Genomic DNA, 56354 nt, shown 5'->3' on the forward strand with positions numbered 1-56354 from the left:
GGGGGTGGGGGGCGGCGGGGGGGGGCCCGCTCAACTCTGGGGTGGGGAAATCGGCGCCGGTTCCCGGGGGCCCCCCCCCCCCCCCCCCCCGGCGCCGCCCCCCCCCCCCCCCCGCCCCCCCCCCGCCGCCGTTGGTGGCTCCAGGGAGGGAACCGGGGCTCAGAAGACCGACTCGGCCTCGTCCATCCGCCAGTCCGGCACCGTCTTGAGTTCGGTGACCGCCTCGTGCAGCGGCACCATCGTGATGTCGGTGCCGCGCAGCGCGGTCATCCTGCCGAAGTCGCCGCGGTGCGCGGCCTCGACGGCGTGCCAGCCGAAGCGGGTGGCGAGCACCCGGTCGTACGCGGTGGGGGTGCCGCCGCGCTGGACGTGGCCGAGGATGACCGGGCGGGCCTCCTTGCCCAGGCGCTTTTCCAGCTCCACGGCGAGGTGGTTGCCGATGCCGGTGAACCGCTCATGGCCGAACTGGTCGATCGCGCCCTTCTTGTAGTCCATGGTCTCCTCGGCCGGGTGGGCACCCTCGGCGACACAGACGACCGCGAACTTCTTCCCCCGGGCGAACCGCTCCTCGACCATCGTGACCAGGTCGTTCACATCGAAGGCACGCTCGGGCAGGCAGATGCCGTGGGCACCGCCGGCCATCCCGGACTCCAGCGCGATCCAGCCGGCGTGCCGTCCCATCACCTCGACGACCATGACCCGCTGGTGCGACTCCGCGGTGGTCTTGAGGCGGTCGATCGCCTCCGTCGCGACACCGACGGCGGTGTCGAAGCCGAAAGTGCGGTCGGTGGAGGAGATGTCGTTGTCGATGGTCTTGGGGACGCCGACGACCGGCATCCCGGCGTCCGCCAGCATCCGGGCGGCGGTGAGGGTGCCCTCGCCACCGATCGGGATCAGGACGTCGATGCCGTAGTCCTTGGAGAGGTCCTTGGACTTCTCGCAGGCCTCCCGGAGCCGGTTGCGCTCCAGCCGGGACGAGCCCAGGATGGTGCCACCGCGGGCCAGGATGCCGCTGACCGCCTCGAGGTCGAGCTTGCGGTAGCGGCCTTCGAGCAGTCCCTTGAAGCCGTCCTCGAAACCGATGACCTCGTCGTCGTGTCCGGTGAGGGCGCGGTGGACAACAGACCGGATCACAGCGTTCAGGCCGGGGCAGTCGCCGCCTGCGGTGAGGACTCCGATACGCATCGTGCTGTGTCTCCTGTGCTCGCTGTTGGTTCGTGTGAGCCGGTCCGATTGTTTCACGGGCCGACCCGCCCTCCTCCTCCACGCACCTCACCCCTACTGTCCTCGCACGGACTCCGCAAGGGAAACTGGGAGGGCGACCTAGCCACCCGCGCAGGTATTGTCAAGAGGGGCACGCCCGCAATAACGACTTATTTTGACCTTGTGGCCATCGATTGGATCGGAGAGCACGCGTGACGCGCAGCGTGTACGTGACCGGCATCGACCGCGGCGACGGCCGCCAGGTCGTCGAACTGGGGGTCATGGAGCTGCTGACCCGCCATGTCGACCGGGTGGGGGTCTTCCGCCCGCTGACCCACAGCGACGGGCCCGACCGGCTGTTCGACCTGCTGCGGTCCCGCTACCGGCTCACCCAGTCCCCCGACACCGTGTACGGCCTCAGCTACGAGGAGGCCTCCGCCCTCCAGGCCGAACGCGGCACCGACGAGCTGGTCTCCCGGCTCGTCGACCGCTTTCATGCCGTGGCCAGGGACTATGAGTACGTCCTGGTCCTCGGCTCGGACTTCGCCGGCACCAACCTCCCGGCCGAGCTGAACCTCAACGCACGGCTCGCCAATGAATTCGGCGCCGCCGTGCTGGCCGTCGTCGGCGGCCAGGGCCAGGAGGCCGAGTCCGTACGCGCCGAGGCCCGCAACGCTTACGGCGCCTACCACTCGCTGGGCTGCGATGTCGTGGCCGTGGTCGTCAACCGGGTGGCCCCCGAGCACCGCGAGGCGGTCGTCGACCGGCTCTCCGCCCGGCTCCCCGTGCCCTGCTACGCGCTCCCCGAGGACGGTTCGCTCTCCGCGCCGACCGTCGGCCAGATCGTGCACACCCTCGGTGCCGAGGTACTGCTCGGCGACGACTCGGGCCTCGCCAGGGACGCCCGGGACTTCGTCTTCGGCGGGGCCATGCTGCCGACCTTCCTCAAGGCGCTGACCCCCGGCGCTCTCGTGGTGACCCCCGGAGACCGGGCGGACCTGGTCATCGGCTCGCTCGCCGCGCACAGCGCCGGTGCCCCGCCGATCGCCGGTGTGCTGCTCACCCTGGACGAGCGGCCCGGCCCCGACATCATGGCGCTGGCCGGCCGCCTCGCCCCCGGCACCCCGGTGGTCTCCGTCCCCGGCGGCTCCTTCCCGACCGCGGCCGAGCTGTTCGCGATCGAGGGCAAGCTGAACGCCGCCTCGCCGCGCAAGGCGGAGACCGCGCTCGGCCTGTTCGAGCGGCATGTGGACACCGCGGAGCTGACGAACCGCATCTCCGTCGCCCGCTCCGGCCGGGTCACGCCGATGATGTTCGAACACGAGCTGATCGAGCGCTCCCGCTCCGGCCGCCGCCGGGTGGTCCTTCCGGAGGGGAGCGAGGAGCGGGTGCTGCGGGCCGCCGATGTGCTGCTGCGCCGCGATGTCTGCGAGCTGACCCTGCTGGGCGAGGAGGAGGCGATCCGCAAGCGCGCCGCCGATCTCGCCATCGACCTGGCGGGCGCCCAGATCATCGATCCGCAGACCTCCGAGCTGCGCGAGCGGTTCGCCGAGCGCTACGCCGCGCTGCGCGCCCACAAGGGCGTCAGCATCGAGCTGGCCTTCGACGTGGTCGCGGACGTCTCCTACTTCGGCACCCTGATGGTCGAGGAAGGCCTGGCCGACGGCATGGTCTCCGGCGCGGTGCACTCCACCGCCGCCACCATCCGGCCCGCCTTCGAGATCATCAAGACGAAGCCGGGCGCCCAGATCGTGTCCTCGGTGTTCTTCATGTGCCTGGCCGACCGGGTCCTGGTCTACGGCGACTGCGCGGTCAATCCGGACCCGAACGCCGAACAACTGGCGGACATCGCCATCCAGTCGGCCGCCACCGCCGCCCAGTTCGGCGTCGAGCCGCGGATCGCGATGCTGTCGTACTCCACGGGCACCTCCGGCTCCGGAGCGGACGTCGACAAGGTCCGCAAGGCCACCGAGATCGTCCGCGAGCTGCGCCCCGATCTGCTGGTCGAGGGCCCGATCCAGTACGACGCGGCGGTGGACTCGGCGGTCGCGCAGACCAAGCTCCCCGAGTCCGACGTGGCCGGCAAGGCCACCGTGCTGATCTTCCCGGACCTCAACACCGGCAACAACACCTACAAGGCCGTGCAGCGCTCGGCCGGTGCGGTCGCCGTCGGCCCGGTCCTGCAGGGGCTGCGCAAGCCGGTCAACGACCTCTCGCGCGGCGCCCTGGTCCAGGACATCGTGAACACCGTGGCCATCACCGCTGTCCAGGCGCAGGGCGCCCGGCCCGGCGCCGGCCACACCGCCTGACCCGGCCGCCCCTCCCGTCCCCGCACCCCATCGGAAAGCGCTCCATGACTGCCACCGCCACCCGTGTCCTCGTCCTCAATTCCGGTTCCTCGTCGGTGAAGTACCAGCTGCTCGACATGACCGACGGCACCCGGCTCGCCGTCGGCCTGGTCGAGCGGATCGGCGAGGAGACCTCGCGTCTGGCCCACACCCCGCTGGCCACCGGCGGCGCCCGGCGCGAGACCGAAGGCCCGATGGCCGACCACGAGGCCGCCCTGAAGGCCGTCGCCGCGGAGCTGTCCGCCGACGGTCTCGGCCTGGACTCCCCGCAGCTGGCCGCGATCGGGCACCGGGTGGTGCACGGCGGGCTGAAGTTCACCGAGCCGACCGTGATCGACGACGCGGTGCTCAAGGAGATCGAGCGGCTGGTGCCGGTCGCCCCGCTGCACAACCCGGCCAACATCACCGGCATCCGGACCGCCCGGGCGCTGCGCCCCGACCTGCCGCAGGTCGCGGTCTTCGACACCGCCTTCCACACCACGATGCCGGAGTACGCGGCCCGCTACGCCATCGACGTGGCGACCGCCGACGCCCACCGCATCCGCCGCTACGGCTTCCACGGCACCTCGCACGCCTATGTCTCCCGCAAGACCGCGGCGCTGCTGGGCAAGGACCCCTCCGAGGTCAATGTCATCGTGCTCCACCTGGGCAACGGTGCCTCCGCCTCGGCGGTGGCCGGCGGCCGCTGTGTGGACACCTCGATGGGCCTGACCCCGCTGGAGGGCCTGGTCATGGGCACCCGCTCCGGTGACATCGACCCGGCGGTCACCTTCCACCTCAAGCGGGTGGCGGGGATGTCGGAGGACGAGATCGACACCCTGCTCAACAAGAAGAGCGGTCTGGTCGGGCTGTGCGGCGACAACGACATGCGGGAGATCCGGCGCCGGATCGACGAGGGTGACGAGCGCGCCGAGCTCGCCTTCGACATCTACATCCACCGGCTGAAGAAGTACATCGGCGCCTACAGCGCGGTGCTCGGCCGGGTCGACGCGGTGGCGTTCACCGCGGGCGTCGGGGAGAACGCCGCCCCGGTGCGCGAGGCCGCCGTCGCGGGTCTGGAGGAGATGGGGATGGCCGTGGACGCCTCGCTCAACGCCGTACGGTCCGACGAGCCCCGGCTGATCTCACCGGAGTACGCCCGGGTCGCGGTCGCCGTGGTACCCACGGACGAGGAGCTGGAGATCGCCCAGCAGACATACGCCCTGGTCAGCGCCTAGGTTTCGGTGTTTCCGCCTACCGAAATATTCCGCTCCGAAACAAACCGATAGGATTCCGCCCATGCGCCGTTCCAAAATCGTCTGCACCCTGGGCCCCGCCGTCGACTCCTTCGACCAGCTGAAGACGCTGATCGAGGCCGGCATGAACGTGGCCCGATTCAATATGAGCCACGGGACCCAGCCGGAGCACGAGGAGCGGTACCACCGCCTCCGCAAGGCCTCCGAGGAGACCGGTCGCGCCGTCGGCGTGCTGGCCGACCTCCAGGGCCCCAAGATCCGCCTGGAGACCTTCGCCGACGGACCCGTGGAGCTGGTGCGCGGCGACGAGTTCGTCATCACCACCGAGGACGTCCCCGGCGACCGGACCATCTGCGGTACGACCTACAAGGGCCTGCCCGGCGATGTGTCCAAGGGCGACCCGATCCTGATCAACGACGGCAATGTCGCCCTGCAGGTCGTCGAGGTCGACGGCCCGCGGGTGCGCACCATCGTCATCGAGGGCGGGGTCATCTCCGACCACAAGGGCATCAACCTGCCCGGCGCCGCGGTGAACGTCCCCGCGCTGTCCGAGAAGGACATCGAGGACCTCAAGTTCGCCCTGCGGATGGGCTGCGACATGGTCGCGCTGTCCTTCGTGCGGGACGCCAAGGACGTCCAGGACGTGCACCGCGTCATGGACGAGGTGGGCCGCCGGGTCCCGGTCATCGCCAAGGTCGAGAAGCCGCAGGCGGTCGCCAACATGCAGGAGGTCGTGATGGCCTTCGACGCCGTCATGGTCGCCCGTGGTGACCTGGCGGTGGAGTACCCGCTGGAGAAGGTCCCGATGGTGCAGAAGCGCCTGGTGGAGCTGTGCCGCAGGAACGCCAAGCCGGTGATCGTGGCGACCCAGATGATGGAGTCCATGATCACCAACTCCCGGCCGACCCGCGCCGAGGCGTCCGATGTCGCCAACGCCATCCTGGACGGCGCCGACGCGGTCATGCTCTCCGCCGAGTCGTCCGTCGGCGCCTACCCGATCGAGACCGTCAAGACGATGTCGAAGATCGTCGAGGCGGCCGAGGAAGAGCTGCTTTCCAAGGGGCTGCAGCCGCTGGTGCCCGGCAAGAAGCCGCGCACCCAGGGCGGCGCGGTCGCCCGTGCGGCCTGCGAGATGGCCGACTTCCTGGACGGCAAGGCGCTGGTGGCCTTCACCAAGTCCGGTGACACCGCCCGCCGGCTCTCCCGCTACCGCGCGGCCCAGCCGATCCTGGCCTTCACCACCGACACCGCCACCCGCAACCAGCTCACGCTGAGCTGGGGCGTGGACAGCTTCGTCGTGCAGCACGTCGACAACACCGACGCGATGGTCGACCTGGTCGACGCCGAGCTGCTCAAGCTCAAGCGCTACAGCCAGGGCGACACCATGCTCATCACCGCCGGTTCGCCCCCCGGCGTCCCCGGCACCACCAACATGGTCCGGGTGCACCACCTCGGCGGCGAGCCCTCCTGACGCCTCCGGCACGTGAAACGGCGGTGGGCCGCCCCCGAAAGGGGACGGCCCACCGCCGTTTTCTGCGGCTCCCGGAAGGGTCGGTGTGATCCCCGGCCGCGCCGGTGGCCCTCAGTCCGTGATCGACTGGTGCAGACCCGGGATGTGGAGATTGCCGCCGAACTGGCCCGCCTGGTCGATCTTCACCTTGGTGAAGTAGGCGAACGGGACGTTGATCGGCGGCGGGTGCTCGGGGTCGAAGACGATCGGGATCAGACCGAAGAGGTTGCCCTGCAGCCGCTCGGTGTACATCGTCACCTTGCCGCCGCGGATCGTGGACGTCGAGCCCGGTGCACCCTGGACGTGGTAATGCTTCCCGGACGTCGGGTCGTCGACGATCTGGTGGAGATCGCCGATGTCGACGCTGTCGGCGGTGAACTTCAGGGCCTGCTTGGTGTGGCCGTTCTGCGTCTGGACATTGACGACGCCCTCGTAGTTCAGGCCGCGCAGGGTGAGCGCGCTGGACTCCAGGTGCCAGGGGTCGTCGGGCAGGGTGGCGGGCGTCTGCTCGGCCTTGCCCTTCTGCTTGTTCTCGACGACGCAGGGGAAGGACTTCTTGCCGCTGGCGTCCTTGCCGTCCAGGCCGCCGCCGGGCAGGGCGTTGTCCGCCGTACCCACCGCGCCGTGGACGGTGTCGTTGACCGTCTTCGACCCGTTCTTGACGGCGTCCCCGGCCTTGCCGGCGCCGTCCTTGAGGCCGTCGACCGTGTCCGTGACCGGCTTGGTGACCTTGTCGGTGGCGGAGCCGGAGTCCTTGCCGGAGTCCTGGGACGCGGACGGCGAGGGGCTCGGCGAGGCCGGCTCGGACGCCGAGGGGCTCGGCGAAGCCGAGGAGTCGTCCTTCGCCTTGTCGCCGCCGAAGAGACCGCCGAGCGCATCACCGATGCCGCCCAGCAGGCCGTCGTCCTTCTTCTCCCCGGAGTCCGACGGCGACGGGGTCGCGGAGCCCGCAGGCTCATCGGTCTTCGCGGAGCCGGACGGCGCGGGCTCGGGCGCCTTGCCGGCGTCCTTGCCGGCCGAGGGTGCGGGCGAGGCGGAAGACCCGCCGGACGGCTTGGTGTCGTCCTTGCCCTGTGCGTCGCCCTTGCCCTGTGCGTCGTCCTTGCCCTGTGCGTCGTCCTTCTTGTCCGTCGCACCGCCCTTGGACTTCGCGTCCTTGTCGTCCACCTTGTCCGGGGCGGTGACACACGGGCCGTCCTTGAACGGGCTCTTGGGCGCCGGCTTGGCTATCGCCATCTGGGGCGTCAGCCCCATGCCCATGAGCACGGCGGACGGCATGGCGGCAATGGCTATCGCCTTGCCCGCGGGCACGTGGAGCCGAGTCAGCAGCGGCTTCCTCGGCGCCGCGTGCCTCGGCCCGGTTCTCGCCCCGGCAGCTGCGCTCTCGTGCAGCTCGTCACCCGGCACGGTGCCTCCCGTTCGTTCCGTTGGTCGGGCTCGTTCCTGACAGGTCGTCCAGTCCATTGCCCAACCCGGGGCCGGCGGCCGGCGCGGGGTGCGTGGCGACCACCGGTCCGGCGACCGTCTTGCGGGCCGGCTCCTCGGCGTCGTCCCCGCTCCGGTCGGCCTTGCCCGGTGCCCAGGAGACTCCCAGCGCACCGCCGATCAGCCCCAGGAGGAAGCCGATCAGGAAGGCGCCGAAGTTCGAGACGACCAGGGAGACGAGGGAGAGCAGAATCGCCGCCACACCCGCAAAGACGCGCGAAGCGGGCTGGAACCACATGGTCAGACCGAGCACGACCAGCAGTACGCCGATGATCAGCGAGCCGGCGCCGGCGGTGGTCGCCATGCGGACGGTCAGGGAACCGATCGTGAGATTCGCGTAAGGGATGTACATGATCGGGATGCCGGCCAGCAGAGTCAGCATGCCGCCCCAGAACGGGCGGTGTCCGCGCCACTCCCGGAACGAAAGCCGCTTCCGGCCGATGGTCTCGATCAGCCGTGGTCGCGTGTCGGCGCTCATGTCGTACAGCTCCTCGGGACTGGCAAATCGGTGGTTCTGTGCTGGAGTGTCCTACCGGGCGCTACCCGGCGTACGGGCACGGGGAACGGCGAACGCCGCACAGCTCGCCCCGCACCCGCACGCTCAGTGCGTCAGTAGCACTCGCTCTTGCCCTTGGCGACGCTCATCTTCAGGCCGCTGAGCTTGAACGTTCCGGCCGTCGTGGCCCATGCCTGCTGCCTGACGTGGGTCAGCACGGCCGAGTCGGCCTGCTGGGCGAACGAGCCGGGGTCGGCCTTGTCGCCCTTGTGCATGCCCGGACCCTTGGTCGTCGAGCCTGCAGCAACACCGATGTCGATGTTGTTGAAGGTCGCGTCCGCGGACAGCTGGTCGAGGTCGATGTAGAGGTTCTTCGCCTCGACGGGCGTGTCACCGCCACCGGCCGACAGCTTCATCGACACATCGCCGAAGACCGGCACCGGCACGACTACCGACTGGCACAGGTTCTTGATCTTGGCGTTCGAGAACCCCGAGACCGCCACCGGGACCTGCTTGCCGCCCTTTTGGGCGTCAATGGCTCCGTACTGAACAAATCCGGTGCCGTCCAGCCGGTCCGTAGCGACCTTGAACTGCTGGCCGGACACGCTGAACGACGCCGCGAGCGCACCCTGCGAGAGGGCAACGCCGATCGCGGCCGTAGCCGCGACGCTCGGCACCATGACGACGGCGAACCGCTTCCATCTGGTCCCGCCACGAGCCAGGGACTCCATGACTTTCCTCCTTCTCGGACGTACATCTCCGGTACGGGCCGCCTCAGTTGGGAGCCGTACCTGGGATGGGAGAAGTGCTACGTCCTCGGGAAGGAGAGCGCCTGTCTCGGAGGCACATCGTGTTCCGAACACCGGCGATCACCCCCGAGCGACAACCACTGGCCACGCTCTCGCGCAACCTCCTGGACAGGCCCTGCCGGGTGGGGCAGAGACCCCCCTGTCCACGGCCGGCGACACCTGACGCCGACCACTCGGTGGGGACCCAAGTACCCCGCGACACCAACCGGATGCCGGGCTGCGGGAATGGACCGAGCGTGGCCGATCGTGGTCCATTCGGGGCCGCGGCACAAGGGGCTCGTTACTTGCGGGTAACGGCCCGATAACCACGCCACGACCCACCGAAATCAAGCGGACACATACGGTCGCCACTAACGGTGAGGGGACATTGGGCAATTGCGGACACAGTGCCGCAAGGAGGCTGCTCGGACTTACTTGAAGTAACAGCGGCCACGATTACCAAGTTTTGGTAAAACGTGGCCGCTGTGTCGTTTGTTCGGTCAACTCGCGGAGGTCGTACTGGTCAGAAGCGGGCGAGTCCGAAGACAGCGGTCAGAACAGCACCCGGGCGAGCGCGGTACGCGCCGCCGTCACCCGCGGATCCTCCGCGCCGATGACCTCGAACAGCTCCAGCAGCCGCAGCCGCGCGGCCTCCCGGTCGTCACCCGCCGACCGCTTCACCGCGTCGACCAGCCGGCCGAAGGCGTCCTCGACGTGCCCGCCGACCAGGTCCAGGTCCGCGGCGCGGATCTGCGCCTGCACATCGGCCGGGTTCTCCGCGGCCTCCTTGCGCACCGCCTGCGGGTCGAGATCCTGCACCCGGCGGAGGAGTTCGGCCTGCGCCAGACCGAGCTTGGCCTCCGGGTTGGCCGGGTCGTCGTTGAGCACGTTCTTGTACGCCTGGACGGCACCGCCGAGGTCACCGGAGTCCAGCGCCTGGTTCGCGGCCTCCAGCAGTGCGTCATAGGGACCGGCCGGCGCCGGGGCCTCGGCCTCCTGCTCCACCTCGCCCGCGGCCTGCGGGTCGACGGGCGCCCCCACGATGCCGAACTGCTGCTCGGCGGCCTGCACCAGCTGGTCGAGCACCTGGCGGATCTGCGACTCCGGGGCCGCGCCCTGGAAGAGCGGGATCGGCTGCCCCGCGACGACCGCGAAGACCGCCGGGATGCCCTGCACCCCGAACTGCTGGAACAGCATCTGGTTGGCATCGACGTCGATCTTGGCCAACACGAACTTGCCGGCGTACTCCCCCGCGAGGCGCTCCAGCAGCGGACCCAGCTGCTTGCACGGCTCGCACCACTCGGCCCAGAAGTCGATGACGACCGGGACCTCGGTGGAGCGCTGCAGGACGTCCTGCTGGAACCCCGCCTCGTCTACGTCGAACACCAGGCGGGCACCGCTCGCGGGCGCCCGGCCCGTACGGGCGGCCTCGGCACGCGCCTGTTCCGCTTTCTGCTTCGCTTCCCCCGCCGACTTCACCGCTGCGAGGTCGACGACTCCACTCATGGACATATTGCGTGGCTGCATGGGTCCATCCTCCCCCCTGGGCGGTCCGTTACGGAAAGCGATCCGGAAAGCGCTGCGGTCTGCGACGCGATCGGTCGTGCGGCGGTGCTGCGGATTGCCGGTCCGGTGCCGCCGCCGGGCCGTGTACCGGGCGGCGCACCCCGTCCGTACGCCCCGCCGGAATGCCGGCGTACGTCCGGGATCGCTGCCCGTTGTGGCCCCGAGGAGGGCCGGTGTGCGGCCCCGAGGAGGACCGTCGTGCGCGGCCATGGGTCCCCACCCACGGCCAGTGGCTGTCACTCTTACGCTACGACCCGTAGCGTAACTCGCCGTCGACCCCGCATCACCACCGGGTCCGGTCCCATGAGGGGTGATCTGCCTCACGGGCGGCCCCTCCCGTACTGCCCGGTATGGTCGCCCGCATGCACCACTCCGCCAGCTCCCCGAAGGGCCGCACGGGCCGCCCGCGCAGCGCCGAGACCGATTTCGCGATCCTGGACGCGACCCGTGCCGCACTCGTCGATCTGGGCTGGGGGCGGCTCACCATGAGCGATGTGGCGGCCCGGGCCGGCGTCGCCAAGACGACGCTCTACCGCCGCTGGGCCAACAAGAACGAGCTCGTCGTGGACGCCGTGGCGGTCCTTTTCGACGAGCTCGAACTCCCCGACCGGGGCTCTTTGCAGTCCGACATCGAGGGCGTGGTGCTGCAGTTCGGCGCGCTGCTCGCGCGGCCGGAGACCAAGACGGCGCTGATGGCCGTGGTCGCCGAGTCCACCACCGACGAGGCGCTGCGCGAACGCATCCGCTCGGCGATCGTCGACCGGCAGAAACGGCTGGTTCTGCTCGGCCGCTCGCGCGCCCAGGCCCGCGGCGAACTGCCCCCGGACTCCGCTGGTGAGGAGGGCGAGCGGGCCGCCACCCGCAACATGGACCTGATCTTCGATGTGATCGCCGGGGCGATCGTGCACCGCACCCTGGTCAGCGGTGAGCCCGTGGATGCCGCGTGGGGACGTGACTTCACGGCACTCTTCCTCACCGGGCTCTCCGGTCTGGGCGACCAGGGCTGAGCCCGGGAGGCGGGTGGCGGCCGCGGCGCGACACCGAAGCGCCCCGCCGCGGCACCCGTCAGACCTGGTAGCGGTCCACCGCGAACAGGTGCAGGTTCTCCGCCACCCACTCCGACGTCCGCTTCAACCCCTGCTCCAGGGACACCTCCGGCCGCCACGAAGCCCACTCGCGCGCCCGGGAGTTGTCGGACAGCAGCCGCTCGACCTCACTGCCGGCGGGCCGCAGCCGCGCGGGGTCCACCACCACCTCGGCCTCGCGGCCGGAGGCCGCTATCAGCGCCTCGGCGAGCGCCCCGATGGCGATCTCCCGCCCGGTGCCGAGGTTGACGACCTCGCCCAGCGCCCGGTCGCAGTCGGCCAGCGCCAGGAACCCGGCCGCGGTGTCCGTGACATAGGTGAAGTCGCGGGTCGGGGTGAGCGAGCCCAGCTTGATCTGCCGGACGCCCGCGTGGAGTTGGGCCAGGATCGTGGGGATCACGGCACGCGCGGACTGCCGGGGACCGTAGGTGTTGAACGGCCGCACCACCGTCACCGGCAGCTCGAAGGCGTGCCGGTGCGACAGCGCCATCATGTCCGCGCCGATCTTCGAGGCGGAGTACGGCGACTGCGGCTGCAGCGGGTGGTCCTCGCCGATCGGCGCGGTCAGCGCGGTCCCGTAGACCTCACTGGTGGACGTGTGCACCAGCCGCCGCACCGCATGCCGCCGGCAGGCCTCCGCGACGTTCTCCGTCCCGACGACGTTCGTCTGCACATACGCGCCCGGCGAGTCGTAGCTGTACGGAATCCCGATCAGCGCGGCCAGATGGAACACCGTGTCGCAGCCCTCGACGGCGTCCATCACCCGGCCCGCGTCCCGCACATCGCCCGCGACCATCTCGACCGGGCCGCCCGGCACGAGATAGCGCGCCAGATTTCCCTTTTCGGCGTACGGCTTGTAATGGACGAACGCGCGCACCTCGGCGCCGGCCTCCACCAGCATGTCGACCAGGGTCGAGCCGATGAACCCCTCGGCCCCGGTGACCAGGACCCGACGGCCCGTCCACTGCTGCATACTCCTGCTCATGCTGACTCCTTCATCGTGGGGTGGTGGTGGACCTGCGGGTGACCGGCGAGCGCCAGCACCTTGTCGGCCAGCAGGCCGGCGGCCTGCGCATGGGTGCCCGGGTCGGCGGCCGCGGCCATCGCGGCGAGCCGGGCGGGATCGTCGAGAAGCGGGGTGACCAGCGCGTCCAGCCGCTCCGCCGTGGTCTGCGGGTCGGGCAGCAGCAGCGCCGCCCCGGTGTCCGAGAGCACCCGGGCGTTATGGGTCTGGTGATCGCCCGGCGCATGCGGATACGGCACGAGGACGGCCGGCATCCCGATGGTGGCCAGCTCGGCGACGGTCGCCGAACCGGCCCGGCACACCACGAGATCGGCGGCGGCGTACGCCAGATCCATCCGGTCCAGGTACGGCACGGCCTCGGCGACCGCGTCCCCGCCGTTCGCCGCCAGGAGGGCCCGGGTCTGCTCCAGGGCCGCGGGCCCGGTCTTGATCAGCAGCCGCAGGTCGCTGCGCGACCGGTAGCGGCCGGCCAGGCCCACCGCCGCCTCGGTCAGCCGGGCCGCCCCCAGGCTCCCGCCGTTGACCAGCAGCAGCCGCGCGCCGTTCGGTATGCCCAGGGCCCGGCGGGCGTCGGGCCGCAGTCCCGCCCGGTCCAGCTCGGCCAGCGGGCCCACCAGCGGCATCCCCACCGTCTCCGCCCGCTCCCCGCCGGCCAGGTGCTCGCGGCTGCGGTCGAAGGCGAGGGCGATGTGCGGGGTGAGCCGGGCCGCGAACTTGTTGGCCCGGCCGGGCACCGCGTTGGACTCATGGACCAGGCTCGGCAGCCCGGCCATCTTGGCCCCGACGATCACCGGGGCGCTGGGATAGCCGCCCATACCGACCGCGACCTGGGCTTTCTGTTCCTTGAGGATCGCCCGGCACTGGGTACCCGAGCGCAGCAGCGCGGCCGGCAGCAGATAGCGTCGGGCGCCGAGCGAGGGGTCGAAGGGGATCATGTCGACGGTGTGCAGCCGGTATCCGGCCCGGGGGATCAGCTCTGTCTCCAGGCCGCGTTCGGTCCCGACGAAGGAGATCACCGCATCGGGCACGGCCCGGCGGAGCGCGTCGGCGAGAGCGAGTCCCGGATAGATATGGCCGCCGGTGCCGCCCGCACCGATCACGACGGAGAGTGGTGTGCGCATGGCCGCCACGCTCGCGATACGCCCTAAGAAGCTTCTAAGAGAGGTGTTTGGCAGCCTATGTCCATGCCGCCCACGCCCGGGAACACCCCAGCCCCCAAGATCCTCGTCGTCGACGACCAACCGGAGGTACGTGCCGCCGTCGAGGACGGCCTCGCCGTGGAGGGCTATACGGTACGGGGCGCCGCCGACGGCCTGGCCGCCCTCTCGGAAGTCGCCGGCTGGCAGCCGGACGCCCTCGTCCTGGACGTGATGATGCCCGTCCTGGACGGCCTGGCCGTCTGCCGCCGCCTGCGCGCACTGGACGACCGCACCCCGATCCTCGTCCTGACCGCGCTGGACTCGGTCAGCGAACGGGTCGACGGGCTCGACGCCGGCGCCGACGACTACCTCGTCAAACCGTTCGCCCTGGACGAGTTGGTGGCCCGCGTCCGGGCCCTGCTGCGCCGGGCCTCCACCACGGCCGTCGAGGACTCCCGGCTCTCCTTCGGCGATCTGGTCGTCGACCCGCTGACCCGCACCGGCCACCGGGCCGGCCGGCCCCTGGAGTTCAGCCGCACCGAATGGGCGCTGCTGGAACTGCTGTTGCTGCACCCCCGGCAGGTGCTGCCGCGCGAGGTGATCCTGGAGCGCGTCTGGGGCCGTGACTTCGGGCCCGACTCCAACTCCCTGGCCGTCTACATCGGTTATCTGCGGCGCAAACTGGAGGCGGGGGGCGAGTCCCGCCTCGTCCACACCGTGCACGGCGTGGGCTACCGCCTGGACCACACGGAGTGCGCATGACCGGCAGCCGCGGCCTGGGGGCCCGCTGGCGGCGCCGCCGTCCGCTCCGCGCCCGGCTGGCGCTGGCCGCCTCCTCCGCGGTGGCACTGGTGGCGGTCGGCGTCTGTGCGGCCGCCTTCGTCCTCATCGACTACCAGCTGACCCGCCAGCTCGAACGCAACCTGGCCCTGACGTCCACCGAGGTCATGCGCGAGCGCCGGGACTGGGGCCCGACGCCGAGCGACACCCTCTGCCAGTACCCGGCCTCGGCCTGCTTCCAGATCGTGCCCGCCGACCCCGCCAAGGATCCGCGCAAGCCCTATGGGCTGCCCGTCTCCGACGCCACCCGGAAGGTCGCCGCCGGCCGGCACCCGGCGTTCTACAGCGAGCTGACCGTCGCCGGGCAGCCGGTCCGGATGTTCACCACGCGCCTGACGGGCAAGGACGAGGCAGTACAGGTCGCCCTGCGCTCCGACTCCGTCGACCGGAGCGTGGAGCGGGCCGCCTGGGCACTGTCCGCGGTCGGTGCCGCCGGCGTTCTGCTGGCCGCCGCACTCGGCTACTGGGTGTCCCGTACGGGCCTGGCGCCGGTCGCCCGGCTCACCGCCACCGCGGAACGCATCGCCGCCACCCGCGACGCCCGCCACCGGATCGAACTCCCCCCGGGCCCACCCGCCCGGGAGGACGAGATCACCCGCCTGGCCACCAGTTTCAACACCATGCTCGGCGAACTCGAACAGTCCGTCACCTCGCAGCGCCGTCTGGTCGCCGACGCCTCCCACGAGCTGCGCACCCCGCTGACGGCGCTGCGCACCAACGCCGAACTCCTGGCCCGCGCCGACCGGCTGACCGACGCCCAGCGCGACCGTGCCTCGGCCGCGCTGGGCCGCCAGCTGCGCGAGGTCACCACCCTCGTCAACGACCTGATCGAACTGGCCCGCGACGAGGAGCCACAGCCCCTGGTGGAGCAGGTACGCCCGGCCGCCCTCCTGGAACACGCGGTGGGCGCGGCCCGCGAACACTGGCCAAAGATCACCTTCACCACCGCCATCGCCCCCGCCGCGGCCGGCGTGGCGATCCCCGGCGTGCCGCCCCGTCTGTCCCGGCTGCTGTCCAACCTCCTCGACAACGCCGCGAAGTTCTCCCCGCCGGGCGGCCCGGTCGACACCGAACTCGTCTTCACCGCAGGCGAGTTGGACCTGACGATCCGCGACCACGGCCCCGGCATCACCGAGGCCGACCTCCCCCATGTCTTCGACCGCTTCTACCGCGCCGAGACGGCCCGCGCCCTGCCCGGCTCCGGCCTGGGCCTGGCCATGGCCCGCCAGATCGCCCGCGCCCATCACGCCGAACTCACCGCCGAGCGGGCACCGGGGGGCGGGGCGCTGTTCCGGCTGCGGATGCCGGTCGCGGCGGCGTAGCCCCGCTGCCAACGGCCGTCGGCAGCGGGGCGGACGGCGGGCTCAGAACCCCGCCGGCTCCGTGTAGACCCCCCACTCGTCCCGCAGCACACCGCAGATCTCGCCGAGCGTCGCCTCGGCGCGTACGGCCTCCAGCATCGGCTCGATCATGTTGCCGCCGTCCCGGGCGGCTTCCAGCATCGCCTTCAGCGAGGTCTGGACCCTGGCGTCGTCACGGGCCTCCTTGCGCTGCGCGAGCACCCGCACCTGCTCACGCTCGACCTCGTGGCTGACCCGCAGGATCTCCAGGTCGCCGGTGACCGAGCCGTGGTGGCAGTTGACGCCGACGACCCTCTTGTCGCCCTTCTCCAGCGCCTGCTGGTAGCGGAAGGCGGATTCGGCGATCTCGCCGGTGAACCAGCCGTCCTCGATGCCGCGCAGGATGCCGGAGGTGACCGGGCCGATCGGGTGCTCCCCGTTCGGGACCGCCCGCCTGCCGCGCTCCTTGATCTGCTCGAAGATCTTCTCGGCGTCCGCCTCGATCCGGTCGGTCAGCGACTCGATGAACCACGAACCGCCGAGCGGGTCCGCCACATTGGCGACGCCGGTCTCCTCCATCAGCACCTGCTGGGTGCGCAGCGCGATCTCCGCGGCCTGCTCACTGGGCAGCGCCAGGGTCTCGTCCAGCGCGTTGGTGTGCAGCGAGTTGGTGCCGCCGAGCACGGCCGCCAACGCCTCGACGGCGGTCCGTACGACGTTGTTGTACGGCTGCTGGGCGGTCAGCGAGACACCGGCGGTCTGGGTGTGGAAGCGCAGCCACTGCGCCTTCTCGCTCGTCGCGCCGTAGACGTCCCGCATCCAGCGGGCCCAGATCCGGCGCGCGGCGCGGAACTTGGCGATCTCCTCGAAGAAGTCGAGATGCGCGTCGAAGAAGAAGGACAGGCCGGGGGCGAAGGTGTTGACGTCCAGGCCGCGGGAGAGGCCGAGCTCGACATAGCCGAAGCCGTCGGCGAGCGTGTACGCCAGCTCCTGCGCGGCCGTCGCACCCGCCTCGCGGATGTGGTAGCCGGAGACCGAGAGCGGCTTGTACGCGGGGATGCCGCGCGCACAGTGCTCCATCAGGTCGCCGATCAGGCGCAGGTGCGGCTCGGGCTGGAAGAGCCACTCCTTCTGTGCGATGTACTCCTTGAAGATGTCCGTCTGCAGGGTGCCGTTCAGGACGCCCGGATCGATGCCCTGCCGTTCGGCGGCCACCAGATACATACAGAAGACCGGGACGGCGGGCCCGCTGATCGTCATGGACGTCGTGACATCGCCCAGCGGGATGTCCTGGAACAGGACCTCCATGTCGGCCGCCGAGTCGATGGCGACGCCGCAGTGCCCGACCTCGCCCAGCGAGCGCGGGTCGTCGGAGTCCCGGCCCATCAGGGTGGGCATGTCGAAGGCGACCGAGAGGCCGCCGCCGCCCGCCTTGAGGATCATCTTGTAGCGCTCGTTGGTCTGCTCGGCATTGCCGAAGCCGGCGAACTGGCGAATCGTCCAGGTCCGCCCGCGGTAGCCGGTCGGATACAGGCCCCGCGTGAAGGGGTACTCGCCCGGCCAGCCGATCCGCTCGAACCCCTCGACCGAGTCACCGGGCCGGGGCCCGTACGCCGGCTCGACGGGATCACCCGAGAGGGTGGTGAAGTCCGCGTCCCGCTTCCGGGCGGAGTCGTACCGAGCCTGCCAGCGGCGGCGGCCCTCATCGATCGCGTCAGCGTCCATACCTTCGAATTTACTTGGACGTCCTAGTACTTGTCGACGGGAGAGCGACACGAGTTGCCCCTCACGCCACCGGGGTCACCTTCCGTAATGGACGCCGGATAGCACAAACGCGCCCGCCCGATACCGGGACAGGCGCGTATGAGCAGGTCAGCAGGGGTGCCGCCGGACCGTGCCGAGGTGGGACCGGGTGCGGTCAGGCCTTCACCGGCTCCGGAGCGTCATCGGCGATTAGCGGCTCGACCTCCCGCACCACCTGACGCTCCACGAAGAAGGCAGCGGTGGGGATCGTGCCCGCGATCAGCACCCACAGCAGCTTGCCGAACTTCCACTTGGCCTTGGAGCCCAGGTCGAAGGCGAACACCAGGTAGATGATGTAGAGCACGCCGTGGATCTGCGAGACGACGAGGGTGAGGTCCTTGCCCATCCCGAAGCCGTACTTGAAAACCATGCACGTGCAGAGCACCAGCAGCATCACGGCGGTGATGTAGGCCATCGCCCGGTAACGGGTCAGGACGCTTCGCTTCATGCCCCGAGCGTAACGGCCCGTTCCGGGGCGATCTTCGCCGCCCCCCTGCGCACACCGGGCCTGCCGGGCAGGGCTGCGGCACCCGCTACTCGTCCTGGAAGTCCTCCGCCGCCACCCGCAACGGCCGCAGCATCGCGAAGATCTCCCCGCACTCCTCGGCGTCGTACGTCCCGAGTCCGAAGTCCATCGCCATCAGATCGCGGGTCGCCGCGTCGCACACCTCGCGGCCCTTGTCCGTGATGGTGGCGAGCGTGCCCCGCCCGTCGTTCGGGTTCGGCCGCTTGGCCACGAGACCGGACTTCACCAGCCGGTCGACGGTGTTGGTCACCGAGGTCGGATGCACCATCAGCCGCTCACCGATCTTGGACATCGGCAGCTCACCGGCCTTGGAGAAGGTCAGCAGCACCAGCGCCTCGTAGCGGGCGAAGGTCAGCCCGTACGGCTTGACGACCGCGTCCACCTCGGCCAGCAGGATCTGATGGGCGCGCATGATCGAGGTGATGGCGGCCATCGAGGGCACGGCGCCCCATCGCTGCTGCCACAGTTCGTCGGCGCGCGCGATGGGATCGAAAGCAAGACTGAGCGGCTTCGGCACGCTTCCGACCCTACCCGGCGCTCATATGGTGGTCAGCCGTGTCTCGCTAACCGGGCAGCACCCGGGACGGTCAGCCGGTGGCCGAGCCCTCCGCGGAACACCGTGAGGTGTGGTCGCCCACGGGCACCGACGTCACCTCACCCGAAGGCACCTTCAGCGGCTGACGGCGGTTGACGTCCCACAGCGCGAGCGTCCCGTCCGCGCTCCCGAGCAGCAGATACGGCCGGCGGGGTACGAGCACACCGCCCTCCGCGGCGATCCGGGGCCTGAGCGGCTCGATACAGGCCAGCTGGGGCTCGATGCCGTAGTAGGAGCCCGGGGCCTGGTGGCCGGCGGCCCGGTACCAGGCGCGCTCTCCCGCCCGCGCCGCGTGGAGCGACACCTGGAGCAGCGGCAGCAGCGTGCAGAAGACGCCCGTCAGGGCGATCACCGTGACGGGTATCCACCGGTGCGTGACCATCCGGTGGAAGTGCTTGGCGTAGCCCCACCCGGCGGCCACCACGAGCCAGGCAGGCAGCACCGGCAGGAAGATGAATGCCGCGATCACCCGCCAGACGGCGGGCACGTCGACATCGTCGGGCGTCAGGCCGAACGGGGTGAGGTAGAGCCAGTGGACCACGCCGCCCAGCGCGGGCGTCAGGGTCAGGACCACGGAGGCGACCAGGGGCACCACCCACTGCAGCGCCTCGCGCAGACTGGTCCACTGGCGGACCAGCGCCCGGATGCCGCCCGCCAAAACGGCCGCAACGGCGAGGAGCAGGGATACCCACCAAACCCTTGTGTGATCGCCGGAGACGGTGCCGACCAGCCATCCCGCCAGCGTGGCGGCGGCGGACGCCGCGCTCCCGGTGACCGTGGCACCGCGCTGACGCTCCGGATGGGCGTCCCGGTGCAGCAGCCACCCCGAGAGTGCAGCCGTCCCGCAGGCCGCCACCGCAGCGAGGGCGCCATATACCGTCATCGGCCCCGCGGCGCTCAGTGCCACACCGGCGAACAGGGCCACCAGCGTGGTGATGACCAAGGGCTCGGGCCCCGGCCTCGCCCCGGGCGCCGGGGGGACCGCGGTTGGCTCGGCGGCTGCCCACCCCAGCCTGACGTCCAGGGGGGCCGCCGCGGGGCCCGGGCCGTCCGGGTCCGGCGCTGCCCGCGCGGCCTCCCGCGCCCGGTCCCGGGTGGCCGCCCCCACCACGAGGCCGGTGTCGCGGATACCGGCCAGCACCGCAAGGCGACCGCGTAGGCCCTGGCGTGCGGGGGTGCGGTGGACCGCCCACAGGGGGCGGTTGTCCTCGCCGACCGTGTACGCCTGAGCGTGATGGACCCGGACATCCAGTGCGCGGCGTGAACGCCACGCCGTCAGCTCCAGGGCAGCGGCGCGCTCCGCCCCTCTGCGCGCGCCCTTGAGGCGCGCCTCGACCAACAGGAAAGTCCCGGGTGCCGTGGGCGGGGCGAAGTGTGCCCGTTCCTCGGGTGTGAGCTCACGGACCAGCGGCCAGCGCCGTTCCGCCAGCGACTCGTCGAGCAATTCCCGGTCCGTCGCGTCCCCGTGGAACTCCACGACGACCCGCACCCGCCGGTCGAATCCCCCGCCGGTCACAGCCTCTCCCCCGTGTCTCGGCTTCCCGCCCGTTGACGCACCGGATTACTCCCGACGGGCTGCGCCCGTACGCCGCACCTCCCGGTCACCACCAGTACGCCCCCGCCTCCATCACTCCGGCCGCCGGCCTCACGACCCGCAGCGGGGCATACTCCGCGGCGGCGCCGGCCGGCCTCATCGCCCGGCCCCCTCACCGTCATCCGTCCGGTCTGCATCACCGTCATCGCCTGTCCCAGCAGCCTTTCGGGGCCGCGTCGACGAACCAGCGGTCGCTCGGGTGCAGTGGGGGCACCGCTCAGGAGCGGCGGGCGTCGCCCTCGGCGAGGTAGCGCTCCACGGTCTCCACCTTCGAGGTCAGTCCGTCCGTGACGCCGGGCCGGATATCGGCCTTGAGCACCAGGGAGACCCGCCCGCAGCGCGCCTCGACGGCCGCGACCGCGCGCTTGACGACGTCCATGACCTCGTCCCACTCGCCTTCGACGGAGGTGAACATCGCGTCCGTGCGGTGCGGCAGCCCCGACTCGCGGACGACCCGGACCGCGTCGGCGACGTACTCGCCGACGTCCTCGCCGACACCCAGGGGGCTCACGGAGAAGGCGACGATCATGTGTTCAGGACCCCTTCCTTGCGGGCGCGGGCCGCGATCACACCGGCCTCTTCCTCGCGCTTGAGCACCTTGTCCCCGTAGAGGCCGCCGAACGGCAGGATCGCCAGCACGAAGAAGAAGGCGACGCGCTTGAAGGGCCACTTGGTGCGGTTCCACACGTCCAGCAGCAGGACCACGTAGGTGATGAAGAGCAAGCCGTGGATCATGCCGAGCGGCATCACCAGGGAGTCGTAGTCGAAGGCCAGGCGGAAGCCGGTGCCGAAGATCAGCAGCGCCGGGAAGGACAGCGCCTCCGGGATGGATGCCAGGCGCAGTCGGTGCAGGGCGGCAGCGGTCTTGATGTCCACGGGAACCTCGTTCGGGTGGCGGGCGAGGAGCACTGCTTGTGCAAGAGTTCACAAGCTTCGCCCCATTGTTACAGCCGCCTCGGCGATCACCGCGCCGGGGGGAGGTGCGGGGCGCTCCCCGGCCGGCTCCCGGCAGAATTCAGGGCGGTATCAGGGCGATATCAGGGCCAAAGGGCCTGCCCCGGGCGGCCGCGGCCGACTACCGTCTGACCCGTGGCTCAGTTTCGGCTCCAGGGGAGCAAGGTGCTCGCCGTCGATATGACGGGCGACGCCGTCAAGGCGAAAAACGGTGCGATGGTCGCGTACGACGGCCAGATGTCGTTCAAGAAGATGTCCGGAGGCGGCGAGGGCCTGCGGGGCATGGTCACCCGGCGGCTCACGGGTGAGCAGATGGCCGTGATGGAGGTGAAGGGCCACGGCACCTGCTACTTCGCCGACCGCGCCAGCGAGATCAATCTCGTCCGATTGCAGGGCGAGAAGCTATATGTCGAGGCCAGCAATCTGCTGTGCACGGACGCCGCGCTGCGGACGGGCACGACCTTCACCGGCCTGCGCGGCGCCTCGCAGGGCAACGGTCTGTTCACCACCACCGTCGAGGGCAGCGGCGAGGCGGCGATCACCTCCGACGGCCCCGCGGTGGTGCTGCGGGTCACCAAGCAGTACCCCCTCCAGGTGGACCCGGGCGCGTATGTCGCCCATACCGGCGACCTCAAGCAGCACTTCCAGACCGGGGTGAACTTCCGCACCGTCCTCGGGGAGGGCTCCGGCGAGTCCTTCCAGATCCGCTTCGAGGGCGAGGGCCTGGTCTACGTACAGCCCAGCGAGCGCAACACCGTGGGAGGTGAGGTCTGATGCCGTTCACGGTGCTCAACTCCCGCATGGTGGAGGCCAGGATCGGGCCGGGGCAGCGGATGTTCAGCCAGCGCGGCGCGATGCTCGCCTACCGCGGCGAGGTCGCGTTCACGCCCAACCTCCAGGGCGGCCAGGGCGGCGTCGGCTCCATGATCGGCCGCCGGATCGCCGGCGAGGCCACGCCCCTGATGACCGTGGAAGGAACGGGCACGGTCATGTTCGGCCACGGCGGCCACCACGTCCAGGTCGTCGACCTGACCGGCGAGACGCTGTACGTCGAGGCCGACCGGCTGCTGGCCTTCGACGGCTCGCTCCAGCAGGGCACGATGTTCATGGGCTCGCAGGGCGGGGTGATGGGCATGGTGCGCGGCCAGGTCACCGGCCAGGGCCTGTTCACCACGACCCTCAAGGGCGTCGGCTCGGCCGCGGTGATGGCGCACGGCGGCGTCATCGAGCTGCCGATCACGCCCCAGCGCCCGGTCCATGTCGACCCGCAGGCCTATGTCGCCCACCGCGGCGACGTCCGCAACAAACTGTCCACGGCGCTCGGCTGGCGCGACATGGTCGGCCGCGGCTCGGGCGAGGCCTTCCAGCTGGAGCTGTCGGGCCAGGGCACCGTCTACGTACAGGCGTCGGAGGAAAAGCTGTGACCGGTCCCGTCGTCCACGACGTCTCGTCGCTCCCCGTCGACGACAACGTCAACGCGTACGCCTTCAGCGTCGAACTGAACGGCCAGTGGTTCCTGCAGAAGGGGAAGATGATCGCCTACTACGGGCAGATCGACTTCCACGGCATCGGACACGGCCGCCTGGACCGCCTGATCGCCGGAAGTTTTCATTCGCCACTGCACGCCGCGGACTGGGTCGTCGCCGAGGGCCGGGGAAAGATGCTGCTCGCCGACCGTGCCTTCGACGTGAATTCCTTCGATCTGGAGGAGGGCAACCTGACGATTCGCTCCGGCAATCTGCTCGCGTTTCAGCCATCTCTCGCGCTGAAGCAGTCGATCATCCCGGGCTTTCTCACCCTCATCGGGACCGGCAAGTTCGTGGCCGCTTCCAACGGGCCGGTGGTCTTCATGGAACCGCCGATCCGGGTGGACCCGCAGGCGCTCGTCGGCTGGGCCGACTGCCCCTCCCCCTGCCACCACTACGACCACCAGTACCTGCGGGGATTCCTGGGCGGACTGCGGGCACACACCGGCATCGGCGGAGCCTCCGGCGAGGAGCACCAGTTCGAGTTCGTCGGCGCCGGCACGGTCCTGCTGCAGTCCACGGAGCAGCTGATGCCGGAGCTGGCAACCGGGGCGGTTCCGATCGAGGAGGGCGTTCCCGGCGGGGGCGGACACGTTCCGCAAAGTGGCTCACAACTGCCTCAGCTCCCCGGCAACCTCGGGAGCCTCCAACGCCGCTTCGGGCTGTGAGCGATACTCTGCGGACGGTGACCTCGAACGTCTGACCAACGTCCGGCCCCGGCCGTCGACGGCACCATCCCCACCCCAATTAATTCACTATTCAACTTTTACGGGTAGAATCATTCCATGACGACCGACAGCGACACCCCCTGGCTGACCGACCAGGAGCAGTGTGCCTGGCGCACCCACCTGGACGTCAGCAGGCTGCTGATGCACCAACTCGAGCGTGATCTGCAGCCGTTCGGCCTGACGAACAACGACTACGAGATCCTGGTCAACCTCTCCGAGGCCGAGGACCGACGGCTCCGGATGAGCGACCTGGCAGCCAGCACCCTGCAGTCCAAGAGCCGTCTCTCCCACCAGATCACCCGGATGGAGAACGCCGGCCTGGTACGCCGCGAGAGCTGCGAGTCGGACCGCCGTGGCCTCTACGCCGTGCTCACCGACGAAGGCTGGGACACCATGCGCCGGGTCGCCCCGCACCATGTCGCCTCGGTCCGCAAGCACTTCATCGGTCTGTTCACCACCGAGGACCTCCAGGCGCTCCGCACCTCCCTCAGCCCTGTCGCCGAACACCTCCGCAAGGAGCGCGGCGGCCTCTGACCGGCCGGCCTCGGCCCCCCGACCGGGCCGGGGCCGGGCGGCCCGGGCCTCGCCGGATCAGCAGGCCACCGGCAGCCGCAGCTCGAACACCGACCCCGCGCGCACGGCCAGCGTGCCGCCGTGCCGCACCGCGACGTCCCGCGCAATGGCCAGTCCCAGCCCGGCCCCGCCGTCGTCCCGTGCCCGCGCATCATCGAGCCGTACGAACCGCTCGAAGATCCGTTCCCGCTCGCCTTCCGGCACCCCGGGTCCGTCGTCCTCGACCCGCAGCACCAGCCACTCCCCCTCCCGCACCACGGCCACCCGCACGGACCCGACGGCATGCCGCTGCGCATTGTCGAGCAGATTCCCCAGCACCCGCGCCAACTGACTGCGCGATCCGGCCACCTCCCCGTCCGCCAGCTCCCCGACGCGCACCGGGATCCGGTCCGCGACCCGCTGCGAGCTCTCCTCGCGCACCATCGCCGCCAGGTCGACCCGGACATCCGCCGGCCGCTCCCCCGCGTCCAGGCGCGCCAGCAACAGCAGATCCGCCGCCAGCCGCTGCAGCCGCACGGTGTCCTCCACCGCACCCGGCACATCCAGCAACTCCGGGTGTGCCACCCCCACTTCGAGCTGTGTCCGCAGACTCGCGATCGGGCTGCGCAGCTCGTGCGAGGCGTCCGCGACGAACCGCCGCTGCCGCTCCACGGACGACTCCAGCGCCGCCAGTGTCTCGTTGGTCGTCCGCGCGAGCCGGCCGACCTCGTCCTGCGACGTCGGCACGGGCACCCGACGGCTCAGATCCGTACTCGCCGTGATCGCGGCCATCTGCCCGCGGATCCCCTCCACCGGCCGCAGCGCCCGCCGGGTCACCAGCCAGGTCACCCCCGCCACCACCACGCACAGCAGCGGCAGCCCGATCAGCATCGCCGTACGCACCGACCCCACGGCCTCCTGCTCCGGCGCCAGCGCCGCCCCCGCCCGCACCGTCGCCTTCTCACCACGGCCGTCCTTGGCCTCGATCACCGCGAACCGGTAGTCGGCCACCTTCCCGTCGACATTCGCGGTCCCGTCCCGGTGGTCGGCATCGCCATCGACCTCACCGGGCTTGAGCCCACCCGTGTCGTCGTCATCCTCGTCGTCCTCCGACGTACCCGGCCCGACGCTCCCCGGCCCCTGCTTCGCGCCGCCCACCGGCTTCCCGTCGACGGCACGCACATCCTCGCCGACCGCCAGCACCCGTCCGTTCTCATCGGCGACCACCACCGGATGGTCCTCGCCATCGGGCAGATCCAGCTTGTCGTACGGCGTACCCGTCGCGATCTGCGCGGCCACCTCCCGCGCCGCGAGCTCGGCCTGCAGCCCGGCCTGGTCCTGCAGCTTGCTGCTCAGCACCAGCAGCGCGGCCGTCCCCGCCGCGATCAGCGCCAGGGCCACCACCACGGTCGCGCCTACCGCCGCCCTGGCCCGTACGGAGCCCAGCACCCTACTCACCCGCCACCAGCCGGTATCCGGCGCCGCGCACCGTCACGATGTGCCCGGCACCGAGCTTGCGCCGCAGTGCGCTCACATACACCTCGATGATGTTGACATCGCCCTCGTAGGCAAAGTCCCAGACGTGCTCCAGGATCTCCGCCTTGGAGACCACCTCGCCCGCCCGCAGCGCCAGCTGCTCCAGCACGGCGAACTCCTTCGCCGTCAGTGCCACTTCTCCGCCGTCCCGCTCCACCCGCTGCGCGCCCTGGTCGATGACCAGCGCCCCCACCCGCAGCACCGGCAGCGCACTGCGGCCGTGCCGGCGCAGCAGCGCCTTCACCCGCGCCACCAGGACCACATACGAGAACGGCTTGGTCAGATAGTCGTCGGCCCCGGTGTCCAGCCCCTCGGCCTCGTCGTACTCGCCGTCCTTGGCGGTCAGCATCAGCACCGGCACGTCATGGCCGGCGGCCCGCAGCGCCCCGCACACGCGGTAGCCGTTCATCCCCGGCAGCATGATGTCGAGCACGATCAGGTCATAGGCGTCCGCCGTCGCCCGGCGCAGCCCCTCCCGGCCGTCGTGCACCACGTCCACCGCATACCCCTCGGCCATCAGTCCCTTGGCCAGCGACAGGGCCAGCCGCTTCTCGTCCTCCACGATCAGCAGACGAAACGGGCGGCGCGCGCCTCCGGGCGGGCTGTGGCGAGTGACAGGCGAGTGCATGCGCTCACCATGCCATCCCTTTCCTGAAGCCCCCTTCAGGCACCTTCAGGTCCCCTTCAGCTTCGTTCAGCGAGTGTGTGGACACAGCCGATCGCAAGGGGAGAACACACATGAAGCGCCATCTGATCATCGCCACCGCCGCCGCGGCCGCCCTCGTCGCCGGCGGCACGGTCACCGCCGTCGCGGTCAGCAACGACGCCGGCTCCGCCAAGGCCGCCTCCGGCGGGCAGCTCACGGCGCAGACGGCCGCCCACCACGCGGGTCCGCAGGCCTCGGGCACGGCCCAGGTGCAGGACGGCAGCTCCAGCATCCGGATGCAGGACGACGACGCGAACGGCCAGGAGGAGATCCGCGAGGCCAACGCCGCCAAGGTGAGCGCACCGGACGCCGCTGCCGCCGCCCTGAAGGCCGTCCCCGGCACCGTGACCGGTCTCGACCTGGACGCGGACCGTCCCGGACTGGTCTGGGACGCGGATGTGCTGGGCAAGGACGGCAAGTGGCACGAGGTCACCCTCGACGCCGGCAACGGGCGCGTGCTGAACCAGCACCTCGACCACGGGGATGACGACGACGCCCAGGAGCGGGCCGCCGCCAGGAACGCCACGACCGACGCCGCGGCCGCCGCGCGTACCGCCGCGGCTTCGCACGGCACGGTGACCTCCGTCGAACTCGACGACGACCACGGCACGAAGGCCGTCTGGGAGGTCGAAACGGTCACCAAGGACGGCAAGGAGCACAAGGTGCTGGTCGACCCGCAGTCCGGCAAGCTGAGCGCCGTTCCGGCGCATGACGCGGACGACGACGACAACGACGGCGCGGACGACTGAGACCCGACTCCGCTCAACCCGGCCCTCGCCCACACTGTCGTGGGCGGGGGCGTTGTCGTGGCATTACGGTCGCCGGGGGCTCAGGCCGTGCGCGGCTGGGGCCGGTGTGCGTTGGTCTGTGGCTGGGGCCGGTGCGCCTACGCCCTGTGGGTGGTGGGTCGGAGGGGACGCCCGGTCCCCCTCCCCCAGCCTTCGGCCGGGAGGTGCCCCCACGGCGCGGGCGCATCTGGTACGTGCAGAAGGCACCCCGGCGTTCGCTCCGGTCCTGCGGGCGGGGCACCGGACATCCCCTCCGACCTCCGCACGTCGGCGACCGCCCCGCCGTACCCATCACCGTTACAGCCACCACGGCACTCGCCCCTTGGCAAGACACTGGGCAGGACACTGGGCAACAACCAGGTACGAGCCGCACCAGGCCTTGGCAGGACGCTGGTCGGGCCGGGCCAGGCATGCAGATTGTCGGCCGCCCAGCTTGTCGGCCACCCAGCCGTCGTCGTCCGGCCGGCGCCGCCACGCCCCGGTCGCTCCTTGGCCAGAGCCGGCATCTGATCGCGTCTTGTGATCGGTGACGGACGGTGCCACCGGGCGGCAGACGGGAACGGACGAAGGCCGGAGGGGATGCACCGGGGGCCGCCCGCAGGACCGGAGCGGACGCCGGGGTACTCAATCCCACGTACCAGATGCGCCCGCGCCGAGGACGGCCCCCGGTGCGTCCCCTCCGGCCCCAGCGGCAACCACCAACCCCGCACGGCGCCAGCCCCCACAGACCAAGCCGCCCCGCCAAAGCCCGGCCCGGTTCCGGCCACGCCCCAAAGGGGCGCGGGGAACTGCGCGACCAGCCACCACGCAGGCGCAGCCGCACCGGCACCGGCACCCGCACCCGCACCCGCACCCGCACCCGCACCCAAACAACGCCCCCCACGGGGCCCTCAGGCCCCGTTCGTCAGCCCGTCAACCAGCTCATCGGCCGCCCGATACGGATCCGTCTCGCCAGAGACGATCCGCTCGGCAAGCGCGTCCAGGCGGCGGTCCCCCCGCAGGTCACCGATCCGTTCCCGCAGCGCCGTGACCGCGATCGTCTCGACCTCGTGGGCTGCACGGGAGCGGCGCCGCTCGGCCAGGACGCCGCGCTCCTCCATCCAGGCCCGGTGCTTCTCCAGCGCCTCGACGACCTCGTCGACACCCTCGCCCCGCGCCGCGACCGTCTTGACGATCGGCGGCCGCCAGTCGCCGGGCGCCCGGGATTCCCCCAGCCCCAGCATGTGGTTGAGCTCGCGGGCGGTGGCGTCCGCGCCGTCCCGGTCCGCCTTGTTGACGACGTAGACGTCGCCGATTTCCAGGATTCCCGCCTTGGCCGCCTGGATGCCGTCGCCCATGCCGGGCGCGAGCAGCACCACGCTGGTATCGGCCTGCGAGGCGATCTCCACCTCGGACTGGCCGACGCCCACCGTCTCGACGAGGACCACGTCGCAGCCCGCCGCGTCCAGGACCCGGATCGCCTGCGGCGCGGCCCACGCCAGTCCGCCGAGATGGCCGCGGGTGGCCATCGAGCGGATGTAGACGCCGGGGTCGGAGGCGTGCTCGCTCATCCGTACCCGGTCGCCGAGCAGCGCGCCCCCGGAGAACGGCGAGGACGGGTCGACGGCGAGCACGCCGACCCGTTTGCCCGTCTTGCGGTACGCCGTCACCAGCGCGGAGGTGGTGGTGGACTTGCCGACGCCGGGCGAACCGGTCAGCCCGACCACATAGGCGTTGCCGGTGAGCGGCGCCAGGGCCGCCATCACCTCGCGCAGCTCCGGTGACGCCCCCTCCACGAGGGAGATCAGCCGGGCCACGGCCCTCGGCCGGCCCTGCCGTGCCTGCTCCACCAGCTGTGGGACGTCCACCATCGCCGCTCGGCTCCTTCGGTTCGCTGGTACGCGAATCGGCCCGCCCGTACGCGTCCGCGTACGGGCACTCGCTTACTTACCCGGTACGCGAATGATCAGCGCGTCGCCCTGACCGCCGCCGCCACAGAGCGCGGCGGCACCCACGCCACCGCCCCGCCGGCGCAGTTCCAGCGCGAGATGCAGCACGATGCGGGCTCCGGACATCCCGATCGGGTGACCCAGCGCAATGGCGCCGCCGTTGACATTCACCTTTTCCGGGGATACCCCGAGGTCCTTCATCGACTGCACGGCGACGGCCGCGAACGCCTCGTTGATCTCGATCAGGTCAAGATCGCCGACGGTCAGTCCGTCCTTGCCCAGCGCGTGGTTGATCGCGTTGGAGGGCTGGGACTGGAGGGAGTTGTCGGGGCCTGCGACATTGCCGTGGGCGCCGATCTCCGCGATCCATTCGAGACCGAGCTCCTCGGCCTTGGCCTTGCTCATGACGACGACGGCGGCGGCACCGTCGGAGATCTGCGAGGAGGTGCCGGCGGTGATCGTGCCGTCCTTGGCGAAGGCCGGACGGAGCTTGCCGAGCGACTCCGCGGTGGTCTCGCCGCGGATGCCCTCGTCCTTGCTGAAGACGACCGGCTCGCCCTTGCGCTGCGGGATCTCCACGGGGGTGATCTCGGCCTCGAAGAGCCCGTTCTTCTGGGCGGCCGCGGCCCGCTGGTGGGAGCGCGCGGCGACCTCGTCCTGCTCCGGTCGGGCGATGCCCAAACGGGTGTTGTGCTTCTCCGTCGACTCGCCCATCGCGACGCCTTCGTAGGCGTCGGTGAGGCCGTCGTGGGCCATCGCGTCGAGCATCTCGACGGCGCCGTACTTGAAGCCCTCACGGGACTTCGGAAGCAGGTGCGGGGCGTTGGTCATGGACTCCTGGCCACCGGCGACGACGACGTCGAACTCACCGGCGCGGATGAGCTGGTCGGCCAGCGCAATGGCGTCGAGACCGGAGAGGCAGACCTTGTTGACGGTCAGCGCGGGGACGTTCATGGGGATACCGGCCTTCACGGCCGCCTGGCGCGCCGGGATCTGCCCCGCCCCGGCCTGGAGCACCTGGCCCATGATCACGTACTGCACCTGGTCGCCGCCGATGCCCGCCCGGTCCAGTGCCGCCTTGATGGCGACGGCGCCCAGGTCGGCGCCGGAGAAGGTCCGCAGGGATCCCAGGAGCCGCCCCATGGGGGTGCGCGCTCCCGCCACGATCACTGAGGTGCTGCCGTTCGTGCCGTTCGTTGCAGACATGCGGTGCGGCCTTCCTTTGCAGGGAAGTTAACGAGGGTTACCCGTCAATGTACTGAGCGGTACGCGCCGGGTCACCGGCAAGCGGGTGTGATCGCGCGCACGTTGCGTAACCAGCGATGCGAGGGGTGCACTGGAGCCATGCTGACGCGAATCGACCACATCGGGATCGCCTGTTTCGACCTCGACAAGACTGTCGAGTTCTACCGTGCCACGTACGGCTTCGAGGTGTTCCACACCGAGGTCAACGAGGAGCAGGGAGTCCGGGAAGCCATGATCAAGATCAATGAGACGTCGGACGGCGGCGCCTCCTATCTGCAGCTCCTGGAGCCCACCCGCGAGGACTCCGCGGTGGGCAAGTGGCTTGCCAAGAACGGCGAGGGCGTCCATCACATCGCCTTCGGTACCGCGGACGTGGACGGCGACTCCGAGGCCATCCGCGACAAGGGCGTCCGGGTCCTCTACGACGAGCCCAGGACGGGTTCGATGGGGTCGCGGATCACCTTCCTGCACCCCAAGGATTGTCACGGAGTGCTCACCGAACTCGTCACCGCGGCGCCCGCCACCTCCGAAGAGCACTGACCTTCACCTTCCCCGGCCGGTAGAGTGCAGCTTCGGCCGGGGTAAGGGAGTGGGGCTCGGTCCATACTCTGCCGATGATCTGACACCATTTCTTCGGAAGGGTCAGCTCCGATGGGCGCGAGTCCGGTACGACGTGACGTGTACGGGACGAGCACCGCAGGACCGGAGACGGCCGCCACCATGACCAGGGGACGGATGGGACCGCGCAGTGCGGGGCAACGACCGCTACGAGGCTGACGACCACCTCTCGCAGTTCGAGGCCGAGATGGAGCGGCTGAAGGGCGAGCGGGACAAGGCCGTCCAGCACGCCGACGACCTCGGCTACCAGGTCGAGGTGCTGCGCGCCAAGCTCCATGAGGCGCGCCGCAACCTCGCGACCCGTCCTGCCTACGACAACGTCAGTCATCAGGCCGAGCAGCTGCTGCGCAATGCGCAGATCCAGGCGGACCAACTGCGTACGGACGCCGAGCGCGAGCTGCGCGAGGCCCGGGCACAGACCCAGCGGCTGCTGCAGGAGCAGGCCGAGCGGCAGTCCCGGCTGGAGGCCGAGCTGCACGCCGAGGCGGTCACCCGGCGCCAGCGGCTCGACGAGGAGCTCAACGAGCGCCGGCAGACCGTCGAATCGCACGTCAACGAGAACGTCGCCTGGGCCGAACAGCTGCGTGCCCGGACGGAGTCGCAGGCCCGCCGGCTGATGGAGGAGTCCCGCCGGGAGGCCGAGCAGGCGCTGTCGGCCGCGCGGGACGAGGCCCAGCGGCTGGCCGAACGCGCCCGTGAGCGGCTCGGCACCGCGGCCGAAGAGGCCCGTACCGAAGCGGAAAGCATCCTGCGCCGCGCCCGCACGGACGCCGAGCGGCTGCTGAACGCCGCCTCCAACCAGGCCCAGGAGGCCACCGATCAGGCCGAGCAGCTGCGTACCAGCGTCGGCACCGAGTCGGAGGAGGCCCGCCGCCAGGCCGCGGAGCTGACCCGTACCGCCGAGACCCGCGTCCAGGAGGCGGACAAGGCGCTGCGCGAGGCGCGCGCCGAGGCCGAGAAGCTGGTCGAGGAGGCGCAGCAGAGCGCCACCAAGCGGCTGACGGCGGCCGAATCGGACAACGAGCAGCGCACCCGTACGGCCAAGGCGGAGATCGCCCGGCTGGTCGGCGAGGCCACCAAGGACGCCGAGGCGCTCAAGGCCGAGGCCGAGCAACTGCGCGAGGACGCCCGCACGGAGGCCGACCGGCTGATCGCCGAGGCGCAGGAGACCGCCCGGTCCCAGGCGTCGGAGGATGCCGCGGCTCAGCTGGCGAAGGCCGCCCGCACCGCCGAGGAGGTGCTGACCAAGGCCTCCGAGGACGCCAAGGCCACCACCAAGGCGGCCGCGGAGGAGGCCGAACGGCTGCGCAGCGAGGCCGAGGCCGAGGCGGACCGGCTGCGCGAAGAGGCGCATGACACCGCGGCCCAGCTCAAGGGCGCCGCGAAGGACGACACCAAGGAGTACCGCGCCAAGACCGCCGAACTCCAGGAGGAGGCACGGCGGCTGCGCGGCGAGGCGGAGCAGCTGCGCGCGGACGCGGTCGCCGAGGGCGAGCGGATCCGCAGCGAGGCCCGCCGGGAGGCGGTCCAGCAGATCGAGGAGGCGGCCGGGTCCGCCGAGGAGCTGCTGGGCAAGGCCAAGGCCGATGCCGAGGAGACCCGTTCGGGCGCCGTCGCGGAGAGCGAGCGGGTGCGGACGGAGGCCATCGAGCGCGCCACGGCGCTGCGCCGGCAGGCCGAGGAGGCGCTGGAGCGCTCCCGTTCGGAGGCCGAGGAGCTGCTGACCGAGGGCGCCCAGGCCGCGGAGATGGTGACCACCGAGGCCGAGGAGTCCGCCGCGCGGCTGCGCGTGGCGGCCGAAGAGGCCGCGGAGGAGCTGCGGACCGACGCGCAGGCCGAGCTGGACCGGCTGCACGGCGAGGCGGAGGAGAAGGTCGCCGCCGCCGAGGAGTCGCTGCGCGGCGCCCGCGCGGAGGCGGAGCGGCTGCGCCGGGAGACGCAGGAGGAGGCGGCCCGCCTCAAGGCGGAGTCGGCCGAGCGGCGCCGGATGCTGACGCAGCAGGCCGAGGAGGAGGCCGAGCGGCTGCGCACGGAGGCCGCGTCCGACGCCTCGTCGGCGCGCTCCGAGGCCGAGTCGGTGGCGGCCCGGCTGCGCACCGAGGCGTCGGCCGAGGCGGAGCGGCTGAAGTCGGAGGCGCAGGAGACCGCGGACCGGGTGCGTGCCGAGGCCGCGACGGCCGCGGAGCGCACGGGCGCGGAGGCGGCGCAGGCACTGGCCGCGGCCCAGGAGGAGGCCGCGCGGCGGCGCCGGGAGGCCGAGCAGCTGCTGGGCGACGCCCGCGAGGAGGCCCACCAGGAGCGGACCGCGGCGCGCGAGCAGAGCGACGAGCTGCTGGCCGCGGCCCGTACGCGGGTGGGCGAGGCGCAGGAGGAAGCCGAGCGGCTGGTCGAGGAAGCGGACCGGCGTGCGGGCGAGTTGGTGGCGGCGGCCGAGCAGACCGCACAGCAGGTGCGGGATGCGGTCGCGGGGCTGCACGAGCAGGCCGGCGAAGAGATCGCCGGGCTGCGTTCGGCGGCCGAGCACGCCGCGGAGCGCACCAAGGCCGAGGCGCAGGACGAGGCGGACCGGGTCCGCAAGGACGCCTATGACGAGCGGGAGCGCGCCTCGCAGGACGCCGCACGGGCGCGGCAGGAGGCCCAGGAGGCCCAGGAGGCCGCGAAGTCCCTGGCAGAGCGGGCGGTTTCCGAGGCCATCGAGGAGGCCGAGGCGCTCCGTACGGAAGCGGCCGGTGTCCTGGACGAGGCGCGCCGGGACGCCAATACGGCGCGGTCCGAGGCCGCCGAGCAGGCCGACCGGCTGGTGTCGGAGGCGACCGAGCAGGCCGAGAAGCTGGTCGCGGACGCCACGGCGAAGGCACAGCAGCTGCGTACCGACGCCTCGGACGCGCTGGCCGCGGGCGAGCAGGACGCGGCGCGGGCCCGTGCGGAGGCGCGCAACGACGCGAACCGGATGCGCTCGGACGCAGCCGAGCAGGCCGACCGCCTGGTCACCGAGGCCCGCACGGAGGCCGAACGGATCGTCACCGAGGCGACCGAGCTGACGTCGTCGGCGCAGGACGACGCGGACCGTACGGTCCAGGAGGCCCAGCAGAACGCCGAGCGGCTGCGGGCCGAGGGCGAACAGCAGGCGCAGTCCCTGGTGGCGGAGGCGACCGAGGCGGCCGAGCGGCTGCGGGCCGAGGCGGCCGAGACGCTGGAGAAGGCCCGTCTCGACGCCGAGCACACCGGCGACCAGGCGCGCGAGGCGGCCAACAAGACCCGCTCGGACGCAGCCGGGCAGGCCGACCAGCTGATGTCGGAGGCCGCGACCGAGGCGGAGCGGCTGCGCACGGCTGCGGCGGAGACGACCGCGGACGCCGAACGGGACGCGGACCGCACCCGGGCCGATGCCCGCGAGCAGGCGGACCGCATGGTCGCGACGGCCACCGCGGAAGCGGACCGGCTGCGCACGGACGCGGCCGAGACGGTCACCGCCGCCCAGGAGCACGCCAACCACACCCGCGGCGAGTCCGCGAAGGTCAAGGAGGACGCCGAGGCGGCGGCCGAGCGGACCCGGACACAAGCGCAGCAGGAGGCGGACCGGCTGATCGACGAGGCGCGCAAGGACGCCGCCAAGCGCCGCGGGGACGCGGCCGAGCAGGCGGACCAGCTCGTCGCCAAGGCCCAGGAGGAGGCCCTGAAGGCCGCCACCGCCGCCGAGGAGCAGGCCGACACGATGGTCGGCGCGGCCCGCAAGGAGGCCGACCGGCTCCTCTCGGAGGCGGCGGCCGACGGCAATGCCCGGGTGGAGAAGGCCCGCACGGACGCGAACACGCTGCTGGAAGAGGCCCGCGGCGACGCCACGGGCATCCGGGAGCGCGCCGAGGAGCTGCGCCAGCGGATCGAGTCCGAGGTCGAGGAGCTGCACGAGCGGGCCCGCCGGGAGTCCGCGGAGACGATGAAGAACGCCGGCGAACGGGTCGACAAGCTCATCGCGCAGGCCACCGCCCAGCAGGTGGAGGCCGAGGAGAAGGCCGACCGGATGGTGGCGGACGCCAACAGCGAGGCGAGCAAGGTCCGGATCTCGGCGGTGAAGAAGGCCGAGGGCCTGATCAAGGAGGCCGAGAACAAGAAGGCCGAGGCGGTGCGCGACGCGGAGCGGATGCGCGGCGAGGCCGAGTCGGAGGCCGCCCGGATCGTGGACGAGGGCAAGCGGGAGCTGGAGGTCCTGGTGCGCCGGCGCGAGGACATCAACGCCGAAATCAGCCGCGTTCAGGACGTTCTGGAGGCCTTGGAATCGTTCGAGGCACCCGGCGGAAACGGGGAAGGCAAAGGCGGCGGGGTGAAGGCAGCCGCAGGCGCGGGGGCAACTCGTTCGAGTGGCAAGCAGTCTGAGGGGTAGCCACTCAAATGAGGGGTCATTCTCCAGATCAAACCGGCAATGACTCGATGACACGCCGTGATGGCCCCTAGGATTCTCCTTATCACCTCACCGGTCTCTTCGACAGGAACCCCATGAGCGACACTTCCTCCCCCTTCGGCTTCGAGCTCGTGCGGCGTGGGTACGACCGCGGTCAGGTGGATGACCGCATTACGAAGCTCGTCGCCGATCGCGACAGCGCGCTGGCCCGCATCACGTCGCTGGAAAAGCGGATCGAGGAGCTGCACCTCGAAACGCAGAACGCCCAGGCGCAGGTCAATGACGCCGAACCGTCCTACGCGGGCCTCGGTGCGCGTGTGGAGAAGATCCTCCGCCTCGCCGAAGAGGAGGCGAAGGATCTGCGCGAAGAGGCCCGCCGGGCCGCCGAGCAGCACCGTGAGCTGGCCGAGTCGGCCGCCCAGCAGGTCCGTAACGACGCCGAGCAGTTCGCCACCGACCGGAAGGCGAAGGCGGAGGACGAGGGCGCCCGGATCGTCGAGAAGGCCAAGGGCGAGGCGGCCACGCTGCGCTCCGAGGCGCAGAAGGACGCGCAGTCCAAGCGCGAGGAGGCGGACTCCCTCTTCGAGGAGACCCGTGCCAAGGCCGCGCAGGCCGCAGCCGACTTCGAGACCAACCTCGCCAAGCGCCGTGAGCAGTCCGAGCGCGATCTGGCCTCGCGTCAGGCCAAGGCCGAGAAGCGGCTCGCGGAGATCGAGCACCGCGCCGAGCAGCTCCGCCTGGAGGCCGAGAAGCTGCGGACGGACGCGGAGCGCCGGGCCCGCCAGACGGTGGAGACCGCGCAGCGCCAGGCCGAGGACATCGTGGCGGACGCCAACGCCAAGGCGGATCGTATCCGTAGCGAATCCGAGCGCGAGCTGGCGGCGCTGACCAACCGCCGCGACTCGATCAACGCCCAGCTGACCAACGTCCGCGAGATGCTGGCGACGCTGACCGGTGCGGCGGTGGCCGCGGCCGGCGCCCCCGGCGAGGACGAGACCGCCTCCCGCGGCGTCCCCGCCCAGCAGACCCGCTGACCTCCCCCAGCCATCGCTGGGAGGTACCCCCACCCGCAGCTGACGCCGGGTGGTGCCCCTCAGGCGGGTTTCGAACCGGTCCGGACCGCGCCCCCGTACCGCCTCTGCGGCGGTACGGGGGCGCGGTGCGTACGGGGGGTCAGCCGGGCGGCCCCGCACCGGTGGCAGGGGCCACGGAGCGGGCCTAGCGTGCTGTACATGATCGAGCTCGAAGGGCTGACCAAGCATTACGGCGACAAGGTCGCCGTGGACCACCTCACCTTCACGGTGCGGCCCGGTATCGTCACCGGCTTCCTCGGCCCCAACGGCGCGGGCAAGTCGACGACCATGCGGATGATGCTCGACCTGGACAACCCGACGTCGGGCACGGTCCGGATCAACGGCAGGCACTACCGCCAGCTGCGGGATCCGCTGACGTACATCGGGGCGCTGCTGGAGGCGAAGTCGGTGCACGGCGGCCGGCGCGCCGCCAACCATCTGCTGTGTCTGGCGCAGAGCAACGGCATTCCCCGCAGACGGGTCGGCGAGGTGCTGGACACCGTGGGGCTGAGCACGGTCGCCAAGAAGCGGACGAACGGCTTCTCGCTCGGTATGAGCCAGCGGCTCGGCATCGCCGCGGCGCTGCTCGGCGATCCGCAGGTGCTGCTCTTCGACGAGCCGGTCAACGGGCTCGACCCCGAAGGCATCCACTGGATCCGCACGCTCATGCAGAACCTCGCGGCCCAGGGCCGCACCGTTTTCGTCTCCTCTCATCTGATGAGCGAGATGGCGCTGACCGCCGAGCACCTGATCGTCATCGGGCAGGGCCGGCTGATGGCGGACACCTCGATGAAGGACTTCATCCACCAGAACTCGCGGTCCTATGTCCGGATGCGGTCCCCGGAGCAGGAGAAGCTGCTGGATCTGCTGCACGCCGAGGGCATGCAGGCGGTGGCGGCCGGCAACGGCTCGCTGGAGGTCGACGGGGTACCCGCGGAGCGGCTGGGCGAACTGGCCGCCGCACATCAGCTGGTGCTCCATGAGCTGAGCCCCCAGCAGGCGTCCCTGGAAGAGGCGTTCATGCAGCTGACGGCGGAGTCGGTGGAGTACCACGCGCACGGCGGCGAACCGGTGCCGGCGCAGGCCGGCGGGTGGTCGCCGGCGGCGCGGCTCCCGGAAGAGCCGCAGCCGGCCGGGGCACGGCCGGGAGAGCCGCAGCCGACCGGCTGGGGCGCAAACTGGCAGAAGAAGAAGAGGAGCTGACGGATGGCGGCGGTCGGGCAGGTCATTCGGTCGGAGTGGACCAAGATCAGGTCGGTGCGGTCCACGGTGTGGACGCTGGGCATCGCCGTCGTGGTCACCGTGGGGCTGGGTGTGGTGATCTGCAGCCTGACCAGCAGCGACTTCAACTCGATGCCGGCCAGGGCCCGGCTGGCGTTCGACGCCACCAACATCAGCTTTGCCGGGATGGGGCTGGGCCAGCTCGCAATGATCGTCTTCGGGGTGCTGGTGGTGTCGAACGAGTACAGCACCGGCATGATCCGCGCCTCGCTGGCGGCCGTACCGCAGCGCGGCACCTTCCTGTTCTGCAAGCTGCTGGTGGCCACCGCGCTGGTCTTCGTCGTCGGCCTGGCGACCAGCTTTGTGACGTTCTTCGCCGGGCAGTCGGTGCTGGGCGATCTCCGGGCGCATATCGGTGATCCGGGTGTGCTGCGCGCGGTGATCGGCGGCGGGCTCTATATGACGCTGATCGCGCTGTTCTCGATGGCGGTGGCCACCATGCTGCGCAGCCCGATGCTTTCGCTGGGCATTCTGATGCCGTTCTTCTTTCTCATTTCCAACATTCTCGGAAATGTCACGGCGACCCGGAAAATCGGCCGCTTTCTGCCGGACCAGGCGGGTTCGAAGATCATGCAAGTGGTGACGCCCGCCAACAGCGATGTGCCATACGGCCCGTGGGGCGGGCTGGCCATCATGATCGCCTGGACGGCCGCGGCACTCGTCGGCGGGTTCGTACTCCTGAAAAGGCGCGACGCATAGCGCATCACACATAGCGCATAGCGCATCGCGCATAGCGGAGAATGCAACTCCCGTCCGGATCCGCGTCCCGTCCGCGTCCCGTCCGCGTCCCGTCCCCTGGCAGCTCGGCCGCACCGGGCGCCCCTCGCCGGCCGCAGGCGCAACGGGGAGACCGCGAGGCTGCCGAACCGCCGAACCGCGAGACGGCAAATCCGGAGCCCGGCGGGGCAGTCGGGAGCATGAGGAATTGACGGGAACCGTCAACGGCCGGATAGCCTCCTAACCCTCACGGGGGCACGAGGGCGCCTCTGCCCCGACCATCTCGCGAGGGGCGGAGAATTGATCGAGGCAGTCGGCCTGACGAAGCGCTACGGCGCCAAGACGGCCGTGTACAACCTGTCGTTCCAGGTAAGGCCGGGCACGGTGACCGGCTTCCTGGGGCCCAACGGCTCCGGTAAGTCGACCACCATGCGCATGATTCTGGGCCTGGACGCACCGACCTCGGGGCGGGCCACCATCGCCGGCCGACCCTTCCGCAGCCTCCCCAACGCTCCGCGCCAGGTGGGCGCGCTGCTCGATGCCAAGGCCGTGCACGGCGGCCGCAGCGCGCGCCAGCATCTGCTCTCGCTCGCCCAGCTGTCCGGTATTCCCGCCCGCCGGGTCGACGAGGTACTGGGGGTGGTCGGTCTGCAGGACGTCGCAGGGCGGCGTTCCAAGGGCTTCTCGCTCGGGATGGGCCAGCGGCTGGGCATCGCCTCGGCCCTGCTCGGCGATCCGCAGGTGCTGCTCTTCGACGAGCCGGTCAACGGCCTCGACCCCGAAGGCATCCTGTGGGTGCGCAATCTGATGAAGCAGCTGGCGGCCGAGGGCCGTACGGTCTTCGTCTCCTCGCATCTGATGAGCGAAATGGCGCTGACCGCCGAGCACTTGATCGTGATCGGCCGTGGACAGCTGATGGCGGACATGCCGGTCAAGGACTTCATCTCGGCCAACTCCGCCGATTTCGCCCGGGTTCGTACGCCGGAGACCGAGCCGGAACAGCGCGAAAAGCTGACCGCCGCGATCGGTGAGGCCGGCGGGCAGGTTGCGCCCGAGCCGGACGGGGCGCTGCGGGTGACCGGGCTGCCGCTCCCCCGTATCAGCGATCTCGCGCACCAGGCCGAGGTCCGGCTGTGGGAGCTGTCGCCGCACCAGGCGTCGCTGGAAGAGGCGTATATGCAGCTGACGCAGGGCGCCGTGGACTACCGCTCGACAAACGACCAGCGGGCAGGTCTCCAGGGCGCCCCCGCCGGGTACGCCCCGCCGGGCGCCGCACCGCAGGGGTTTGCGGGCGGACCCGGATATCCGGGCGGTCAGCCGGCAACGGCCGGTGTTCCCGGCCAGGGGCAGCCGAATCCGTACACCCGGCAAGATCCGTACGCGCAGCAGGATCCGTACGTCCAGCAGGCGCCCGGGGCCGCTCCGGGGCCGGGCTATCCGCCGCCGGCGCAGGCTCAAGGTCACCCGTACGGGTCACCCGAGTCCTACGGCGCACCCCACCCGTACGGGCAGCAGCCCGCCGCGCCGATGCCGCCCGCCGCCCGCGCCGACCAGCCCACGCCGCACCACGAGGACGCCCGATGACCAGCCCTCAGCAGCCGCAGCCTGAGCGCGGATCCCACGACACCGGCGCGCAGCAGCAGCCGATGCCGGCCGCGCCCCCGATGCCGCCCGCCGCACCGCCGGCCGCACCGCAGCAGCAGGGCGCCCCGCCCCAGGCACAGCCCGCCGGTCCGGAGCAGCCCACGCAGCAGCCGGCGCCACAGCAGCACGCGCCCGCTAAGGAGGCCGGCACGATGATGCTCCAGGCCCAGCAGGCCCCCGGACAGCCCGCACCCGCCAAGGAAGCGGGCACGATGATGCTCCAGGCCCAACAGGCCCCCGGGCAGCCCGCACCGGCCCAAGAGGCGGGCACCATGACGCTCCAGGCCCAGCAGGCTCCGCAGCCCCAGCAGCCCCAGCAGGTGCCCGTGCCGCAGCCGCTCGCCGCACACGGACCGGGCAAGGACGCGGGCACGATGATGCTCCAGGCCCAGGGTCAGGCACCGGCCCAGGCCCAGGGCCAGGCCCCGCGGCCTCCCGCCCAGCCGCATCCCCAGCAGGCCTACGACGGCGGACCGAGCGGCTACGTCTCGCCCATCCCGGTGCGCCCCACCCACCTCGGCCATGCACTGCTCTCCGAGTGGACAAAGATCCGCTCCGTGCAGTCGACGCTCTGGACGGCGGGCGTGATGATCCTCCTGACGGTGGGCATCGGCCTGCTGACGGGCTCGGTCGTCGCCGGGCACAGCGACACGCTCGGCCCCGACTCACCCCTGAGCTATGGCACCTTCGGGATGATGATGGGCCTGATCCCCCTGATCACGCTGGGCGTGCTGGTGATCTCCTCCGAGTACGGCACCGGAATGGTCCGCAGCACCCTCACGGCCTGCCCGGCCCGCGCCCGGATCCTGACCGCCAAGGCGATCGTCTTCTTCATCCTGAGCTTCGTCCTCGCCCTGGTGACCACGACCGTGGTGGCCGTCGCGCAGTACTCCATGGTCAGCGGCCTGGAGATCAAGAACGAACCGACCGGAGCGGACTGGTTCCAGGCCACGGTGGGGGTGAGCCTCTTCGTCGCCATGATCGGGCTGCTCTCGCTGGCCGTCGGCGCCCTGCTGCGGCACTCCGCGGGCGCGATCACGCTCATGATCGGCGTCTATCTGCTGCCGTTGGTGCTGGCGATCTTCATGCAGGCGGAGAGCCTCAAGGACATCCAGATCTGGCTGCTGGAGTACGCGCTCCCCAACCAGCTCGGCGTGATGTTCAGCAGCAACCTCATCAACTCCGGCCCGTCCGGCTGGGACCCCCTGTGGATCGTCACGGGCCTGACGGCCGTCACCCTCGGTGCCGCCTACGCGGTCATCAACAAGCGCGACGTCTGAGCCGGTCCGTCCGCACCGGCGCCCCCGGGCGCCGAGGAGCGGGCAGGACGTCGCCCTGAGCCCCGAAGAGGGAGTATCTGCCCTAGTAACGGGGCGCATTCCGGGACCGCTGGAGCCGCGCGCTCCGGCGGTCCCGTGCGTTCCAGCACGCCTTGTGCCAGTGCCTGCGGTCGTCGACGTCGCCGTGCTGCGGCCAGGCGACCACATGCGGGACCCCGGGCGGGATCTCCTGGTCGCAGCCGGGGCAGCGGTAGTGCTTGGCCGCGCCGCCGCCTCCGACGTGCCGCACGACCCAGTCCTCGCCGCGCCACTCCTCGCTGGTCTCCCAGCCACCGCTGCCGGGAGGTGCCCCCATCCGGCCGTAGTGGTCACCGCCCGGGCGGTCGATGGGCTTCGCACCGCCGTGCTGGCGGTTTCGGCGCGGGGACACAGAGCACCTCGGATATGTACGGAGTCACGGGCTGTCACCAGCGTACGCGGCGCGGTCAGGGGCGGACGCCGCTCGGCAGGATTCTGCGATCATCAGGAAATTTCGCGTCAGGCCGTGCCCTTGACACGTGTCACACGTTGTTGCCTGTAAGGGGGAGTCGCGTCGGCTGCGAGGAGGCAGAGAGCGATGCGCGTTGGGGCTTTCATCCTGGCCGCTCAATTCCCCGGTCAGGGACAGGGGGAAGCACTGCACCGCGCGGTGCGCTCCGCGGAGGTCGCGGAGGAGGCCGGACTCGACGATGTCTGGCTGGCGGAACACCACTTCGTACCCTATGGCGTCTGCCCGAATGCGGCGACGCTGGCCGGGCTGCTGCTGGGCCGGACCCGCAGGATCGGCGTCGGGACGGCGGTGAGCGTGCTGCCGACCCAGCATCCGGTGGCACTCGGTGAGCAGGCGGCGCTGCTGCATCTCACCTCCGACGGGCGCTTCACGCTCGGCGTCGGCAGGGGCGGTCCATGGGTCGATCTGGAGGTGTTCGGTTCCGGACTCGAAGCGTATGACCACGGCTTCCCGGAATCGCTCGATCTGCTGATGCGCTGGCTGCGGGAGCCCCGGGTCGGCGCGCAGGGCGAGCGCTATACGTTCCGCGAAGTGGCGGTGGTACCGCGTCCGGCCGAGGCGCTGACCGATCCGGACGATCCGGGAGCCGGGCCTCCGGGCCCGCCGGTCGTGGTCGCCTGTACCTCCCCCTCGTCGGTGCGCACGGCCGCCGCGCGCGGGCTGCCGATGCTGCTGGGCATGCACTGCGGCGACGAGGAGAAGGCGGAGATGGTCGCGCTGTGGCGGGCGGCCGCGCGGGAGGCCGGGCTGGACGGCGACGAGGTGGCCGCGGCCGGGCATGTCTCGGCCGGCGTCGTGCAGATCGCCGACGACCGCGAGGCCGCGCGGGAGACCCTGACGAAGGCGATGCCCGGCTGGCTGCGGCAAGGCCTGGGCGCCCATGTGACGGTCGACGGCCGCTATCGCGCGATGCGCGATCCGCTGGCCTATACGGAGTTGCTGTGCGGGCTGCATCCCGTCGGTCCGCCGCAGTTGTGCGCGGACCGGCTGGCGGCGACCTCGGAGCGTACGGGCATCACACGCTTCGCGCTGCTCGTCGAGGGTTCCGGCGATCTTGCGGCGACGGAGGAGAACGTCCGCCGGCTGGGCACGGAGGTGTTGTCGCAGCTGGCGTGACCGGGCCCGGTACGGCAGACGGCATAGGGACGTCGTATTCGGACGTCGTGTGCGGATGCCGCGCGCGGGCGACGGTGACGGTGCCTGCGATGCGGTGGTGCGATGGCGCGAGGGCGCCGTACGAGGGAGCGGTCGTCCTGCTGTGAGTGGTGCTGCCGCTGGCGCACCGGCACGGTGCGGGTCACCACCGTGTGCGCAGCGGCAGCAACTCCGTTCAGCAGTCGCGGAGTTCGGGCGACTGGTTCAGCAGCTGACCCCGGATGGACGTGAAACGGGCCAGTCGATCGTCCACCACCGGGTCGAGCGGGAAAACCGCGACACGGTGGCAGTTCTGAAAGGCGAGCCGCACACCGAAGTGGCGCTCGAGCGAACCACGGATGGCGTCGCTCGCCAGCGCACGCAGCAGTTGGCCGCGCGCCTGCTCGTCCGGCGGCGGCGTCTGATTGTCGGCGAACTCTCCGCCGTCCACCTTCAGCTGGGCCACCAGAGAGCTGATCATCCCCCATGCATAGGGCAGGGAGGTCCGGACGCAGTCGACAAATGCGGCTTCGTCGACCTCGCCTCGCTCGGCCTGTTCGAGGAGGGCCGGTGAGACGTCGAGCGACATGAGGTTCTCCTCTCGCGGACCCGCCGGGACGGACGGGGCCTAGGGACGGGACTAGGGGCTTTGCGACGGAGCGTGTTCGCTTCACAACCCCCCGCTGTAACGGTATGCCGCACAAGAGGCCCGCACCAGGAGATTGCACATACAACCGGCCATTGGTGAGCGCCGGGGGTGCGGGGATTTCCCCCGTAAAGGCACAGTGATCCAGGGCGAATCGCGTGGGGGGCCTCCGGTCGAGTAGCGTTTCGCCCCATGCGTCTCGTCATCGCCCGCTGCTCCGTGGACTACGCGGGCCGGCTCACCGCCCATCTCCCCTCGGCCCCTCGCCTCATCCTGGTGAAAGCGGACGGCTCCGTCTCCATTCACGCGGACGACCGGGCCTACAAACCCCTCAACTGGATGTCGCCGCCCTGCACTCTCAAGGAGGGCGACGGGGAGGTGTGGACGGTCGAGAACAAGGGGGGCGAGAAGCTGATCATCACCCTTGAGGAGGTCATGCACGACTCCTCGCACGAGCTCGGCGTCGACCCGGGACTCATCAAGGACGGGGTGGAGGCGCACCTCCAGGAGCTGCTCGCGGACCGGATCGAAACCTTGGGCGAGGGATACTCGCTGATTCGGCGTGAATACCCCACTGCCATCGGCCCGGTGGATATCTTGTGCCGGGACGCCGACAACCAGACCGTCGCCGTCGAGATCAAGCGGCGTGGTGAGATCGACGGAGTCGAGCAGCTCACCCGCTATCTCGAACTCCTCAACCGTGACCCGCACTTGGCGCCGGTGAAGGGCATCTTCGCGGCGCAGGAGATCAAGCCGCAGGCGCGGGTGCTGGCCACCGACCGCGGTATCGGCTGCGTCGTCCTGGACTATGACGCGCTGCGTGGCATCGAGGACGACAAGCTCCGGCTGTTCTGACGCCCCGTGCGGCCCCGGGAGCGGCGGCCGCCGGTACGCACACAGTGTGAGGGCCCGGTACGTGTACCGGGCCCTCACACTGTCTGCTGCCCGGCCGTCGGCCGGGATGTTGCGGGGCCGTCAGGCGGCCGGGGCGCTCTGCGTACCGGAGTCGGAGGGAGCCGTTCCGTTCGACGGTGTGCCGGCGCCCGTCGCGGGTGATCCGCCGGACGGAGTGGTGCCACTGCCGCCGGAGGAGCTGCCGGAGGGCGTGGTGCCACGACCACTGGAGGAGCTGCCGGAGGGGTGGGCGGCCGACTGCGACGGGCTCTGTGTCGTCGGCTTGCCCGTGCCGGGGTCGTCCGTGGGCGTCGGATCCGGCGACGGGTCCGTCGGGTCGTCCGTCGGCGTCGGGTCCGTCGGGTCGTCGGTCGGCGGGCGCGTATGGGTCGGCCGGCCGGTGGGCGTGGTGGGGCGCCCGGTCGGCTCGGTCGGGCCGGTCGTGGGGCCCGTGGGCCCGGTGCCGGGGTCGGTGGGCGAGGCGCTGGTGGCGGGGCCGCTGGTCGACGGGGACGGGCTCGCGGAGTGGGCGGGGGTGCCGGGCCGGGAGGTGCCGGGGCCGGTGGGCGGCAGGCTGGAGCCCGTAGCGGGCTGTTCGGCCGGCAACTCGCTGCTGTCGCCGTCGTCCGTGGTCTGTTCCGTGCTGACCTTGTCGTCGTGCGGGTGGTCACCGCCCGTCGCCCCGAGGGTGACGACGGTGCCGAGGACGGCCGCCAGCAGTGCGCCGGCGCCCGCGGCCACGACATTGCGGCGCGCCCCGCCGAACACCCGCAGCGTGCCCTTGCCGGTCTTGGCGCCGCTCCCGGTCACGGCCGGGACGTCCGTGGTGGCGGCGCTCGCCGAGGCGCCCCGGGCGACGATCGTGGCCGCGGTCCCCTCGGCGCGTGCCGCCCGCAGCTTGGCGGTCGAGGCGCCGTCGCGCGGTGTGGCGGCCGGCTTCTTCAGCGCGCCCGGTGACGATACGGAGGACGCGGCGGCCGCTTGCGGGAGCACCGTGGTGGCCGCCGCGGCCGCTTCGGCCCGCGAACGGTCGGTGACCAGCGCCAGGGCCCGCCGTCCGGCCACCGCGCCATTGCGGTCGGAGAGCACCCCGCGCAGCCCGATGGACGCCTCCAGCTCGGCGCGCGCCCGGTCCAGGCTGCCGGTGCACAGTGCCAGGACTCCCAGTTCGTGGTGGAAGTAGGCCTCTTCGGCGACCTCCCCGGCCAGCCGCGCGGCCTCCTGGCCGTGCCGCAGGCTGCGCTCCCACGCGTTCCACTGCAGGGCGGCGGCGAACGCCGGGGCGGCCGTACGGGCGAGCAGCACGGCCGCGCTGGCGTGCCCGCTCTCCCGGCTTCCGGTCAGTGCACCCATGGCTGCCAGTGCCACATCGGACTCGGCGGCGGCCCGCTCGGGCGTGACCGAGGGGTGACCGGCCCACCAGGCGTAGTGCTGAGCGGCGGTGTGCGCCCGTGCGGCGGCGCCCTCCGCGTAACCGGCCGCCTCCAACTGCTCCTGGACGGTGGCGGCGAGCCGGTAGTGACTGCCGACCGGGGTGATCAGGCCGCAGGCCAGCAGCTCGCCGAGGGCGGCGTCCGCGTGGGTGTCCTGGGTGAGGGCCGGCAGATGCGCCTGGTGGGGCAGCTCGCCGCCGAGGGCGACGGCGAAGCGCAGCGTCTCCTGGGCGGCGGCGCCCAGCCGCGAGGCGAGCAGCGGGGCGGGGGCGGCGGCCTCGCCGAGGGACGGCAAGGGCACCTCGGCCTGCTCACCGGGTTCGGCGGCGGCGTCGGCCGCGGTGCCGGTGTCGGTGCCGGCAGCGGTGCCGCCGTCGGCCGATGTGCCGGTGCCGACCGATGTGCCGGTGCCGGCCGCCCCCTCCTCGGGGAAGAGGCCGTAGCCGTCGTCGAGGGCCCCCGGTGCACCCCGCATCCGGTCCCGCTGCCGCAGCAGGGCGGCGGCCTGGACGAAGCGCAGCGGCAGCCCCTCGGACTCGAACCAGAGGTCGGCGGACCAGGCCTCCTCGTCGTCGGTGAGCGGCCGGTCCACGGCGCGCTCCAGCAGCCGGGCGCAGCCGGTGCGGCCGAGACCGCCGAGGAAGACCTCTTCGAGGTGCGAGCCGGGACTGGGGGCCGCGACGTCGGGAGTGGCGGCGATCAGGAAGGCGCACTCGGGGGTGGCGTCGAGCAGTTCGTCGAGCGCGGCGCCGCCGAATTCCAGGTCGTCCAGGACGACGATGGCGCCGATCTCGGCGATCCTGCGCAGCAGTTCGGGCCGGTCGGGTCGGTGCTGCGGGGCCCGGTAGACGGCGGCGAACAGCCCGTACAGCAGGTCGGTGGCGGTGCGGTGGTAGCCGGAGAGCCGGATGACGCCGTCGGGGGCGAGGTCGGCGCAGGCGGTGGCGACGGCGTCCAGCAGCCGGGTGCGGCCCGAGCCGGAGGGACCGGTGACGCGTACCGAGCGGCCGCGGGAGAGCAGCCGGACCAGGCGTTCGGTGTCCTCGGTGCGCTCTTCGAGCACGGCCTGGTGTCCGGCGGACCCGGGCGGGCCCGGGGGCACCGGGGGTGCGGCGGCACGGGCGGCCGCGGCGCGTTCCGGCGGGTCGAGCCTGCCGGGGGCCTCGGGACGCTCCCCGGGCGGGCAGGGCTCTATTTCGCTGCCGTCGACGGGGTTGACGGTGACGAGGTAGGCGCCCGAGACGAGCCGGACGACGCGGGCGAGTCCGCCTGAGCCGCTCCGCGCGCCGCCGAACGCGGGGGCCGGCGGCTCGGCAGGGCTGCCCTGCTCGCCGTACTCCTCAGGTCCCCGGTGGGTGTTCGGGTCCATGCTGCAAGCTCCCAGATCTGGCGTGCCGACTGCGCTTCCGGCCGTCCGCACTCCCCCGGCTCCGGCAGGTCGTCCTCAGCCGTCGCGTCTGGTCCGGTGCCCGCCGCGGATGACGACATACGGGCGGGAACCGAACCTTAGACCTGGAGAGCGGGCCGGTGCACCGCCGGGGGCCGGTCCTGACCGGAACTTCCTGGATTGGTCGGTATCACGCGGTTTGCGACATTTCTCGCTCTCGGCTCTTCAGCCTTCGTCACGCTTTGGGTGCGATCCTGATCGCCCGGGGGCCCGGACGCGCGTGCGGGCCACCGGGCGGCTCCCCGCGCCTGTCTCACACCCGGGGAAGCGATTCCGCTTCGATGCCACCCTCGATGGCGAGGATGCGGTGCAGCCGGGTGGCGACGAGCAGGCGCTGCATCTGGGGCGGCACTCCGCGCAGCACCAGCCTGCGGCCCACCCGGCCGGCGCGGCGGTGCGCGCCCATGATCACGCCGAGGCCGGTGGCGTCCCAGGAATCCAGCTCGGTCAGGTCCAGCACGAGATCGCCCCGACCGGAGTCGACGGCGGCGTGCAGGGCCGTACGGGCGTCCGCCGCGCTGCGGACGTCGAGGCGGCCCCCGACAACCAGCTCGGCGTGGTCGCCCCTGATGTGCATATGCGCTCCCCGATGTCATGGGTGGTGACGCCTGGACGTCTACAGAACTGACTGCCTCTCATGCGGCGAGGTTGCCGCCTGTAAGCGAACCGATACCGAATTCACCCCTCGGGGCGACACCGTCGGCCCGAGGGGGCTGACGCGGCCTCAGTGCTCGTAGAAGCCCTGCCCACTCTTGCGACCGATATCGCCCGCATCGACCATTCGCCGCATGATCTCCGGCGGTGCGAACTTCTCGTCCTGGGACTCGGTGTAGATGTTGTCGGTGGCGTGCAGCAGGATGTCGACGCCCGTCAGGTCGGCGGTGGCCAGCGGTCCCATCGCATGGCCGAAGCCCAACTTGCAGGCGGTGTCGATGTCCTCGGCGCTGGCCACGCCCGATTCGTAGAGCTTGGCGGCCTCGACGACCAGCGCCGAGATCAGGCGCGTGGTGACAAAGCCGGCCACATCGCGGTTGACGACCACGCAGGTCTTGCCGACCGACTCGGCGAACTGCCGGGCGGTGGCGAGGGCTTCGTCGCTGGTCTTGTAGCCGCGGACCAGCTCGCACAGCTGCATCATCGGCACCGGCGAGAAGAAGTGCGTGCCGACGACCCGCTCGGGACGGGAGGTGACCGCGGCGATCTTGGTGATCGGGATGGCCGAGGTATTGGAGGCCAGTACCGCCTCGTCCTTGACGAGCTTGTCCAGCGACTGGAAGATCTCGCGCTTGACGTCGATCCGCTCGAAGACGGCCTCGACGACGATATCGGCGTCGGCGGCGGCCTCCAGGTCGGTCGTGGTGGTGATGCGGGCCAGCGCCTGCTCGGCGTCGGCCGCCGACAGCTTGCCCTTGGCGACGAACTTCTCGAACGAGGCCTCGATACCGCCCTTGCCCCGGGCCAGCGCCCCGTCCGTCACATCGCGAAGAACCACGTCCCAGCCCGCCTGGGCGGAGACCTGCGCGATACCGGACCCCATGAGTCCGGCCCCGATGACGGCGAGCTTCTTTGCCACTGCTGTCCCCTCACACCCTGTGCATTTGACGGTCCTGGGTGACGTTAGCGCTCGTAAGCGATCGTTTGGAGGGTAAGAGATGCGCGTCACGTCTCAGATGACGGACGTCACACCGACGGGGCCTTTGGGCGGGGCGCGATCCGGACAGCCCGCCGTCAGTCGGTCACCCGTACGGCGTAGTTGAGGACCTTCTCCCCCAGCAGTTCCGCCATCTCATCGAGGAGAACGAGGGCATCGCGGGAGGCCTCGGCGGGCTTGCGTCCCGCGAGCATCTGCTGGGCGATCCAGCCCATCAGACTCTGGTGCACCCAGCCGATCTGGCCCGCCATCAGGCCCGGCAGCGGTCGTCGGCGGGGGCGCCGGTCTCCCCCCGGAGGGTTTCCTCCAGGTTGAGGTGGGGCTGCTGCCGCAGGTACCAGGCGGTGCTGCTGGTGCTGGCCGCGCCGGCCATGGGGCAGCGGGCACCGCTGCCCGGCATCCACATCGGCTTTGCGTGCATCGCCTGCTGACCGTGGCGCCGGCCTCGCTGTCGTACGCGCCGGCGCTGGGGCCCAAGTGGCTCGATGTGCTCTCGCACTTCATGCCGTTCCGCTACCTCGTGGACGCGGTGCGGGGGCGTTCGTCGGCTCCTACGCCTCCTCGGCGATGCTCTACGGCGTGCTGGTGGCGGCCGCCTTCGCCACGCTCTCCGTGACCTATTGCACCCGGGCCTTGCGCAGGTCCGCGGCGTAGGCTCGCCCCCATGGTGAATCTGACGCGCATCTACACCCGCACCGGCGACAAGGGCACCACCGCCCTGGGCGATATGAGCCGTACCGCCAAGACGGATTCGCGGATCTCGGCGTATGCGGACGCCAACGAGGCCAACGCGGCGATCGGCGTCGCCCTGGCGCTCGGTTCGCTCCCCGAGGACGTCGCGGCGGTGCTGCTGCGGGTGCAGAACGACCTGTTCGACGTCGGCGCGGATCTGTCGACACCGGTGGTGGAGAACCCCGAATTCCCGCCGCTGCGCGTCGAGCAGAGCTATATCGACAAGCTGGAGGCCGACTGCGACCGCTTCCTGGCGGAGCTGGAGAAGCTGCGCAGCTTCATCCTTCCCGGCGGTACGGCCGGCGCCGCGCTGCTGCACCAGGCGTGCACGGTCGTCCGCCGCGCGGAGCGCTCGACCTGGGCCGCCTTCGAGGAGCACGGCGAGACCATGAACCCACTGACGGCCACGTACCTCAACCGCCTCTCCGACCTCCTGTTCATCCTGGCCCGTACGGCCAACAAGGAGGTCGGGGACGTGCTGTGGGTGCCCGGCGGAGAGCGCTGAGCGGCGGGGAGCCCTGAGCGGCGGCCTGCCGGACGGCGCGGACGCGGCCTAGCGGAGCGTCTTCTGCTCCGGCCGGGCCGCTTCCTCGGGGACCGCAGTCCGGCCGCGGGGGTCCTTCTTCTGCCAGACGAGGTAGCTCAGCGCGATCAGGCCGTGGATGCTGACGATCTTCAGTGAGGTGCCCTGCCACTCGCGCAGCGAGGTGGTGTCACCGCCGGCACCCACGTACCAGATCGCGGCCTGCAGCAGCCCGCACGCGACCACCGCCATCACCACCGTGCGCAGCCACAGCTTCCCTTCGTGCTTGACGCGGGCCATGCCGTAGCCCGGCTTGGCCGGCGGCGGGCCGCCCGCGAAGCGGTGCGCGAAGTGCCCGTCGACCCACTTGATCGTGTAGTGGCCGTAGGCGACCGTGAAGCCGATGTAGACGGCGGCCAGCCCGTGCTTCCAGTCCGCCGGTGCGCCGTTCTTCAGGTCGATCGCCGTGACGATCAGCAGGACCAGCTCCAGCAGCGGCTCCATCAGGAGCACCGCCGCACCGGTCCGCGGCATCTTGGCCAGGTAACGCAGCGCCAGGCCGAGGGCCAGCAGCACCCAGAAACCGACCTCGCAGGCGATGATCAGCACGACGATCACGGCGTCTCCTTTCAGGGCTCTCCACCGAACACCTCAAGCCTTCCAGCGGCCGCCGCCCGCCACGTCGTCGCGCGCGATGATCCGGGACTGCATCTTTCGATGTAGCGCATGGCTGACGGGGATCCCCCGGACGTGGAGGCAGCGGGCCCCCGCGCCGTGTTTGATGGAGGGGTGACCGCCAGATCCCCCGCCGCCCCCGGCCGGCCGCACCGTCTCGATGTGCTCATCGCGGGCGGCGGTCTGCTCGGCGGGCTGCTGCTCTGGGCGATGAATCTGCACGGCGGGCCCTCGCATCTGGGGCTGCCCCCCTCGCTCACCCTGGTCGCGCTCACCGCGATGTCGGTGGCGGAGCTGATGCGCCGTACGGCGCCGATGACGGCGCTGGCCCTAGCGGTGCCGGCCCTGGCGCTGGACATCGGTGCCGGCACCTTGGTCGCCACCGTCCTGATGTTCACGGACGTGGTCTATGCGGCGGTGCTCTACGGACCGGCGAACGCGGCCCGCCGGATCCCGCTGCACTCCGTCCTGGTCACCGTCCTGTCGGCCATCGCACTGACCGCGGCCTGGCAGAACCCGCAGGTCGTGTTGGTCATCATCAGCATCGCGCTGGTCACCATCGCCCCGGCCTGGACCGGCATCATCATCCGTAATCACCGCGAGGCCGCGCAGGCCGCACAGCTGCGGGCCGAGCAGATCGCGCTGCTGGCCGAGATCGACCGGACGCAGGCCGTGGTCGGCGAGCGGGCACGGATGGCACGCGAGCTGCACGACATGGTCGCCAACCATCTGTCCGCCATCGCCATCCACTCCACCGCCGCGCAGTCCATCGACGACCCGTCGGCGACCCGCGAGGCACTCGGGGTGATCCGGGAGAACAGCGTGCAAGGTCTGGCCGAAATGCGCCGTCTCATCGGGCTGTTGCGGGACCCGAAGACGGCCGACCGGGACGAGGAGCCCGCCGCGACCCCCACGCTCGACGGGCTGGACGCCCTGATCGACCAGGCCCGTACGAGCGGCGGCAGCAGCGGACTGACCTTCGAGCTGGAGGACGCCCGGAGCCCGGACGGGCCCGGAGCCGGTCCGAAGCCCACGGCGCCGGTCGCGCTGGCCGCGTACCGCATCGTCCAGGAGTCGCTGACCAACGCGCTCAAGCACGCCGCGCCCGGCCAGGTGCGGGTGCGCATCGCCCATGACCGCGGCGGGGCGCTCACCGTCGCCGTCCGCAGCCCGTTCGCCGACCGTCCCGGCCCCCGTGCGCCCGGTTCCGGCACCGGCCTGGTCGGGATGCGCGAGCGGACCGCCCTGCTGGGCGGAGCATTCGAGGCCGGCCCGGAGAGCGGGCCGGCCGGCAGAGTCTGGCTGGTGCGGGCAGCGTTGCCCGCCGCCGAGGAGGAAGAACAACGATGACAGGCGCCGACGCGCAGCCGATCCGGGTTCTCGTCGCCGAGGACCAGTCCGCCGTACGGGCCGGGCTGGTCCTCATCCTGCGCTCAGCCCCCGACATCGAGGTGGTCGGGGAGGCCGAGGACGGCGAGGAGGCGGTACGGCTCGCCCGCGAGCTGCGGCCCGCCCTCGTCCTCATGGACATCCAGATGCCCCGCCTCGACGGGGTCTCCGCCACCCGGCAGGTGGTCTCCGAGAAGCTGGCGGACGTGCTGGTGCTGACCACCTTCGACCTGGACGAATATGTCTTCGGGGCGCTACGCGCGGGGGCGGCGGGCTTTCTCCTCAAGGACAGCGACGCGGCCGCGCTGCTGACCGCGGTGCGTACCGTGGCGTCCGGCGAGGGGCTGATCGCTCCGGCGGTGACCCGGCGGCTGATCGCGGAGTTCGCCAGCCCGCGTACGGCCCTCCGGCGGCCTGCCCGGGACGGCGAGGCACCGGATCCGGCGGTCCTGGACGCGCTGACGCCACGCGAGCGGGAGGTGCTGGGGTGTCTGGGGCGGGGGCTGTCGAACGCCGATATCGCGCTGCGGCTGGCCATGGCGGAGGCCACCGTGAAAACACATGTCAGCCGGCTGCTGGCAAAGCTGGATCTGCGCAGCCGGGTGCAAGCGGCCGTACTGGCACAGGAGTTGGGAGTGGACGGGCCGTAGGAGGGCGGGCCCGCAGAGGGGTGCGACCGTACGTACGGGACGGGACGGGACCGGCCGGAGGAGGACGGGAGGGGCCGGCGCCGTAGGCGGACGGGACTGCCCGTAGGCGGACGGGACTGCCCGTAGGCGGACGGGACTGCCCGTAGGGGGCCACCGCACACATCCCGTAGGGGATGCACGGCCCCCTTGCAGGGCCACAACGCGGCGGGGTCAGAGCCTCTTCCCCTGGCCCCCCGATTCAGGCCACATTGACCCTCCCCCAGACTTCGTCCGGGGGTACCCCCATCCAGCGAGGGGCGTTTTTCTAGGCCACATTGACCCTCTGGCCGGGCGGTGCCGCCTCCAGCCAGGCGAGGAAGCCGGTGAGCGCATCCTCGCTCATCGCCAGCTCCAGGCGGGTACCGCGGTGCCGGCAGGCGAGCACGACGGAGTCGGAGAGCAGCGCCAGCTCTTCCTCACCCTGCGGGGTGCGCCGCTCCAGGACCTCGATGGCGGAGCGCTCCAGGAGACGGCGCGGCCGGGGCGCGTACGAGAACACCCGGAACCATTCGACCCGGTCGCCGTTGTAGCGCGACACACCGTAGATCCAGCCCTTGCCACCGGTCTCGTTCTCCGGCACGTGCCAGCGCAGACTGCAGTCGAAGGTGCCACCGGACCGCTGGATGAGCCGCCGCCTCAGTCCGAAGACGAACAGCCCCAGCAGCACCAGTACCACGACCACGCCGCTCACAAGCAGAGCGAGGACCATCTCGACCGACCTCCTCGCCTCGATGGGGGTTCCCCCGCGCCGGTCGGGCGTGGAGGAGAGTAACGCATCTGCATTGCCTCAGCCGCGGGCCGCTCCGGACAACTCCGGGCAGCCCGCGGCTGAGGATCGATCTCGTCGGTGACGGGGCTCAGTGAACGCCCGTCACCGCACGCAGCCGGACATCGGCGCGACGCTCGGCGACCTCGTCGGCCGCCGACTTCGCTCGCTCCAGGGCCCGCTCCGCGCGCTGGACATCGATCTCGTCCGACAGTTCCGCGATCTCCGCGAGCAGAGACAGCTTGTTGTCGGCGAACGAAATGAAGCCGCCGTGCACCGCGGCGACGACGGTGCCGTCCCCGCTCTCGCCGGTCGTACGAATCGTCACCGGGCCCGACTGCAGCACGCCGAGCAGCGGCTGGTGTCCGGGCATGACGCCGATGTCGCCCGACGAGGTGCGCGCGACGACCAGGCTGGCCTTGCCGGACCAGACCTGACGGTCCGCGGCGACCAACTCGACGTGCAGCTCAGCCACGATGGCTCCTCGGGTCTCCACCTGCCTGGCTCGGCAGATGTTGGGTCAAATACTAGTGGTCGTAGGGACCGGGGGCGGCCAGGGCCGCCCCCGGGACCGTGCCGGGGTCAGGAGACGCCCAGCTCCTTGGCATTGGCCTTCAGGTCCTCGATGCCACCGCACATGAAGAACGCCTGCTCGGGGAAGTGGTCGTAGTCACCGTCCGCGATCGCGTTGAACGCGGTGATCGACTCGTCGAGCGAGACGTCCGAGCCGTCGACACCGGTGAACTGCTTCGCCACGTGGGTGTTCTGCGACAGGAACCGCTCGATACGACGGGCGCGGTAGACGGTGAGCTTGTCTTCCTCGCCGAGCTCGTCGATGCCCAGGATGGAGATGATGTCCTGGAGGTCCTTGTACTTCTGCAGGATCGTCTTGACGCGCGAGGCGCAGTCGTAGTGGTCCTGCGAGATGTAGCGGGGGTCCAGGATGCGGGACGTCGAGTCCAGCGGGTCGACCGCCGGGTAGATGCCCTTCTCCGAGATCGGGCGCGACAGCACGGTCGTCGCGTCCAGGTGGGCGAAGGTGGTGGCCGGCGCCGGGTCGGTCAGGTCGTCCGCGGGGACGTAGATCGCCTGCATCGAGGTGATCGAGTGACCACGCGTCGAGGTGATGCGCTCCTGGAGGAGACCCATCTCGTCGGCCAGGTTCGGCTGGTAACCCACCGCGGAGGGCATCCGGCCGAGCAGGGTCGACACCTCGGAACCCGCCTGGGTGTACCGGAAGATGTTGTCGATGAAGAAGAGCACGTCCTGCTTCTGCACATCGCGGAAGTACTCCGCCATGGTCAGACCGGCCAGGGCGACGCGGAGACGGGTGCCCGGCGGCTCGTCCATCTGACCGAAGACCAGCGCGGTCTTGTCGATGACGCCGGACTCCGTCATTTCCTCGATGAGGTCGTTGCCCTCACGGGTGCGCTCGCCGACACCGGCGAACACCGACACACCGTCGTGGTTGTTGGCCACGCGGTAGATCATTTCCTGGATCAGAACGGTCTTGCCGACACCGGCACCACCGAACAGACCGATCTTGCCGCCCTTGACGTACGGGGTCAGCAGGTCGATGACCTTGACGCCGGTCTCGAACATCTCGGTCTTGGACTCGAGCTGGTCGAAGCTCGGAGCCTTGCGGTGGATCGCCCAGCGCTCGGTGACCTCGGACGCCGCCTCCGGCTTGTTCAGGATCTCACCGAGGGTGTTGAACACCTTGCCCTTGGTGATGTCACCGACGGGGACGGTGATCCCGGTGCCGGTGTTGGTCACCGTGGCCTGGCGGACCAGACCGTCGGTGGGCTGCATGGAGATCGCGCGGACCAGGCCATCGCCCAGGTGCTGGGCGACCTCGAGGGTCAGGGTCTTGAGCTTGCCCTGCTCGGCCGGGTCGGCGACCTCGACGGTCAGCGCGTTGTAGATGTCCGGCATCGCGTCGACGGGGAACTCCACGTCGACGACCGGGCCGATGACCCGGGCGACGCGGCCCGTTGCCGTGGCCGTTTCAACAGTGGTGGTCATAGTGGTCAGTCACTCCCCGCGGTCGCGTCGGCCAGAGCACTGGCGCCACCGACGATCTCGCTGATTTCCTGGGTGATTTCGGCCTGTCGGGCCGCGTTGGCAAGCCGCGAGAGCGACTTGATGAGCTCTTCCGCGTTGTCGGTCGCCGACTTCATCGCACGACGCGTGGCGGCGTGCTTGGAGGCGGCGGCCTGCAGAAGCGCGTTGTAGATCCGCGACTCGACATACCGCGGAAGCAGGGCGTCGAG

The 56354-nt window shown here is 71.2% G+C and carries 51 protein-coding genes and 1 pseudogene (1 of these 52 running past the window's edge); 24 read left to right on the plus strand and 28 right to left on the minus strand.

Going from position 1 to position 56354, the window contains the following annotated elements:
* Positions 1-159: 159 nt before the first annotated feature.
* Positions 160-1185, minus strand: coding sequence for an ATP-dependent 6-phosphofructokinase (locus ACF088_RS01440; RefSeq protein WP_392373341.1), 1026 nt, complete (start codon positions 1183-1185; stop codon positions 160-162).
* 230 nt (positions 1186-1415) lie between these two features.
* On the opposite strand from ACF088_RS01440, the gene pta reads away from it, so the two are divergent.
* The 3 genes from pta (at position 1416) to pyk (ending at position 6257) form a co-directional block, all read left to right on the plus strand.
* The gene (gene pta / locus ACF088_RS01445; RefSeq protein WP_392373342.1) at positions 1416-3512 is read left to right on the plus strand and encodes a phosphate acetyltransferase; all 2097 of its coding nucleotides are present in this window, start codon (positions 1416-1418) and stop codon (positions 3510-3512) included.
* 44 nt (positions 3513-3556) lie between these two features.
* On the plus strand, positions 3557-4768 hold the full coding sequence (locus ACF088_RS01450; RefSeq protein ID WP_392373343.1) for an acetate kinase: 1212 nt from the start codon (positions 3557-3559) through the stop codon (positions 4766-4768).
* A gap of 61 nt (positions 4769-4829) precedes the next feature.
* Positions 4830-6257 (plus strand): pyruvate kinase, encoded by a 1428-nt coding sequence (gene pyk, locus ACF088_RS01455; RefSeq protein ID WP_392373344.1) that lies wholly within the window; start codon positions 4830-4832, stop codon positions 6255-6257.
* Between the two features lie 111 nt (positions 6258-6368).
* Here the strand turns inward: pyk and ACF088_RS01460 are convergent, their stop codons facing one another.
* The 4 genes from ACF088_RS01460 to ACF088_RS01475 all read right to left on the minus strand — a co-directional run bounded on the left by ACF088_RS01460 (position 6369) and on the right by ACF088_RS01475 (position 10592).
* Complete coding sequence (locus tag ACF088_RS01460; protein WP_392373345.1) at positions 6369-7703, minus strand: hypothetical protein; 1335 nt, start codon at positions 7701-7703, stop codon at positions 6369-6371.
* Positions 7693-8259 (minus strand): DUF6114 domain-containing protein, encoded by a 567-nt coding sequence (locus ACF088_RS01465; RefSeq protein WP_392373346.1) that lies wholly within the window; start codon positions 8257-8259, stop codon positions 7693-7695. Before ACF088_RS01465 ends, ACF088_RS01460 begins: the two co-directional genes overlap by 11 nt.
* Before the next feature lie 131 nt (positions 8260-8390).
* Positions 8391-9008 (minus strand): DUF6230 family protein, encoded by a 618-nt coding sequence (locus ACF088_RS01470; protein ID WP_328384581.1) that lies wholly within the window; start codon positions 9006-9008, stop codon positions 8391-8393.
* A 609-nt stretch (positions 9009-9617) separates the two neighbouring features.
* On the minus strand, positions 9618-10592 hold the full coding sequence (locus ACF088_RS01475) for a tetratricopeptide repeat protein (RefSeq protein ID WP_392373347.1): 975 nt from the start codon (positions 10590-10592) through the stop codon (positions 9618-9620).
* A gap of 401 nt (positions 10593-10993) precedes the next feature.
* Here ACF088_RS01475 and ACF088_RS01480 point away from each other — a divergent pair, with 401 nt between their 5' ends.
* Positions 10994-11638, plus strand: a complete 645-nt coding sequence (locus tag ACF088_RS01480) for a TetR/AcrR family transcriptional regulator (protein ID WP_392373348.1) — start codon at positions 10994-10996, stop codon at positions 11636-11638.
* 58 nt (positions 11639-11696) lie between these two features.
* On the opposite strand, the gene ACF088_RS01485 is transcribed toward ACF088_RS01480, so the two are convergent.
* The gene (locus tag ACF088_RS01485; RefSeq protein ID WP_392373349.1) at positions 11697-12701 is read right to left on the minus strand and encodes a GDP-mannose 4,6-dehydratase; all 1005 of its coding nucleotides are present in this window, start codon (positions 12699-12701) and stop codon (positions 11697-11699) included.
* Positions 12698-13861, minus strand: a complete 1164-nt coding sequence (locus ACF088_RS01490) for a glycosyltransferase (RefSeq protein WP_392373350.1) — start codon at positions 13859-13861, stop codon at positions 12698-12700. Before ACF088_RS01490 ends, ACF088_RS01485 begins: the two co-directional genes overlap by 4 nt.
* A 57-nt stretch (positions 13862-13918) precedes the next feature.
* On the opposite strand from ACF088_RS01490, the gene ACF088_RS01495 reads away from it, so the two are divergent.
* Entirely contained in the window at positions 13919-14641 is a 723-nt protein-coding gene (locus tag ACF088_RS01495; protein WP_392373351.1) for a response regulator transcription factor, read from the plus strand.
* A complete protein-coding gene (locus ACF088_RS01500) occupies positions 14638-16041 on the plus strand; it encodes a sensor histidine kinase (RefSeq protein WP_392373352.1) in 1404 nt (467 codons plus the stop codon). Before ACF088_RS01495 ends, ACF088_RS01500 begins: the two co-directional genes overlap by 4 nt.
* A 42-nt stretch (positions 16042-16083) precedes the next feature.
* Here the strand turns inward: ACF088_RS01500 and ACF088_RS01505 are convergent, their stop codons facing one another.
* The 6 genes from ACF088_RS01505 to ACF088_RS01530 form a co-directional block, all read right to left on the minus strand.
* Positions 16084-17784: a methylmalonyl-CoA mutase gene (locus tag ACF088_RS01505; protein WP_392373353.1), complete on the minus strand. Its 1701-nt coding sequence runs from the start codon at positions 17782-17784 to the stop codon at positions 16084-16086.
* Positions 17785-17977: 193 nt separating this feature from the next.
* Complete coding sequence (locus tag ACF088_RS01510) at positions 17978-18310, minus strand: DUF3817 domain-containing protein (protein ID WP_088800110.1); 333 nt, start codon at positions 18308-18310, stop codon at positions 17978-17980.
* A gap of 85 nt (positions 18311-18395) precedes the next feature.
* The gene (locus tag ACF088_RS01515; protein ID WP_311622673.1) at positions 18396-18905 is read right to left on the minus strand and encodes a MarR family transcriptional regulator; all 510 of its coding nucleotides are present in this window, start codon (positions 18903-18905) and stop codon (positions 18396-18398) included.
* Positions 18906-18975: 70 nt separating this feature from the next.
* Entirely contained in the window at positions 18976-20499 is a 1524-nt protein-coding gene (locus ACF088_RS01520; protein WP_392373354.1) for a hypothetical protein, read from the minus strand.
* Positions 20500-20794: 295 nt separating this feature from the next.
* Positions 20795-21106, minus strand: coding sequence for an MTH1187 family thiamine-binding protein (locus ACF088_RS01525; RefSeq protein ID WP_392373355.1), 312 nt, complete (start codon positions 21104-21106; stop codon positions 20795-20797).
* On the minus strand, positions 21103-21453 hold the full coding sequence (locus tag ACF088_RS01530; protein ID WP_392373356.1) for a DUF3817 domain-containing protein: 351 nt from the start codon (positions 21451-21453) through the stop codon (positions 21103-21105). The genes ACF088_RS01525 and ACF088_RS01530 overlap by 4 nt, the downstream gene beginning before the upstream one ends.
* A 213-nt stretch (positions 21454-21666) precedes the next feature.
* Here ACF088_RS01530 and ACF088_RS01535 point away from each other — a divergent pair, with 213 nt between their 5' ends.
* The 4 genes from ACF088_RS01535 (at position 21667) to ACF088_RS01550 (ending at position 24319) form a co-directional block, all read left to right on the plus strand.
* A complete protein-coding gene (locus ACF088_RS01535; protein ID WP_392373357.1) occupies positions 21667-22305 on the plus strand; it encodes an AIM24 family protein in 639 nt (212 codons plus the stop codon).
* The gene (locus ACF088_RS01540; RefSeq protein WP_392373358.1) at positions 22305-22955 is read left to right on the plus strand and encodes an AIM24 family protein; all 651 of its coding nucleotides are present in this window, start codon (positions 22305-22307) and stop codon (positions 22953-22955) included. The genes ACF088_RS01535 and ACF088_RS01540 overlap by 1 nt, the downstream gene beginning before the upstream one ends.
* Positions 22952-23725, plus strand: coding sequence for an AIM24 family protein (locus ACF088_RS01545; protein ID WP_392373359.1), 774 nt, complete (start codon positions 22952-22954; stop codon positions 23723-23725). The genes ACF088_RS01540 and ACF088_RS01545 overlap by 4 nt, the downstream gene beginning before the upstream one ends.
* A 117-nt stretch (positions 23726-23842) precedes the next feature.
* The gene (locus ACF088_RS01550) at positions 23843-24319 is read left to right on the plus strand and encodes a MarR family winged helix-turn-helix transcriptional regulator (protein WP_392373360.1); all 477 of its coding nucleotides are present in this window, start codon (positions 23843-23845) and stop codon (positions 24317-24319) included.
* Between the two features lie 57 nt (positions 24320-24376).
* On the opposite strand, the gene ACF088_RS01555 is transcribed toward ACF088_RS01550, so the two are convergent.
* Together ACF088_RS01555 and ACF088_RS01560 are read right to left on the minus strand one after the other, a co-directional pair.
* The gene (locus tag ACF088_RS01555; protein ID WP_392373361.1) at positions 24377-25795 is read right to left on the minus strand and encodes an ATP-binding protein; all 1419 of its coding nucleotides are present in this window, start codon (positions 25793-25795) and stop codon (positions 24377-24379) included.
* The gene (locus tag ACF088_RS01560) at positions 25788-26501 is read right to left on the minus strand and encodes a response regulator transcription factor (protein WP_392373362.1); all 714 of its coding nucleotides are present in this window, start codon (positions 26499-26501) and stop codon (positions 25788-25790) included. The genes ACF088_RS01555 and ACF088_RS01560 overlap by 8 nt, the downstream gene beginning before the upstream one ends.
* Before the next feature lie 110 nt (positions 26502-26611).
* Between ACF088_RS01560 and ACF088_RS01565 the strand changes: the two genes are divergently transcribed.
* Positions 26612-27328, plus strand: a complete 717-nt coding sequence (locus ACF088_RS01565; protein ID WP_392373363.1) for a PepSY domain-containing protein — start codon at positions 26612-26614, stop codon at positions 27326-27328.
* 929 nt (positions 27329-28257) lie between these two features.
* Here ACF088_RS01565 and meaB read toward each other — a convergent pair.
* Together meaB and ACF088_RS01575 are read right to left on the minus strand one after the other, a co-directional pair.
* Positions 28258-29217, minus strand: a complete 960-nt coding sequence (gene meaB, locus ACF088_RS01570; RefSeq protein WP_392373364.1) for a methylmalonyl Co-A mutase-associated GTPase MeaB — start codon at positions 29215-29217, stop codon at positions 28258-28260.
* Positions 29218-29289: 72 nt separating this feature from the next.
* Positions 29290-30465: an acetyl-CoA C-acetyltransferase gene (locus ACF088_RS01575; RefSeq protein ID WP_392373963.1), complete on the minus strand. Its 1176-nt coding sequence runs from the start codon at positions 30463-30465 to the stop codon at positions 29290-29292.
* A 174-nt stretch (positions 30466-30639) separates the two neighbouring features.
* Between ACF088_RS01575 and mce the strand changes: the two genes are divergently transcribed.
* The 7 genes from mce to ACF088_RS01610 all read left to right on the plus strand — a co-directional run bounded on the left by mce (position 30640) and on the right by ACF088_RS01610 (position 41552).
* The gene (gene mce / locus ACF088_RS01580; protein ID WP_392373365.1) at positions 30640-31080 is read left to right on the plus strand and encodes a methylmalonyl-CoA epimerase; all 441 of its coding nucleotides are present in this window, start codon (positions 30640-30642) and stop codon (positions 31078-31080) included.
* Positions 31081-31288: 208 nt separating this feature from the next.
* A complete protein-coding gene (scy, locus tag ACF088_RS01585) occupies positions 31289-35539 on the plus strand; it encodes a polarized growth protein Scy (protein ID WP_392373366.1) in 4251 nt (1416 codons plus the stop codon).
* Between the two features lie 113 nt (positions 35540-35652).
* A complete protein-coding gene (locus ACF088_RS01590) occupies positions 35653-36591 on the plus strand; it encodes a cellulose-binding protein (protein ID WP_159470065.1) in 939 nt (312 codons plus the stop codon).
* 198 nt (positions 36592-36789) lie between these two features.
* Positions 36790-37833 (plus strand): ABC transporter ATP-binding protein, encoded by a 1044-nt coding sequence (locus ACF088_RS01595; protein WP_392373367.1) that lies wholly within the window; start codon positions 36790-36792, stop codon positions 37831-37833.
* Positions 37834-37836: 3 nt separating this feature from the next.
* A complete protein-coding gene (locus tag ACF088_RS01600) occupies positions 37837-38610 on the plus strand; it encodes an ABC transporter permease (RefSeq protein WP_392373368.1) in 774 nt (257 codons plus the stop codon).
* 318 nt (positions 38611-38928) lie between these two features.
* Positions 38929-40212, plus strand: coding sequence for an ABC transporter ATP-binding protein (locus tag ACF088_RS01605; RefSeq protein ID WP_392373369.1), 1284 nt, complete (start codon positions 38929-38931; stop codon positions 40210-40212).
* A complete protein-coding gene (locus ACF088_RS01610; protein ID WP_392373370.1) occupies positions 40209-41552 on the plus strand; it encodes an ABC transporter permease in 1344 nt (447 codons plus the stop codon). Before ACF088_RS01605 ends, ACF088_RS01610 begins: the two co-directional genes overlap by 4 nt.
* Positions 41553-41634: 82 nt before the next feature.
* Here the strand turns inward: ACF088_RS01610 and ACF088_RS01615 are convergent, their stop codons facing one another.
* The gene (locus ACF088_RS01615) at positions 41635-41982 is read right to left on the minus strand and encodes an ATP/GTP-binding protein (protein WP_392373371.1); all 348 of its coding nucleotides are present in this window, start codon (positions 41980-41982) and stop codon (positions 41635-41637) included.
* A gap of 186 nt (positions 41983-42168) precedes the next feature.
* Here ACF088_RS01615 and ACF088_RS01620 point away from each other — a divergent pair, with 186 nt between their 5' ends.
* On the plus strand, positions 42169-43218 hold the full coding sequence (locus ACF088_RS01620) for an LLM class flavin-dependent oxidoreductase (protein ID WP_392373372.1): 1050 nt from the start codon (positions 42169-42171) through the stop codon (positions 43216-43218).
* A gap of 214 nt (positions 43219-43432) precedes the next feature.
* Here ACF088_RS01620 and ACF088_RS01625 read toward each other — a convergent pair whose 3' ends face one another.
* Positions 43433-43825, minus strand: coding sequence for an SCO5389 family protein (locus ACF088_RS01625; RefSeq protein ID WP_030080104.1), 393 nt, complete (start codon positions 43823-43825; stop codon positions 43433-43435).
* Between the two features lie 249 nt (positions 43826-44074).
* On the opposite strand from ACF088_RS01625, the gene nucS reads away from it, so the two are divergent.
* A complete protein-coding gene (gene nucS, locus ACF088_RS01630; RefSeq protein ID WP_042148800.1) occupies positions 44075-44737 on the plus strand; it encodes an endonuclease NucS in 663 nt (220 codons plus the stop codon).
* Between the two features lie 120 nt (positions 44738-44857).
* On the opposite strand, the gene ACF088_RS01635 is transcribed toward nucS, so the two are convergent.
* The 4 genes from ACF088_RS01635 to ACF088_RS01650 all read right to left on the minus strand — a co-directional run bounded on the left by ACF088_RS01635 (position 44858) and on the right by ACF088_RS01650 (position 49558).
* Entirely contained in the window at positions 44858-47578 is a 2721-nt protein-coding gene (locus tag ACF088_RS01635; protein ID WP_392373373.1) for an ATP-binding protein, read from the minus strand.
* 331 nt (positions 47579-47909) lie between these two features.
* Positions 47910-48233, minus strand: coding sequence for an STAS domain-containing protein (locus tag ACF088_RS01640; protein ID WP_086718276.1), 324 nt, complete (start codon positions 48231-48233; stop codon positions 47910-47912).
* A 147-nt stretch (positions 48234-48380) separates the two neighbouring features.
* Positions 48381-49229, minus strand: coding sequence for a 3-hydroxyacyl-CoA dehydrogenase family protein (locus ACF088_RS01645; protein WP_392373374.1), 849 nt, complete (start codon positions 49227-49229; stop codon positions 48381-48383).
* A 155-nt stretch (positions 49230-49384) separates the two neighbouring features.
* Positions 49385-49558, minus strand: coding sequence for a hypothetical protein (locus ACF088_RS01650; RefSeq protein WP_392373375.1), 174 nt, complete (start codon positions 49556-49558; stop codon positions 49385-49387).
* A gap of 84 nt (positions 49559-49642) precedes the next feature.
* On the opposite strand from ACF088_RS01650, the pseudogene ACF088_RS01655 reads away from it, so the two are divergent.
* Positions 49643-49961: pseudogene (locus ACF088_RS01655) on the plus strand (ABC transporter permease); the annotation flags it as partial.
* A gap of 10 nt (positions 49962-49971) precedes the next feature.
* Positions 49972-50544, plus strand: a complete 573-nt coding sequence (locus ACF088_RS01660) for a cob(I)yrinic acid a,c-diamide adenosyltransferase (protein WP_168481394.1) — start codon at positions 49972-49974, stop codon at positions 50542-50544.
* 48 nt (positions 50545-50592) lie between these two features.
* Here the strand turns inward: ACF088_RS01660 and ACF088_RS01665 are convergent, their stop codons facing one another.
* Entirely contained in the window at positions 50593-51180 is a 588-nt protein-coding gene (locus ACF088_RS01665) for a hypothetical protein (RefSeq protein WP_392373376.1), read from the minus strand.
* Between the two features lie 108 nt (positions 51181-51288).
* On the opposite strand from ACF088_RS01665, the gene ACF088_RS01670 reads away from it, so the two are divergent.
* Together ACF088_RS01670 and ACF088_RS01675 are read left to right on the plus strand one after the other, a co-directional pair.
* Positions 51289-52587 (plus strand): sensor histidine kinase, encoded by a 1299-nt coding sequence (locus ACF088_RS01670; protein ID WP_392373377.1) that lies wholly within the window; start codon positions 51289-51291, stop codon positions 52585-52587.
* Complete coding sequence (locus ACF088_RS01675) at positions 52584-53276, plus strand: response regulator (protein WP_392373378.1); 693 nt, start codon at positions 52584-52586, stop codon at positions 53274-53276. The genes ACF088_RS01670 and ACF088_RS01675 overlap by 4 nt, the downstream gene beginning before the upstream one ends.
* A gap of 304 nt (positions 53277-53580) precedes the next feature.
* Here the strand turns inward: ACF088_RS01675 and ACF088_RS01680 are convergent, their stop codons facing one another.
* The 4 genes from ACF088_RS01680 to ACF088_RS01695 all read right to left on the minus strand — a co-directional run.
* Complete coding sequence (locus ACF088_RS01680) at positions 53581-54024, minus strand: DUF2550 domain-containing protein (protein ID WP_392373379.1); 444 nt, start codon at positions 54022-54024, stop codon at positions 53581-53583.
* Positions 54025-54172: 148 nt separating this feature from the next.
* Positions 54173-54556, minus strand: coding sequence for a F0F1 ATP synthase subunit epsilon (locus tag ACF088_RS01685; RefSeq protein WP_392373380.1), 384 nt, complete (start codon positions 54554-54556; stop codon positions 54173-54175).
* Positions 54557-54663: 107 nt separating this feature from the next.
* Positions 54664-56106, minus strand: a complete 1443-nt coding sequence (gene atpD / locus ACF088_RS01690) for a F0F1 ATP synthase subunit beta (RefSeq protein ID WP_392373381.1) — start codon at positions 56104-56106, stop codon at positions 54664-54666.
* 5 nt (positions 56107-56111) lie between these two features.
* Positions 56112-56354: the final stretch of a F0F1 ATP synthase subunit gamma gene (locus tag ACF088_RS01695; protein WP_392373382.1), read on the minus strand. It continues 678 nt past the right edge of the window; 243 of the gene's 921 nt are visible here — the last part of the coding sequence; its start codon lies off the right edge, out of view — the gene reads right to left on this strand; it ends in the stop codon at positions 56112-56114.

The organism is Streptomyces sp. NPDC015125 (assembly GCF_043080045.1).
Lineage (GTDB): Bacteria > Actinomycetota > Actinomycetes > Streptomycetales > Streptomycetaceae > Streptomyces.

What these genes read in the sequence shown, in the direction of transcription:
- ACF088_RS01440 (WP_392373341.1), bottom strand. Translation starts at nt 1,185, where the DNA reads ATGCGTATCGGAGTCCTCACCGCAGGCGGCGACTGCCCCGGCCTGAAC.
- ACF088_RS01450 (WP_392373343.1), top strand. Translation starts at nt 3,557, where the DNA reads ATGACTGCCACCGCCACCCGTGTCCTCGTCCTCAATTCCGGTTCCTCG.
- pyk (WP_392373344.1), top strand. Translation starts at nt 4,830, where the DNA reads ATGCGCCGTTCCAAAATCGTCTGCACCCTGGGCCCCGCCGTCGACTCC.
- ACF088_RS01465 (WP_392373346.1), bottom strand. Translation starts at nt 8,259, where the DNA reads ATGAGCGCCGACACGCGACCACGGCTGATCGAGACCATCGGCCGGAAG.
- ACF088_RS01470 (WP_328384581.1), bottom strand. Translation starts at nt 9,008, where the DNA reads ATGGAGTCCCTGGCTCGTGGCGGGACCAGATGGAAGCGGTTCGCCGTC.
- ACF088_RS01475 (WP_392373347.1), bottom strand. Translation starts at nt 10,592, where the DNA reads ATGCAGCCACGCAATATGTCCATGAGTGGAGTCGTCGACCTCGCAGCG.
- ACF088_RS01480 (WP_392373348.1), top strand. Translation starts at nt 10,994, where the DNA reads ATGCACCACTCCGCCAGCTCCCCGAAGGGCCGCACGGGCCGCCCGCGC.
- ACF088_RS01485 (WP_392373349.1), bottom strand. Translation starts at nt 12,701, where the DNA reads ATGAGCAGGAGTATGCAGCAGTGGACGGGCCGTCGGGTCCTGGTCACC.
- ACF088_RS01490 (WP_392373350.1), bottom strand. Translation starts at nt 13,861, where the DNA reads ATGCGCACACCACTCTCCGTCGTGATCGGTGCGGGCGGCACCGGCGGC.
- ACF088_RS01495 (WP_392373351.1), top strand. Translation starts at nt 13,919, where the DNA reads ATGTCCATGCCGCCCACGCCCGGGAACACCCCAGCCCCCAAGATCCTC.
- ACF088_RS01500 (WP_392373352.1), top strand. Translation starts at nt 14,638, where the DNA reads ATGACCGGCAGCCGCGGCCTGGGGGCCCGCTGGCGGCGCCGCCGTCCG.
- ACF088_RS01505 (WP_392373353.1), bottom strand. Translation starts at nt 17,784, where the DNA reads ATGGACGCTGACGCGATCGATGAGGGCCGCCGCCGCTGGCAGGCTCGG.
- ACF088_RS01510 (WP_088800110.1), bottom strand. Translation starts at nt 18,310, where the DNA reads ATGAAGCGAAGCGTCCTGACCCGTTACCGGGCGATGGCCTACATCACC.
- ACF088_RS01525 (WP_392373355.1), bottom strand. Translation starts at nt 21,106, where the DNA reads ATGATCGTCGCCTTCTCCGTGAGCCCCCTGGGTGTCGGCGAGGACGTC.
- ACF088_RS01540 (WP_392373358.1), top strand. Translation starts at nt 22,305, where the DNA reads ATGCCGTTCACGGTGCTCAACTCCCGCATGGTGGAGGCCAGGATCGGG.
- ACF088_RS01550 (WP_392373360.1), top strand. Translation starts at nt 23,843, where the DNA reads ATGACGACCGACAGCGACACCCCCTGGCTGACCGACCAGGAGCAGTGT.
- ACF088_RS01560 (WP_392373362.1), bottom strand. Translation starts at nt 26,501, where the DNA reads ATGCACTCGCCTGTCACTCGCCACAGCCCGCCCGGAGGCGCGCGCCGC.
- ACF088_RS01565 (WP_392373363.1), top strand. Translation starts at nt 26,612, where the DNA reads ATGAAGCGCCATCTGATCATCGCCACCGCCGCCGCGGCCGCCCTCGTC.
- meaB (WP_392373364.1), bottom strand. Translation starts at nt 29,217, where the DNA reads ATGGTGGACGTCCCACAGCTGGTGGAGCAGGCACGGCAGGGCCGGCCG.
- mce (WP_392373365.1), top strand. Translation starts at nt 30,640, where the DNA reads ATGCTGACGCGAATCGACCACATCGGGATCGCCTGTTTCGACCTCGAC.
- ACF088_RS01590 (WP_159470065.1), top strand. Translation starts at nt 35,653, where the DNA reads ATGAGCGACACTTCCTCCCCCTTCGGCTTCGAGCTCGTGCGGCGTGGG.
- ACF088_RS01595 (WP_392373367.1), top strand. Translation starts at nt 36,790, where the DNA reads ATGATCGAGCTCGAAGGGCTGACCAAGCATTACGGCGACAAGGTCGCC.
- ACF088_RS01600 (WP_392373368.1), top strand. Translation starts at nt 37,837, where the DNA reads ATGGCGGCGGTCGGGCAGGTCATTCGGTCGGAGTGGACCAAGATCAGG.
- ACF088_RS01610 (WP_392373370.1), top strand. Translation starts at nt 40,209, where the DNA reads ATGACCAGCCCTCAGCAGCCGCAGCCTGAGCGCGGATCCCACGACACC.
- ACF088_RS01620 (WP_392373372.1), top strand. Translation starts at nt 42,169, where the DNA reads ATGCGCGTTGGGGCTTTCATCCTGGCCGCTCAATTCCCCGGTCAGGGA.
- ACF088_RS01625 (WP_030080104.1), bottom strand. Translation starts at nt 43,825, where the DNA reads ATGTCGCTCGACGTCTCACCGGCCCTCCTCGAACAGGCCGAGCGAGGC.
- nucS (WP_042148800.1), top strand. Translation starts at nt 44,075, where the DNA reads ATGCGTCTCGTCATCGCCCGCTGCTCCGTGGACTACGCGGGCCGGCTC.
- ACF088_RS01635 (WP_392373373.1), bottom strand. Translation starts at nt 47,578, where the DNA reads ATGGACCCGAACACCCACCGGGGACCTGAGGAGTACGGCGAGCAGGGC.
- ACF088_RS01640 (WP_086718276.1), bottom strand. Translation starts at nt 48,233, where the DNA reads ATGCACATCAGGGGCGACCACGCCGAGCTGGTTGTCGGGGGCCGCCTC.
- ACF088_RS01650 (WP_392373375.1), bottom strand. Translation starts at nt 49,558, where the DNA reads ATGGCGGGCCAGATCGGCTGGGTGCACCAGAGTCTGATGGGCTGGATC.
- ACF088_RS01660 (WP_168481394.1), top strand. Translation starts at nt 49,972, where the DNA reads ATGGTGAATCTGACGCGCATCTACACCCGCACCGGCGACAAGGGCACC.
- ACF088_RS01670 (WP_392373377.1), top strand. Translation starts at nt 51,289, where the DNA reads ATGGCTGACGGGGATCCCCCGGACGTGGAGGCAGCGGGCCCCCGCGCC.
- ACF088_RS01675 (WP_392373378.1), top strand. Translation starts at nt 52,584, where the DNA reads ATGACAGGCGCCGACGCGCAGCCGATCCGGGTTCTCGTCGCCGAGGAC.
- ACF088_RS01680 (WP_392373379.1), bottom strand. Translation starts at nt 54,024, where the DNA reads ATGGTCCTCGCTCTGCTTGTGAGCGGCGTGGTCGTGGTACTGGTGCTG.
- atpD (WP_392373381.1), bottom strand. Translation starts at nt 56,106, where the DNA reads ATGACCACCACTGTTGAAACGGCCACGGCAACGGGCCGCGTCGCCCGG.